General features: G+C 70.1%; 43 protein-coding genes. 25 read left to right on the forward strand and 18 right to left on the reverse strand.

Going from position 1 to position 40,374, the window contains the following annotated elements:
• The first annotated feature begins 112 nt into the window (after nt 1–112).
• The 4 genes from murQ to I0C86_RS26055 all read left to right on the forward strand — a co-directional run bounded on the left by murQ (nt 113) and on the right by I0C86_RS26055 (nt 3,689).
• Nucleotides 113–1,060 (forward strand): N-acetylmuramic acid 6-phosphate etherase, encoded by a 948-nt coding sequence (gene murQ, locus I0C86_RS26040; protein ID WP_323373849.1) that lies wholly within the window; start codon nt 113–115, stop codon nt 1,058–1,060.
• A 519-nt stretch (nt 1,061–1,579) separates the two neighbouring features.
• Nucleotides 1,580–2,530: a sigma-70 family RNA polymerase sigma factor gene (locus I0C86_RS26045; protein ID WP_196203948.1), complete on the forward strand. Its 951-nt coding sequence runs from the start codon at nt 1,580–1,582 to the stop codon at nt 2,528–2,530.
• A gap of 78 nt (nt 2,531–2,608) precedes the next feature.
• Entirely contained in the window at nt 2,609–3,463 is an 855-nt protein-coding gene (locus I0C86_RS26050; RefSeq protein ID WP_196203915.1) for a helix-turn-helix domain-containing protein, read from the forward strand.
• Between the two features lie 13 nt (nt 3,464–3,476).
• Nucleotides 3,477–3,689 carry a DUF397 domain-containing protein gene (locus I0C86_RS26055; protein ID WP_196203916.1) on the forward strand — a complete coding sequence of 71 codons (213 nt, stop codon included), beginning with the start codon at nt 3,477–3,479 and terminating at the stop codon, nt 3,687–3,689.
• An 89-nt stretch (nt 3,690–3,778) separates the two neighbouring features.
• Here the strand turns inward: I0C86_RS26055 and I0C86_RS26060 are convergent, their stop codons facing one another.
• Entirely contained in the window at nt 3,779–4,435 is a 657-nt protein-coding gene (locus I0C86_RS26060) for a hypothetical protein (protein WP_196203956.1), read from the reverse strand.
• Between the two features lie 89 nt (nt 4,436–4,524).
• Between I0C86_RS26060 and alr the strand changes: the two genes are divergently transcribed.
• Both alr and I0C86_RS26070 read left to right on the forward strand, forming a co-directional pair.
• The gene (alr, locus tag I0C86_RS26065; RefSeq protein WP_323373850.1) at nt 4,525–5,703 is read left to right on the forward strand and encodes an alanine racemase; all 1,179 of its coding nucleotides are present in this window, start codon (nt 4,525–4,527) and stop codon (nt 5,701–5,703) included.
• Nucleotides 5,696–6,739: a D-alanine--D-alanine ligase family protein gene (locus I0C86_RS26070; RefSeq protein WP_196203918.1), complete on the forward strand. Its 1,044-nt coding sequence runs from the start codon at nt 5,696–5,698 to the stop codon at nt 6,737–6,739. The genes alr and I0C86_RS26070 overlap by 8 nt, the downstream gene beginning before the upstream one ends.
• A 4-nt stretch (nt 6,740–6,743) precedes the next feature.
• Here I0C86_RS26070 and I0C86_RS26075 read toward each other — a convergent pair whose 3' ends face one another.
• A complete protein-coding gene (locus tag I0C86_RS26075) occupies nt 6,744–7,709 on the reverse strand; it encodes a C40 family peptidase (protein WP_196203949.1) in 966 nt (321 codons plus the stop codon).
• Nucleotides 7,710–8,348: 639 nt separating this feature from the next.
• Here I0C86_RS26075 and I0C86_RS26080 point away from each other — a divergent pair.
• A complete protein-coding gene (locus I0C86_RS26080; protein ID WP_230394806.1) occupies nt 8,349–8,891 on the forward strand; it encodes a DUF6232 family protein in 543 nt (180 codons plus the stop codon).
• Between the two features lie 79 nt (nt 8,892–8,970).
• Here I0C86_RS26080 and I0C86_RS26085 read toward each other — a convergent pair whose 3' ends face one another.
• On the reverse strand, nt 8,971–9,834 hold the full coding sequence (locus I0C86_RS26085; RefSeq protein ID WP_196203919.1) for a helix-turn-helix domain-containing protein: 864 nt from the start codon (nt 9,832–9,834) through the stop codon (nt 8,971–8,973).
• Between the two features lie 308 nt (nt 9,835–10,142).
• Between I0C86_RS26085 and I0C86_RS44600 the strand changes: the two genes are divergently transcribed.
• Entirely contained in the window at nt 10,143–10,331 is a 189-nt protein-coding gene (locus tag I0C86_RS44600; protein ID WP_196203920.1) for a DUF397 domain-containing protein, read from the forward strand.
• A 73-nt stretch (nt 10,332–10,404) separates the two neighbouring features.
• Here I0C86_RS44600 and I0C86_RS26095 read toward each other — a convergent pair whose 3' ends face one another.
• Genes I0C86_RS26095 through I0C86_RS26105 form a run of 3 tightly spaced genes read right to left on the reverse strand, consistent with a single transcriptional unit; the run spans nt 10,405 to nt 11,535 of the window.
• The gene (locus I0C86_RS26095; protein WP_196203921.1) at nt 10,405–10,755 is read right to left on the reverse strand and encodes a toxin-antitoxin system YwqK family antitoxin; all 351 of its coding nucleotides are present in this window, start codon (nt 10,753–10,755) and stop codon (nt 10,405–10,407) included.
• A gap of 34 nt (nt 10,756–10,789) precedes the next feature.
• Nucleotides 10,790–11,107: a DUF3817 domain-containing protein gene (locus I0C86_RS26100; protein ID WP_196203922.1), complete on the reverse strand. Its 318-nt coding sequence runs from the start codon at nt 11,105–11,107 to the stop codon at nt 10,790–10,792.
• A 2-nt stretch (nt 11,108–11,109) separates the two neighbouring features.
• Nucleotides 11,110–11,535: a hypothetical protein gene (locus I0C86_RS26105; RefSeq protein ID WP_196203923.1), complete on the reverse strand. Its 426-nt coding sequence runs from the start codon at nt 11,533–11,535 to the stop codon at nt 11,110–11,112.
• Between the two features lie 134 nt (nt 11,536–11,669).
• Between I0C86_RS26105 and I0C86_RS26110 the strand changes: the two genes are divergently transcribed.
• The 3 genes from I0C86_RS26110 to I0C86_RS26120 are packed head-to-tail and all read left to right on the forward strand — an operon-like array spanning nt 11,670 to nt 12,943.
• Entirely contained in the window at nt 11,670–12,032 is a 363-nt protein-coding gene (locus I0C86_RS26110; protein WP_230394809.1) for a DUF6158 family protein, read from the forward strand.
• A complete protein-coding gene (locus I0C86_RS26115) occupies nt 12,029–12,367 on the forward strand; it encodes an SRPBCC family protein (RefSeq protein WP_196203924.1) in 339 nt (112 codons plus the stop codon). The genes I0C86_RS26110 and I0C86_RS26115 overlap by 4 nt, the downstream gene beginning before the upstream one ends.
• 57 nt (nt 12,368–12,424) lie before the next feature.
• The gene (locus I0C86_RS26120; protein ID WP_196203952.1) at nt 12,425–12,943 is read left to right on the forward strand and encodes a DUF1360 domain-containing protein; all 519 of its coding nucleotides are present in this window, start codon (nt 12,425–12,427) and stop codon (nt 12,941–12,943) included.
• A gap of 56 nt (nt 12,944–12,999) precedes the next feature.
• Here the strand turns inward: I0C86_RS26120 and I0C86_RS26125 are convergent, their stop codons facing one another.
• From I0C86_RS26125 to I0C86_RS26155, 7 genes are all read right to left on the reverse strand, one after another.
• On the reverse strand, nt 13,000–13,194 hold the full coding sequence (locus I0C86_RS26125) for a hypothetical protein (protein WP_196203925.1): 195 nt from the start codon (nt 13,192–13,194) through the stop codon (nt 13,000–13,002).
• 25 nt (nt 13,195–13,219) lie between these two features.
• Nucleotides 13,220–13,441, reverse strand: a complete 222-nt coding sequence (locus tag I0C86_RS26130; protein ID WP_196203953.1) for a hypothetical protein — start codon at nt 13,439–13,441, stop codon at nt 13,220–13,222.
• 378 nt (nt 13,442–13,819) lie between these two features.
• The gene (locus tag I0C86_RS26135; RefSeq protein ID WP_196203926.1) at nt 13,820–16,249 is read right to left on the reverse strand and encodes a penicillin-binding protein; all 2,430 of its coding nucleotides are present in this window, start codon (nt 16,247–16,249) and stop codon (nt 13,820–13,822) included.
• Between the two features lie 209 nt (nt 16,250–16,458).
• Nucleotides 16,459–17,553 carry a 3-deoxy-7-phosphoheptulonate synthase gene (locus tag I0C86_RS26140; protein ID WP_196203927.1) on the reverse strand — a complete coding sequence of 365 codons (1,095 nt, stop codon included), beginning with the start codon at nt 17,551–17,553 and terminating at the stop codon, nt 16,459–16,461.
• A 347-nt stretch (nt 17,554–17,900) separates the two neighbouring features.
• Entirely contained in the window at nt 17,901–18,374 is a 474-nt protein-coding gene (locus I0C86_RS26145) for a TspO/MBR family protein (RefSeq protein ID WP_196203928.1), read from the reverse strand.
• Nucleotides 18,375–18,411: 37 nt separating this feature from the next.
• Nucleotides 18,412–18,612 carry a DUF397 domain-containing protein gene (locus tag I0C86_RS26150; protein ID WP_196203929.1) on the reverse strand — a complete coding sequence of 67 codons (201 nt, stop codon included), beginning with the start codon at nt 18,610–18,612 and terminating at the stop codon, nt 18,412–18,414.
• Complete coding sequence (locus I0C86_RS26155; protein ID WP_196203930.1) at nt 18,605–19,474, reverse strand: helix-turn-helix domain-containing protein; 870 nt, start codon at nt 19,472–19,474, stop codon at nt 18,605–18,607. The genes I0C86_RS26150 and I0C86_RS26155 overlap by 8 nt, the downstream gene beginning before the upstream one ends.
• 251 nt (nt 19,475–19,725) lie before the next feature.
• Here I0C86_RS26155 and I0C86_RS26160 point away from each other — a divergent pair, with 251 nt between their 5' ends.
• The gene (locus I0C86_RS26160; protein ID WP_196203931.1) at nt 19,726–20,097 is read left to right on the forward strand and encodes a hypothetical protein; all 372 of its coding nucleotides are present in this window, start codon (nt 19,726–19,728) and stop codon (nt 20,095–20,097) included.
• Nucleotides 20,094–20,342 carry a flavin reductase gene (locus I0C86_RS26165; RefSeq protein WP_196203932.1) on the forward strand — a complete coding sequence of 83 codons (249 nt, stop codon included), beginning with the start codon at nt 20,094–20,096 and terminating at the stop codon, nt 20,340–20,342. Before I0C86_RS26160 ends, I0C86_RS26165 begins: the two co-directional genes overlap by 4 nt.
• A 130-nt stretch (nt 20,343–20,472) precedes the next feature.
• On the opposite strand, the gene I0C86_RS26170 is transcribed toward I0C86_RS26165, so the two are convergent.
• On the reverse strand, nt 20,473–21,243 hold the full coding sequence (locus tag I0C86_RS26170; RefSeq protein WP_196203933.1) for a DUF6193 family natural product biosynthesis protein: 771 nt from the start codon (nt 21,241–21,243) through the stop codon (nt 20,473–20,475).
• A 240-nt stretch (nt 21,244–21,483) separates the two neighbouring features.
• On the opposite strand from I0C86_RS26170, the gene I0C86_RS26175 reads away from it, so the two are divergent.
• Entirely contained in the window at nt 21,484–22,596 is a 1,113-nt protein-coding gene (locus tag I0C86_RS26175) for a hypothetical protein (protein WP_230394810.1), read from the forward strand.
• Nucleotides 22,597–22,827: 231 nt separating this feature from the next.
• Here the strand turns inward: I0C86_RS26175 and I0C86_RS26180 are convergent, their stop codons facing one another.
• Nucleotides 22,828–23,817 carry a DUF5937 family protein gene (locus I0C86_RS26180; RefSeq protein WP_196203935.1) on the reverse strand — a complete coding sequence of 330 codons (990 nt, stop codon included), beginning with the start codon at nt 23,815–23,817 and terminating at the stop codon, nt 22,828–22,830.
• 51 nt (nt 23,818–23,868) lie between these two features.
• Between I0C86_RS26180 and I0C86_RS26185 the strand changes: the two genes are divergently transcribed.
• The 3 genes from I0C86_RS26185 to I0C86_RS43785 all read left to right on the forward strand — a co-directional run bounded on the left by I0C86_RS26185 (nt 23,869) and on the right by I0C86_RS43785 (nt 26,630).
• Entirely contained in the window at nt 23,869–25,125 is a 1,257-nt protein-coding gene (locus I0C86_RS26185; RefSeq protein WP_196203936.1) for an MFS transporter, read from the forward strand.
• 127 nt (nt 25,126–25,252) lie between these two features.
• Nucleotides 25,253–25,954 carry a helix-turn-helix domain-containing protein gene (locus tag I0C86_RS26190; RefSeq protein WP_196203937.1) on the forward strand — a complete coding sequence of 234 codons (702 nt, stop codon included), beginning with the start codon at nt 25,253–25,255 and terminating at the stop codon, nt 25,952–25,954.
• 421 nt (nt 25,955–26,375) lie between these two features.
• Nucleotides 26,376–26,630: a site-specific integrase gene (locus tag I0C86_RS43785; protein WP_230394811.1), complete on the forward strand. Its 255-nt coding sequence runs from the start codon at nt 26,376–26,378 to the stop codon at nt 26,628–26,630.
• Between the two features lie 61 nt (nt 26,631–26,691).
• Here the strand turns inward: I0C86_RS43785 and I0C86_RS26200 are convergent, their stop codons facing one another.
• Nucleotides 26,692–27,192 (reverse strand): TetR/AcrR family transcriptional regulator, encoded by a 501-nt coding sequence (locus I0C86_RS26200; protein ID WP_196203938.1) that lies wholly within the window; start codon nt 27,190–27,192, stop codon nt 26,692–26,694.
• An 82-nt stretch (nt 27,193–27,274) separates the two neighbouring features.
• On the opposite strand from I0C86_RS26200, the gene I0C86_RS26205 reads away from it, so the two are divergent.
• The 3 genes from I0C86_RS26205 to I0C86_RS26215 all read left to right on the forward strand — a co-directional run bounded on the left by I0C86_RS26205 (nt 27,275) and on the right by I0C86_RS26215 (nt 29,829).
• Nucleotides 27,275–28,183: an oxidoreductase gene (locus tag I0C86_RS26205; protein WP_196203939.1), complete on the forward strand. Its 909-nt coding sequence runs from the start codon at nt 27,275–27,277 to the stop codon at nt 28,181–28,183.
• A 225-nt stretch (nt 28,184–28,408) separates the two neighbouring features.
• On the forward strand, nt 28,409–29,050 hold the full coding sequence (locus I0C86_RS26210; protein ID WP_230394812.1) for a class I SAM-dependent methyltransferase: 642 nt from the start codon (nt 28,409–28,411) through the stop codon (nt 29,048–29,050).
• 302 nt (nt 29,051–29,352) lie between these two features.
• The gene (locus I0C86_RS26215; RefSeq protein ID WP_196203941.1) at nt 29,353–29,829 is read left to right on the forward strand and encodes a hypothetical protein; all 477 of its coding nucleotides are present in this window, start codon (nt 29,353–29,355) and stop codon (nt 29,827–29,829) included.
• A gap of 253 nt (nt 29,830–30,082) precedes the next feature.
• Here I0C86_RS26215 and I0C86_RS26220 read toward each other — a convergent pair whose 3' ends face one another.
• Complete coding sequence (locus I0C86_RS26220) at nt 30,083–33,784, reverse strand: M12 family metallo-peptidase (protein WP_230394813.1); 3,702 nt, start codon at nt 33,782–33,784, stop codon at nt 30,083–30,085.
• A 256-nt stretch (nt 33,785–34,040) separates the two neighbouring features.
• On the opposite strand from I0C86_RS26220, the gene I0C86_RS26225 reads away from it, so the two are divergent.
• From I0C86_RS26225 to I0C86_RS26235, 3 genes are read left to right on the forward strand one after another with little or no spacing between them, the layout of a single operon-like run.
• A complete protein-coding gene (locus I0C86_RS26225; RefSeq protein ID WP_196203942.1) occupies nt 34,041–35,336 on the forward strand; it encodes a M16 family metallopeptidase in 1,296 nt (431 codons plus the stop codon).
• Nucleotides 35,337–35,362: 26 nt separating this feature from the next.
• The gene (locus I0C86_RS26230; protein ID WP_196203955.1) at nt 35,363–36,721 is read left to right on the forward strand and encodes a M16 family metallopeptidase; all 1,359 of its coding nucleotides are present in this window, start codon (nt 35,363–35,365) and stop codon (nt 36,719–36,721) included.
• Nucleotides 36,722–36,778: 57 nt separating this feature from the next.
• A complete protein-coding gene (locus tag I0C86_RS26235; RefSeq protein WP_196203943.1) occupies nt 36,779–37,807 on the forward strand; it encodes an aspartate-semialdehyde dehydrogenase in 1,029 nt (342 codons plus the stop codon).
• Between the two features lie 80 nt (nt 37,808–37,887).
• Here the strand turns inward: I0C86_RS26235 and I0C86_RS26240 are convergent, their stop codons facing one another.
• Entirely contained in the window at nt 37,888–39,186 is a 1,299-nt protein-coding gene (locus tag I0C86_RS26240; RefSeq protein ID WP_196203944.1) for a glycosyltransferase, read from the reverse strand.
• A gap of 36 nt (nt 39,187–39,222) precedes the next feature.
• On the opposite strand from I0C86_RS26240, the gene I0C86_RS26245 reads away from it, so the two are divergent.
• Nucleotides 39,223–39,762 carry a MarR family winged helix-turn-helix transcriptional regulator gene (locus tag I0C86_RS26245; protein ID WP_196203945.1) on the forward strand — a complete coding sequence of 180 codons (540 nt, stop codon included), beginning with the start codon at nt 39,223–39,225 and terminating at the stop codon, nt 39,760–39,762.
• A 17-nt stretch (nt 39,763–39,779) separates the two neighbouring features.
• Nucleotides 39,780–40,196 (forward strand): CBS domain-containing protein, encoded by a 417-nt coding sequence (locus I0C86_RS26250; protein ID WP_196203946.1) that lies wholly within the window; start codon nt 39,780–39,782, stop codon nt 40,194–40,196.
• The last annotated feature ends 178 nt before the right edge of the window (nt 40,197–40,374 follow it).

Here is a 40,374-nt window from a genome sequence, read left to right on the forward strand (position 1 = left end):
TCAGATGTGGATAAGAGACAGACCCGCCACCCCGCGTCCGGATGCCGACGCGGGGTCGTCTTACCCGGGGGCCGAACCGGCCCACCGGCCGGACGACGGAGGCCAGCAACCGGTGCCGACGACCAGCGGCCCGGACGGCCGTGACCGGAGCGCGCGTGCGGTGGTACGGGTCAGCTCGCCGACCGAGCGGCGTAATCCGCGCAGTGCCGAGCTGGACCTGATGTCCACCCGGGACGTGCTGAGGGTGATCAACGACGATGACCGGCGGGTTCCCGCCGCCGTCGCCACGGTGCTCGACGAGATCGCCGTCGCGGTGGAGCTGGCGGTGACGGCGTTGCGCGCCGGAGGTCGGGTGCACTACTTCGGCGCGGGCACCTCGGGGCGGCTGGGCGTGCTCGACGCGGCCGAACTGGCTCCCACCTTCAACGCGCCGGACCGCTGGTTCTGCGCCCACCTCGCCGGCGGCCCGGAGGCGATGTGGCGGGCGGTGGAGGACGCCGAGGACGACGAGGCCGGCGGTGCCGCGCAGGCACGCGAGTGCGTACGGGCCGGGGACCTGGTGGTCGGGCTGGCCGCCAGTGGTCGGACGCCGTACGTACTGGGTGCGCTGCGGGCCGCAACCGACCTGGGCGCGGATACCGTGCTGTTCTGCGCGGATCCGGACGCCGCGGCGGCCCGTGCCGTCACGGTCTTCATCGGCGTGGACACCGGCCCCGAGGTGGTTACCGGCTCGACGCGGATGAAGGCCGCGACCGCCCAGAAACTGGTGCTGAACGGGTTTTCCACGGCCGTGATGGTGCGGCTCGGACGGGTCTACTCAAACCTGATGATCGACATGGTGGCCACCAACGCGAAGCTGCGGGGCCGAATGATCTCGATTCTGGTGGAAGCGACCGGCTGCGCCGAGGAGGTCGCCCAGCGGGCGTTGACCGAGGCCGACGGCGACCTGAAGGCGGCCCTGGTGTCGTTGCTGTCCGGTGCGGCCGTCGCGGACGCCAGGGCGGCACTGGACCGCTCGGCGAACCAGGTCCGGGGAGCGATCGCGCTGCTCGCGAGCTGAGAGCCGGCTCAGGTTCGGCCACCGCCACCACCGACCGCCCGGGGCGTCCGGCAGAGATCGTTTCGCCCTGCCCGAGCGCGGGACTTTACGTCGGCTGCGGATTGTTACCCAGGCGGAGGGGGTAACCCTCTCGCGGTGGCGGATGAACCAAGTCGGCGTGTCGTGCGTCTGTCAGAGCGTGACGAGAATCGCAGCAGCCCAGTGATCTGGATCGCTGTGTGTCGTTGTGTCGTGGTGGTGCGATAGCGGGTGGACAGCCGACGCAGGCCCGGTAGCTGCGGCGCCGCCGGCTTCGAGACGCCCCGATAGGGACGACTGACAGCAAACGTCGATCGTGCTTTCAGCAACTACTCAGGCATTCGTGACACTTTCGAACCACGAGATGGAATCCCCAACGCGTCTCAACTGTTGTGTAGGTGTCAGCACCGCGGCGCACAGCGGAAGTTACGGGGAGGGCTGATGAACGTGGGGTTGGCAGGAGCAGGAACCCGGGCCACCGGGAGGAACGACGAGGGGACCGTGGGGAACGTGGAGAAGAAGATCGTGATGCGAACCGACGAGGTCGCCGAGGAGCGCGACCTGGTCGGCGTCTACCTGCACGAGATCTCCCGCACGCCGCTGCTCGACGCCGCCGCGGAGGTCGACCTCTCCAAAGCCATCGAGGCAGGACTCTACGCCGAACATCTCATCGACGAGGACAAGCTGCCGGTGGGAGTCAGCCACGCGGAGCTCGAGCGGCTGGTGGTCGAGGGCGGGCGGGCCAAGGACCTGTTCATCCGGGCCAACCTCCGGCTGGTGGTGTCCATCGCCCGCCGGTACGTCCGGTCCGGCATGCCGATGCTCGACCTGATCCAGGAGGGCAACACCGGCCTGGTCCGGGCGGTCGAGAAGTTCGACTACGAGCGCGGCTACAAGTTCTCGACGTACGCCACCTGGTGGATCCGGCAGGCGATCAGCCGGGCGATCGCCCAGCAGGAGCGCACCGTACGGCTGCCGGTGCACCTGGTGGAAGACGTCAACCGGATGCGCAACGTGGCCCGCCAACTCACCCGTGAACTCGGGTCCGACCCGGAGCCGGAGCAGATCGCGGCGGCGCTGGGCGTACCGGTGGAGCGGGTGCACGAACTGGTCCGCTGGTCGCAGGACACGGTGTCGCTGGACACCCCGGTCGGAGACGACGGCGACACCAAGCTCGGCGACCTGGTCGCCGACAGCGACGCGCCGTCGCCCGAGGAGATCGTGCTGACCGGCCTGGAGCGGCAGCGCATCGAAGGGCTGCTCAACCACCTCGACGACCGGTCGGCCGGGATCATGCGGGCCCGGTACGGCCTGGAGGACGGTCGGGAGCACTCGCTGACCGAGGTGGCGTCCCGGTTCTCGCTCTCCCGGGAGCGGATCCGGCAGTTGGAGATCCAGGCCCTGGGCCGGCTGCGCGAGCTCGCCCGAGCCGAAGGACTGGCGGCAGCCTGACCGACCGCGCCCCGTGGTTTCCTAGTGGCCGGCGTCCCCATCGGGGGCGCCGGCCACTACCGCCCTGGGGAGGGATCTGTGCCGATCAGTCCGACCGCACGGCGTCGCCGGCTCGGTATCGAACTGCGCCGGCTCCGGGAGCGGGAGCAGCTCACCCTGCTTCAGGTGGCGCAGCGGATGAAGTGCTCCGATGCCAAGATCTCCCGAATCGAGGCGGGCAAGCACTCGACCCATCCCCGGGACGTGCTCGGGCTGCTCGACATCTACCAGGTGGCCGACGAGCGCACCCGCGAGGTGCTGGCGACGCTGGCCAAGCAGTCGACCCAGCGCGGCTGGTGGGTCACCTACGGAGGTGCGATTCCGGACTGGTTCGAGGTCTACGTCGGACTCGAGTCCGAGGCGACCGAGATCCGTACCGCGGAGACCCATCTGGTGCCCGGCCTGTTGCAGACGGAGGCGTACGCCACCGCGCTGATCCGGGCCACCCAGCCGCTGGCGCCGGCCGAGGAACTGACCCGACAGGTCGAACTCCGGCTGGCCCGGCAACGCCGACTCACCGAACACGGCCCGGTACGGCTGCGGGTCGTCCTCGGCGAGGCCGTGCTCCGCTGCCGGGTCGGTGACGCCGGCACGATGCGGGAGCAGCTCGGCTACCTCGCGACGCTGGCCGAGCGGTCGAACGTCGAACTGCGGGTGGTGCGGTTCACCAGCCCGGCGTACACGGCCTTCGGGCGGCCGTTCGTGCTGCTCGGCTTCACCGAGCCCACCGACCCGGGCCTGGTCTACACGGAACACCGCACGGGCGCGCTCTACATCGACGAGCCGGCCCAGATCGCCTCCTTCGCGCTTGCTTTCGACCACCTGGTTGCGGCAGCGTTGTCGCGGAAAGAATCGGCGCGGCTGCTCAGAGAGACGGCGGCCTCCTGGAAGTGAGGGACCGGGCGGGATGTTGCCGGAAGGAAGTGCGCCGATCTGGCGGAAGAGCAGGCACTCCGGTGGCGAGGGAGGCAACTGCGTCGAGGTGGCCCGGCTCGCCCCCGAAGTCGGGGTACGCGACTCGAAGGACCGGGCCGGGGCCGTACTCCGGTTCGCCCCGAAGGCCTGGGCGACCTTCCTCGCGGACCTGCGACCCGACGCCGGGGCGTCGCGAATGACCTAGCAGCAGCCGGCACCCGCCATTGCCGCACCTGACCCGGACCAACCGGCCCTCGGCGAGGCCGTGGCGCCGCCCTGCGTGGAAGTCGAGGCTCAGCCGCCGAACCGGGCGATCAGGTCGCCCAGTTTCGCCGACGGCTGGGTCTTGCAGAGCTGGTCCACCGCCGTCATCACCAGCGGACTGTCCACTCCGGAGATACCCTTGGCCAGCCCGATCTGCCGGATCGCCGCCACCCGCTCCTCCGGTGGCGCCTGCCGGTACTCCTCGCAACCCGAGTCGGCGGTCAGCCCGCCGGCACCGTCCAGGCCGTGAACCACGGTCCGGGCGACGAAGACGCCGAGCAGCAGCAGAATCACCACCGTCACCACCGCGACCCAGGGCCCGTACCGGCGGGGCCGAGCGCCGTCCGCCGTCGGTGGAACTTCCTCGGCGGCGGACGGAGCGGTCACCGGGGTCCCGGCGACGGGCAGCGCTTCGAGTGCGGCGGCCAGTTCCTCGGCGTACGTCGGGTCGTCGGTCGCGGCGGTGGCGAGCAGGCGCCTGACCAGTGAGTCGTTTCGGGGGTTCCGGACCAGTTCGGCCAGGGCGTCCTGTTCACCGAGCGCATTCAGCCGGTCCGCCACCAGCCGGTGGAGCCGCCGGATCGGGGTACCCGATGCCTCGGCGTCCGACGCGGCGGCCTCGGGCAACCGTGGGGCGAGGCGGTCGAGCACCGCAGCGGCGAGTTCCCTGGACTCCGACGGGGTCATCCCGGCAGGTTAGCCGTTCCCGGTGGTTCCATCGTTCCCGCACCCCAGCTTCACGAAAACCGAACAACTTCCTCCTAGGCTCACCCAACGTGATCGATCTCGGGGGAGAAACGGACTCGCCACCGCTGGCCGAGGCACTGGTCGACCTTGACGCCGTCGCGCACAACACCCGCGTGCTGGCCGCTCTGACCAGTGCGGAGCTGCTTGCGGTGGTCAAGGCGGACGCGTTCGGGCACGGGTTTCTGCCGGTGGCCCGTACCGCGCTGGCCGCAGGGGCCCGGTGGCTGGGAGTGACGTCCCGGACCGAGGCGCTGGCGCTGCGCGTGGCTGGGATCAGCGCGCCGGTACTGAGCTGGCTGCACGCCGAGGACGAGGACTTCGCGCCGGTCGTCGCGGCCCGGATCGACCTCTCCGCGGCCTCCACCGGACATCTGCGGGGAATCGCCGCCGGGGCCGCCCGGGCCGGCGCGCGGGCCGACGTACACCTGAAGGTGGACACCGGGTTGTCCCGCAACGGCGCCACCGACGATGACTGGCCCGAACTGGTACGTCTGGCCCGGCACCTCGAGGTCGCCGGGCGGATCCGGGTCCGGGGCATCTGGTCCCACCTGGCCGGCGGTGAACTGGCCGGCGATCCTCGGGACAGGGCAGCGCTGCGACGGTTCGGCCGGGCGCTGGCGTCGGCCCGGGCCACCGGGCTGAGCCCCGACGTGGTGCACATGGCGAACTCGGCCGGGCTGGTCGGCCTGCCCCAGGCGCACTTCGACCTGGTCCGGGTCGGCATCGCCCTGTACGGGTCGGAGCCGCTGCCGGACCGGGTCGCCGGACTCCGGCCGGCGATGACCCTGCGGTCCCGGGTCATCCTGACCAAGCAGGTGCCGGCCGGCACCGGAATCTCCTACGGCCACGACTACACGGCCGCCACCCGGACCACGCTGGCGCTGGTGCCGATCGGGTACGCCGACGGGATCCCCCGGGCCACCGCCGGGCAGGCGGAGGTCTGGATCGGCGGTCGGCGGTGCCCGGTCGCCGGTCGGGTGACCATGGACCAGATCGTCGTCGACGTCGGTGACCTGCCGGTACGGACCGGCGACGAGGTCCTGCTGTTCGGCTGCGGCGACCGGGGCGAGCCCACCGCCGCCGACTGGGCGCGGTGGGCCGGAACGAACCCCCACGAGATCTTCACCGGCATCGGCGCCCGGGTGGCCCGGCGGTACCTGCCGGTGCGGTCCGAGCGGCACAGCGAACGGGAGCGGGTAAATGTCTGAAGCACCGATCAGGGTCGCGGTGATCTCCGGTGGTCGCAGCGGGGAGCACCAGGTGTCCCGCCGGTCCGCGTCGAGCGTGCTGGCGAACCTGGATCCGGCCCGCTACCGGCCGGAGTCGGTAGTGATCACCAGGACGGGGCAGTGGGTCTTCGGCACCGACGCGCCCGTCAGCGTCTTCGAGGCGGTGGACCGGCTCCGTACGGTGGACGTGATCTTCCCGACCCTGCACGGCCCGTACGGCGAGGACGGCACCCTCCAGTCCGTACTGGAGCTGACCGGTGTGCCGTACGTCGGCAACGGCGTACTGGCCAGTGCCGCCGGGATGGACAAGGAGTTCACCAAGAAGCTGCTCGCCGCCGAGGGCGTACCGGTGGCCGACGCCGTGGTGTCGCGGCCGACCGATCCGGACGGCGTACCGGCCGAGGCGGATCTGCGCCGGCTGGGCCTGCCGGTCTTCGTGAAGCCCGCGCGGGCCGGCTCCAGCCTCGGCGTCACCCGGGTGACGCGCTGGGAGGACCTGCCGGCCGCGCTGGAGTGGGCCCGGGCGAGCGACCCGAAGGTGCTCGTCGAGGAGGCGGTGCCCGGTCGGGAGATCGACCTGGCGGTGCTCGAACACCCCGACGGCCGGCTCAGCGTCGGCCCGCCGCTGGAGATCAGGGTGGCCGGCGAACGCTCGTTCTTCGACTTCGACGCCAAGTACGAGGACCCGGAGACGGTCTTCGAGATTCCGGCCCGGCTGGACGACGCGGTCGCGGCCGAGCTGGCCGATCTCGCGGTACGGGCGTTTCGGGCGCTCGGCTGTGCCGGGCTGGCCCGGATCGACTTCTTCCTCCGGGACGGCGTGACGCCGGTGCTCAACGAGATCAACACGTTTCCGGGCTTCACCCCGGTCTCGCAGTACCCACGGATCTGGCAGGTCGCCGGCCTGGACTATCCGGAACTGCTGGACGTCCTGGTGGAGAACGCACTCGCCCGCCGGACCGAGCGGTCCGGCGAGCGGCGGGTGTCGGCGCGACGACCCGGTAGGTCAGGCTGAGCGGCTAACGGACCCGGCCGTACCCGTACGGGGTCATCACGTCCACACTGACGATCTTGACCGGTTCGCCGGCCCGTGAGGCGTGGATGATCTTGCCACCGCCCACGAAGAGCCCGACATGGCCGAGGCTTCGATAGAAGACGAGGTCACCGGGTTTCAGTGAACCCCGGCTGATGTGCGCGACCTTGTCCCACTGCATCGCGGCGTTGTGTGGCAGTGACTTGCCGGCCGCCGCCCAGGCGGCGAGGGTCAGGCCGGAGCAGTCGTACCCGTTCGGCCCTTCGGCCGCGTACACGTACGGCTTGCCGATCGCGTTGTAGGCGTACCGGACGGCGACGCCCGCCTTGCCGGACACCGCCGGAATGTTGCCGCTGTACTTGCTGCCCGGCGAGGTCTCCGAGCCGTACGCCTGGCGGCGCATCTGGTAGAGCTTGGACAGCTCGCCCTCGATCCGCTTCTTGCCGGCGGCCAACTGCTTCGCCTGGGCGGTCTGCCGGGCCAGTGTGGCGTCGAGCCGGGCCTTCTCGTCGAGGTACTGGCGCTGTGCCGCGTCGAACCCGGCGATCTGCCGATCACGATCGCGGGCCAACTGTTCGAGTGCGCTGAGCCGGTTGACCAGACTGTTGCTGTCACCCCGCCCGAGCAGCACGTTCGCCGCAGTCAAACCGCCACCGGTCTTGTATGCCCGGCTGGCGAGTTCGGCCGCCTCCGCGCGGGCCTGTCCTGCCTGCTGTTCCAGCGGCCCGAGCCGGGCACCGAGGGTGGCGACGGCGGCCTTGCTGTCCTTGATCTCCTCGTTGAGCTTGTTGTACGACTCGACGACCTTTTCCAACTCGGTCGAGGCCTTGTTGATCTGCTGCGTGAGCTCGCTGGCCGAAGGCTCGGCCCGAGCCGCCGACATCGGGGCGACGAGCGCCGCCGAGAGGCCGGCTACGACGAGGGTCCGCAGCAGGATCCGCACCGAAGACAACGTGTGCAGAACCCCTTCTTCCGTAACGCCGCCGCGTAACGCGTAGCCCGCGACGACACCGACCGGCGCCACCCGGGGGAGGATGACTGACGACCGGGCCGGCGGATTCAAGGTAGCCGGGGTCGAGGATTACCGACAGTGGCCGGAGGGCGATGTGCGTCGGTAGCGAGTGATACCCCTAATGTCGGGTTCACTGTTCGTGTCGAACATGGACCGAAGCGTGATCTTTGCTGATCGGATGGACGAGGCCGAGATCATGTCTGGCGCTTCGCCCCTTTGGTCGGTCTTGGCGGATGGCGGCCCGGGTCGACAGTGGGCAAACCAGTACGAGATCGGACAGAAGCCAGGCAATGGTTTAGCTGCCGCCTGGAAATCTGCCAGGTGGCTGTCTGCGCCCCTTCCACTTGCTGGCGTGCGCTTCGCACAATGGAAGCAGAGCCGAAAGGCTTCCCGGGGGGCGCAGGGAACGGGGCGTAGTTGCCAACAGGGGGGCGAGGCCGCGTGCAATGAACGAGCCGTAGTCGCGAGCGATCAGCAGACCGAGACCGTGTGCAAGACGACCGGCATCCGGCTGCCACCAGATGCCGGTCTCGATGAACCTTCCACGACAGCCCGCCTCAGGAGCCGTTGGAGGCAAGAATGGAGCCTACTCGCCCCACCGTCCACCTGCCAGATCTGTCATTCGAGGTATCCGAAGCGGCCCGAGCGCGTCCTCCGGTCGACCTGTATCGGCAACCCGGCGTCCGGGTCACCAGTGAGGCGTTCATCGTCGCCGGCCGGCGCTTCACGATCGCGGAACTCACCCAGTTGACCACGGCCCGGGGACCGCACGACCGGCTGACGCTGCGTGCGGTGGCGGTCACCGCGGCGGTGCTGGTCGGCATCGGCATCGCCCTGGGTTACACCGGTGACCTCTACCGGCTCCCCGCGGCCACGTACGCGGGCCTCGGCCTCGCGGCGTTCGTACCGGTGGGCCTCGCGGTGGTCGGACACCGGTGGCGGCCTCCGGCGTACGAGTTGTGGGGGCGGTACCAGGGGTCCATGGTCCTGCTGTTCAGTTCCGACCACGAGCGGCAGTTCGGTCAGGTGACCCGTGCGTTGATCCGCGCCCGGGAGGCGACCCGACTGGGCGGACTGGCCTATCCGCTGGCCTCGGACACCCCGTACGAGCCGATGTCCTAGCGCCGATCCGATCGACTGGTCCGGTGGCGGCGCTGCCGCTGCCGGACCGGCCAGTTCCGGATGACGGTCGGAGCGATGGTCAGGCGAGCGAGGCGGCGATCTCCGAGATCCGCCGGAGCGAACCGGTCGGGGTCAGCGCGGCCTCCCGCAGGTCGGTGAAGGTCCGCAGGTGGGCGGTGACCGCCTCCGGATCGTCGATAACGTCCTCCAGCCCGGTGCTCTCCAGGTAGACGACGTCGGCGTCCTCCCCCCGGGCGAAGCGCACGATCACGAACTGCCCGAGCGGGGTGTAGACGGTGGAGGTGAACGGCAGCACCTGGACGGTGATCCGGCCCGAGTCGGCGAGCGCGACGAGGTGCAGGAGTTGCTCCCGGATGACCGCCCGGCCGCCGGTCTGCCGGTGCAGGGCCGCCTCGTCGAGCACCACGACTATGCCCGGCGGATCGGCACGGTTGAGAACCTCCCGCTGGCGCCGCAGACGAATTGCGACCGAGGTCTGCACCTCGGCCGAATCCTCCAGTTTCGGAATGACCGTCCGCAGGACCGCCTGCGCGTACGCCTCCGTCTGGAATAGACCGGGCATGCCGACCGACTGATAAAAGTACAGTTCCGACGCCTCCGCCTCGAGCCCGATGTACGAGTAGTACGCGGGCCGGATCGTCTCCCGATATTGCGACCACCAGGTACGCTGTCGGGACACCCGTGCCAGTTGCACGAGTTCCTCGACCCGCCTCGGATCGCTCACCTGATAGTGATTGAGCAATGCCTTGACGTCGTTCGTGGAAATGGAGACGTATCCCGCCTCGATCCGGATCAGCTTGGAGAGCGACCAGTCCATTGCGACGGCAACCTGCTCCTGGGTGAGCCCGGCAGCCTCGCGGGCCCGCCGGATCGCCGAGCGGAGTTTGCGGCGACCCACGGTCGGGCCGTACGCGCTGGTCATCCGGAACGCTCCCTTCCAACGGCGCCGAGGCGGCCGAGCGAGGGGTCAATTCGTCTGATTCCGAGCCGCCAACAAGCCACCTGGCTACCGGCCATCTGCCAGATCGCCAGAACTCGTGCAGGCTACACGGACCGGGGATGATTCACCAGCGCGGCGCTTTGCGCCACTGCGTGGTCACGGAATGTTTCATTGAACGACGGAACATCATAATTCCGGTTTTCCGGGCTGTGCGGAATGTGGGTCGACGGGTAGCCTTTTGGCGTTGTCGCGGCAGCCGCCGCAGAGCGAATAAGTGCCGAGGAGGCCGCATGTCGGACACTGGTTCCGCCGAGCTCATCTGGCGGAAGAGCACTCGATGCGAATCGCAGCATTGTGTCGAGATGGCTCAGGTCCGAGCTGGCGTGGCCGTCCGTGACTCGGTCAACCCGGAACAGTCCGTGGCCTTCAGCGCCACGGCCTGGCAGGCATTTGTCGACACGCTCCGCGCCGGCCGATAAGAAGTCTGCCGGGAGCGCCGGACGACAGCGGACCAAGGGATTTTCCTCGACCGCCCCGTCCGGCGTCACGTGCTCAGATCTTCGCGACGTACTCCTCGATCGGGGTGCCGTCCCGGGCCCAGCGGCAGCGGCTGAGCAGCCTGCCGTGGTCGTCGAATTCGCAGCGGACGGCGGGGCCGCCGTCGCGGTACCACTCCTCGTGGACACCGACAGCCAGGCCATGGCGGGCCGTGCCCGCAGCCCTGCGCTCGCCGGTGGGGTACCACTCGGTGGAGGAGCCGTCCGCCATGCCCTTGAAGTACGTGGTGACGGCGATGACCCGGCCCTGCGGGGAGCGTTCGACCACCTCGCCGGTGAAGGGCTCGCCCCGGTAGGTCACCCGCAGGTCGTCCTCGGTCACCACCTCGTCGAACTCGACGCGCACCGTACGCACCCGGGCTGAACGCGGTGGCGGGCGTTCAGCCGGCGACCGGCTGCGGGTCCGGCTGCCGTACCTGCCGGGTGACCATCCGCTCGGCGTAGAACGAGACGAACGGAATCGTCCCGGCCAGCATGACCAGCACCATCCGGCCCAGCGGCCAGTGCGCCCGGCGGCCCAGGTCGAACGCGGTCAGCAGGAAGACCATGTAGAGGAAGCCGTGCGCCGGACCGATCGTCTCGACGACGACCGGGTTGTGCCAGACGTACTTGAGCGGCATGCCCACCACGACGAGCACGATCAACACGGCACCGACGATGTTGGCGACCACACGGTATCGGGTCAGGGCTGCGCCCACGTTCAATCCTTCCTACTGCCGGCCGAGCCGGGATAGTCGGCGGGCCGCGCGTCCGGATTCGCGTTCAGCCACGCCAGGTAGTTGTTGTACTCGGCCAGTGCCGGGTCTTCCCCGGCCTGCGCCGCCGCCGGCCGTGGCCGGGCCGAGCGCACCGGTCGGCGTACGCCCGGGGTGGTCGGCCGGTCCGTCGGCGGATCCGGCTCGGCGGTCGGATCCGGTCCACCGCGCAGCGTGTACCGGGCCTCGCGCACCCAGAGGAAGATGAGGAACCCCGCGAAGATCGGCCACTCGAAGGCGTACGCCCAGCTCAGGGTGTTGCCCGCGAGCGCCCGGCTGATCTGCCACCAGCCGAGCGCGAGGAAGCCGACGACGAGTACGACGGTGAGCACGTGACGCACGATCCACGCCGGTGTGCACAGCCGTTTCATGCCCACGAGCGTACCGGCGCCCCGGGCGGATCTCCGACGCGGCGTCGTAGTGTCGCGCTCCCCGCCGGGGTTTGGCGGTACGGGGTTTGGGCAACCGTCTAGTCGCCAACCCAAACGAGATTCCGGGGGCGACGATGAACGAATCAGTACGCCACGACGAGTTCTCCCCGGCCGGTGTCGGAGTGCCGATCGACGCCAGCCCGGAACAGCGCGTCGGGCAGTGGGACGGCGACCCGGTCCGGCACGGCGGTACCGCGGCCGACTTCGCGACCGCCGAGGACGAGATCGCCGGAATCGACCCGGTCGAACTGAGCGACGAGGACCTGATCCGGGAGATGCACAGCCTGCACCGGACCAGGCTGGACACGCTCCGGCACGCCGCCGACTCCGCACTCGGCAACCACCTGCGGCGCACCGCCGAACTTGAGACCGAGTACCTCGCCCGGCATCCGGGCCGGGAGGTCGACCCGAGTCGACTGCGGGACGGCGGCTGGTGACGGCCCGGGCCGAGCGGGGCATCTCCGCCCCGCCGGAGGTGGTGTTCAACACCGCCACCGACCCCAACCGGGTCTCGGCCTGGCTACCGGCGCCGCTGCGCGGGGACGGCGTACCGGGGGCGGAACTGGTCGCCGCCGAGTTGCGGGCCCGGTGGCGTACGGCCGGCACCCCCAACTGGTCGGCCCGGTTGCAGGTGTCGGCGATCGACGCCGGTGGTGCCACCGTCCGGCTGGAGCTGGAGGCGGACCCGCCCGAGCGGCGGCTGCCCGAGATCGCCGACGAGTCGTTGGCGAGCCTCGCCCGCGAGGTCGCGGACAACCTCAGCGCGAGCTGAGCCCGGGTACGAGCAGGAGCCATGGAACGGGACCAGTCGACGGCGGAGCGAGGCGGAATGAAGGTACGGGACAGGGTCGCGCGGCTTCGACAGGCGTACGCGCCGGACGAGCATCGGCCGCTCGGTGGCTACCTGGCCGCGATGGGCACCTATGCCGGGGTGGCGGCGGCGCTGGCGGTGGCGGCGAAGACGACCGGGCGCCGGGCACCGGAGAAGCCGTCCACGTCCGACGTCGTGCTGCTGTCGATCGCCACCCACAAGCTCAGCCGGCTCCTGTCCAAGGACGCGGTGACCAGTCCGCTCCGGGCGCCGTTCACCTCGTACGACCGGCCGATCGGCAGTGGCGAGGTGATGGAGCAGGTACGTGACCAGGGCAGCTCCACCCGGCACGCGGTCGGTGAACTGCTCAGTTGCCCGTTCTGTCTGGCTGTCTGGGTCGCCACCGGGCTGACCGGCGGGCTCGTGCTGGCGCCCCGGCTGACCCGGTTGGTGGCGACCGCGTTCACCGCCGTGGCCGCGTCGGACTTCCTCCAGATGGGGTACGCCGTCGCGCAACGGGCCGCCGCCAAGCCGTAGCCGGCGGGATCCAAGCCGTAGTCGGCGGGTCGTGTTCCGGGTGGGTTGCCGGCGGCTCAGCGCTGCATGCCGGACCAGCCCCGGGGAGACTCCGGCTCCCGGTCGGTGTCCGTGTCGGTGATGATGTCCTCGGCCACCGCCGTCTTGTCGTGCTCGGCCGCGAAGTTCGGCTCGTCCTCCGGCTCGGTGTCCCCGGGCGCCTGGCCGAGGGGCACCCGTCCGGGTCGGTTCTGCTCGTCGTGCTCGCTCATCGTTTCTCCTCCACCGTCTCGGCGATCAACCGGCCGTACCGCCGAGCAACTCGGCGACCTCGTCCGCCGCGTACTCGCCCTCGGGCAGTGCGGTGATCCGGGTCAGCAGCTCGGCGGGCACCTCCGCGGCGACCGCCCGACGCTGGATCTCGGCCTGGGTGATCCGCTCCTGGCCGGAGTAGAGGTCGTCGAGCAGTGCGTCGAGTTCCGGGCTGGTCTGGTCGTTCCGGGCATCGGTCACGGAGATCGGCTACCCGGTGCCGAATCGGCCAAACACGACGGCTTCGACACGGCGTCCGGTTCGAGCCGACAGCGCCCAGTCCGGCGTCTGGTTCGAGGTCACCGGGCCGGACGGGCCGGGTGACGTGCGTCACGACGGCGACCGGAACACCGGACCGGGGTCCGAGGTTGAAACGACTGTCGGTGTGTCCAGTGTCCCCGGGCCTCACCTAATTGCCTTCGCGGAATACCGTTCGGCTGGAGCCGCGTCGTGCCACTCGCCGAGAGGCGACCTGCACACCGACACCCGCGCCGCCCATGGCCCTGCCATGGGCGGCGCACTGTTTCGGGGTAGACGTTCACCTGGCGCTACCGCCAGGTGAACGTCAGTTACGCCGGGCGAACGTCAGTTACGCCGGCCGGGCGGGTTTCCCGCGCCGTTCCCGCCGCTCGCCGGCCGGCCGTTCGGGGTGTCGCCGGTGCCGGCACCGCCGCCGCTGACCCGGAGCATCACCAGGCCACCCGCGACGGTCCGGCCGTCCGGATCGGTGCCGGCGACCGTACCGGCCGGGCAGTTCGAGCTGACCCGGTTCTGGTCCACCTCGACCTTGAAACCGGCGTTGCGCAGCGTGGCGGTGGCGTCGTCGACGGAGCGGCAGGTCACCGACGGGACCGACTTCTGCTGGCCGTACACCAGGGCCTCGCCCGGCTTCGGGAAGTCCTTGCTCGGCTTCCCCTTCATCGCGTCGGCCAGCGTCTCGTAGACGGCGGGGTTGACGATGTCGTGGTCCATGTTCGCGGTGGTCTCCGGCCAGTCCGGGTTGGCCAGGATCCCGGCGACCGACAGCGTGGTGGTGGTGGTCACCAGCGACGCCGTGCGCTCGCTGTCCGTGGTCCCGGTCTTGCCCGCCACCGGATGGTCGATCACCCGGTGCGCGTCCGCCTCCGTCGCGCCGTTGCACTTGCCGTACGCCGACTGGTCGCCGACCGGGCACCGCGCGGCGTCCAGGGCGGCTCGGGCCACCTCGGGCCGCAGCGCCCGGTCGCAGCGCGGCTTGGCCACGTCGAGCGTCTTGCCGTCGTGGTCCCGGATCTCCTGCACCGGGATCGGCTCGCAGTGCTGGCCGTCCGCCGCCAGCGTGGCGTACGCGTTCGCCAGGTCGAGCGGGGTGGTGGCCGAGACACCGAGGGTGAACGACCCCCAGCCGTCGGCCTGCGCCGGGTCCTTCGCCATCGCCGCGTCGTTGTCGGCCCGGAACTGGATGCCCATCCGCTTGGCCGCGTCCACCACCTTCGCCGCGCCGACCCGTTCCTCCAGCGGTACGAAGAAGGTGTTGACCGAGCGGCCGAACGCGCTCCACATGTCGTGCCGGCCGGCCATCCCGGCGTTGTCGTTGGTCGGGCACCACCGCTCGGTACCCGGACACGCCGACTCGGTCCCGGCCGCGGCCGAGTACTTCGACTGGTAGCGCTGCGGGGCGTTGATCGCGGTGCTGAGCGGGTAGCCCTGCTCCAGCGCGGCGACCAGGGTGAAGATCTTGAACGTCGAGCCGGCCTGGTAGCCGTCGGTGCCACCACCGCCGGTCAACAGCGGGTTGGTGGTACGCGGATAGCTGCCCCGCATCCCCGCCTCCGCCTGCTTCGGGTTGCTGGAGATCGGGTTCTTCGGCTTGACCGGATCATCCAGCCCGAACGTCCGGTTGGTGGCGAGTGCGCGTACCCGTCCGGTGCCCGGCTCGGTGGCGGCCACCATCAGGGCGTTCTTCTTGCCGGTCGGCAGGTGCTGCTCCACGTTCTTGTGCGCGACGCTCTGCACCTTCGGGTCGAGCGTGGTGACGATCCGGTACCCGCCGCCCTTGAGCCGTCGCTCCCGGTCGTACGAGCTGTCACCGAACGCCGGCTGGTCCATCCACCACCGGTAGAAGTAGTCGCAGAAGAAGCCCCAGTCGTTGTGTACGGAACTGGTGCAGCCGTTGGTCGGCCGCTGCCCCGTGACCTTGAGCGGTACGGCCAGCGCCGCTGCCTTCTCCTCGGCGGTGATCGCCCCGGTCTCGTTCATCTGCCCGATGACCCAGTTCCGCCGATTCACCGTGCGGTCGTAGCCCGGCCCGTCGGTGTCCAGCGCGTCGTAGTAGCTCGGCGACTTGACCAGACCGGCGATCATCGCGGCCTCCGGCACGGTCAGGTTCTTCGGCTCCTTGTTGAAGTAGAGGCGGCTCGCGGCGGCCACCCCGTACGTGCCGTGGCCGAACGGCGCCATGTTCAGGTAGCGCTCCAGGATCTGGTCCTTGCTGAGCTTGCTCTCCAGCGCCGCCGCCTGGCGCATCTCGCGCAGTTTCCGCCCGTTGGTGTCCTCGCTGGCCGCGACCACGTCGTTCGGATCGGTCGCCCCGTAGGTGATCGACATCCGGACCAGCTGCATGGTCAGCGTCGACGCGCCCTGCCGGGAGTTGCCGGTGAAGTTGGAGACCAGCGCCCGGAAGAACCCCTTCATGTCCACCCCGTTGTGCCGGTAGAACGCGTGGTCCTCGGCGGCGATGATCGCGTTCCGCATCACCGGGGGGATGTCGGAGAACGGGACGTCCTGCCGGTTCTCGTCGAAGAACCTGGCCATCAGCGTCTTGCCGTCGTTGGCGTACACCTGGCTCGCCTCCGGCACTCTCGGCACCGTCAGCTCGGTGGGCAGGTCCTGGAACGAGTCCGCGCCGGCCTTGGCCGCCATTCCGGACATCGCCAGCGCCGGGAACGCCGCGCCGGCGACCACCAACCCGGCGAGCAGGGCGCAGGTGAGCAGCGTGGCGGCCTTGATCAGACGACCTCGGCGGGACTTGGACATGATCAGTTCAACCTCGGGGTGCGGCGGACAGGACGCGGTCGGGCGGCTGGGCGCGAGCACAACCGTACGCGCGCCTTTCGCCCTATTGATCCAGACGCGGCCCCGGACCGCACGGTTGCGTCGCGTGCGCCCGAAGAACTGACTGGTACGTCACATTCCCGCCGGGTACGGCGGCAGTCGGCCCGGCCGCCGCCGTACCCGGGGAAGCGTCAGCCCCGAGCGGTACCCGCCGAGGTGGCCACCCGGCGGGCCTGGACCGCGGTGGCCAGTTCCGCCAGCACCTGCTCGGTCTCCGGCCAGCCGAGGCAGGCGTCGGTGACCGACTGGCCGTACACGAGTTCCCGGGTCGGGTCCAGGTCCTGCCGGCCGGGCACCAGGAACGACTCCAGCATCAACCCGACGATCCCGCGCTGGCCCTCCGCCAACTGCCGGCCCACCTCGGCGGCGACCACCGGCTGGCGGCGGTGGTCCTTGCCGCTGTTGTCGTGGCTCGCGTCGATGACCAGCCGCTCGGGGAGTCCGGCCGCGCGCAGCAGGGCCAGCGACGCCGCCACCGAATCGGCGCCGTAGTTGGGCTCGCCCCGGCCGCCGCGCAGCACCAGGTGACAGTCCGCGTTGCCCCGGGTGTGCATGATCGCCGGTGCGCCGGAGACGTCGATGCCGGGAAACACGTGCGGCACCCCGGCCGCCCGGATCGCGTCGACCGCCGTGTCGACGCTGCCGTCCGGGCGGTTCTTCATCCCGATCGGCATCGAGAGGCCGGACGAGAGCTGGCGGTGCACCTGGCTCTCGACCGTACGGGCACCGATCGCGCCCCAGGCCACCGTGTCGGCGATGTACTGCGGGGTGATCGGGTCGAGGAACTCGCAACCGACCGGCAGCCCGAGCCGGAGCACGTCCAGCAGCAGCGCGCGGGCGGCCCGCAGGCCGGCGTTCACGTCGCCCGAGCCGTCCAGCCCAGGGTCGTTGATCAAACCCTTCCAGCCGACGGTCGAACGGGGCTTCTCGAAGTAGACCCGCATCACGACCAGCAGGTCGTCGGCGTGCCGGTCCGCCGCCACCCGCAGCCGCTCGGCGTACTCCAGGGCAGCCGCCGGATCGTGCACCGAACAGGGTCCGACCACCACGAGCAGTCGATCATCCTCCCGGTCGAGCACCCGGGCGACGGATCGTCGACCGTCGAGCACGGCCGTGGTCAGCGCTTCCTCCAGCGGAAGTTCGTGGTTGAGCAGGGCCGGTGTGGTCAACGGCACGATCTTGTCGATGCGCTGGTCGCTTACCCGACCCATTCCGGTGGTGGTCATCGTCGAGGCTCCCTCTCTGCCGACCGCCACCCCGGGGCCGGCGCCCGGGAGCCGAGCCGGCTGCTCACATGGAAAAAGCAGGGACGATGTCCCTGCTTCAGCCGGCTCTGCTGGATTCTGGTGACGTCAGGTCATGGCCGAGTCACCGGCTCCGAAGCCGGCTGACTAAACCATCGATACGAGTGCGCCACGGAAAGAACCATACCCGACGCCGGACCGGACCGTATCCGGCTGCCCACTCCCTGGTACGCCCGGAGCCCGCCGCCGCCCCCGGGCTGATCGGGGTGGGCGCCGTCGGTCAGCGGGGCCAGGTCAGCGGGGGCAGCCAGGTCGGCGGGCCGGGCAGGTCAGCGGCCCGGGTTGCGGGCGGCGATCGCGGCGTTCAGCCCGGTGGCGAAGCCGGTCCAGGCCAGGTAGGGCAGGAGCGCCGCCCCGGCCAGCCGGTCGGCCTGCCAGGCCCGGCGCAGCAGGAGCACGTTGGCCGCGTTCAGCACGATCAACTCGGCCAGGGCGAGCCGTGGCCGCCGGGCCTGGAAGAAGAGCGCGTTCCAGCCGGCGTTCAGGGCGAGATTGATCCCGTACGCGCGCCGGAAGCGGCTGCGCTGTGCGGTGCTGGTGCTGGCGTCGAGGGCGCGGGCGGCGGCGAACGCGATCGATGCGTACAGCGGGGTCCAGACGGCGGGAAACGCCGCCGGAGGTGGCTGCCAGGCAGGTTTGTCCAGCGATCGGTACCAGTCGGAGTCGGGGTCGGTGGCGAGCGCGCCGGCGGTGGCGGTCACGGCGGTGGCCAGCCCGGTCTTGACGAGAGTCGAACCGTTCATCCCGGTCTGGTACCCGATCGGGCACCAGTCATCCCGATCAGCCGGTCGGGGTCTGTTTCGCGAAGTCGACGAAGGCTCGCCAGGGGGTGGGAGTGAACGTCAATGTGCCGCCTTCGCGGTCCTTGGTGTCGCGCACCAGGACGACACCGGACAGGTTGTCGGCGACCTCCACGCACTCGCCGCCCGACCCGTTGCTGCGGCGGGACTTGCGCCACTTCGCGCCGGACTGGTCAGTCATCGCTCATCTCCTTGCCGATCATCGCGATCAGGTCGGCCGACTGAGACAGATCGAGCGCCACCTCTTCGAGCGCCCTCCATGCCTTAGCGTACGCCGCAACTTCCGCCGGCTTGTCGAGGTAGAGGGCACCCGTCAGTAGCTCGCTGTAGACAGTGGTGGGTTCGGGAGTCCTGATCCCGAGCGAGGGGAATTCCAGGATGATGAACTGCCCGCCGGTCAGGGCGAAGCTCGGCGCCACGGATCGCGGGACGATCCGGATGCTCGCCACGCCGGCGGTCGCCTGGCCTTGGAGGTGGGCGAGTTGACGTCCCATGCCCGGAGCCTGCCGGCGTAGCACTCCCTCGTCCACGATCACATCCAGGCGCGGTGGCTCGGGCTTGTGCCGGGTCAGGATCTTCTGCCGTTCCATCCGGACCTCGACCAGCCGCCCGACCTCGCGGGGCGGGATGTCCGGGTGCGACCGCAGGAGGTGTTCGGCGTACTCCCTGGTCTGGAGTAAACCGGGCAGTGCGGCGGGCTGCCAGTGACGGAGGCGGGAGGCAGCCGCTTCCAGACCGACGTACAGCTCGAACCAGGCCGGCAGGGTGTCGCCGTAGGCGTGCCACCACCCCTTCGCCTTCGTCTCGGCGGCGAGCTTCTTCAGCGCCTCGGTCATTTCGCCCGACGTGCCGTAGAGCCGGCACATCGCTTCGACGTCCCGAGCCTTCACGGCGGCCTGGCCGCCCTCGATCCGGTACATCGTGGAGCGCGACCATTCGAGGTCGGAGCCGGCGGCCTCCATGGAGAGCCCGGCCTGTTCGCGAGCCTGCCGCAGGATTCGGCCGAGTTGCCTGCGCGGTATGGACGACCCCGCATCCGTCATCGCCGGACCTCCTGTCTCAAATTGAAGCAATCAGCCGACCGATTCTGCGACTGTTTCCGGCGGATTGTGAAAAAGGAACGAGTAGTGAGGGATGCATCAGCTTAGACCGTTGCATGTCTGTTGTGGGGGCACAGAGAGTGGCAGCAGCAGGACCGCTCGGTGACCGTCAAGCGCCCGGGTGGAACTCGCATCGGGAGCCGGTCCCAGCTCCCCTGGGATCGGCTCCCGCCCACTACCCGAGGAGGCACGTGATGCGCAGGCTCTACCGGTACCTCGCCGGTCCGCGACCACACCACCGCCGGAACTGGCGTCGCCTCTGGCGCTACTGCCGGTGCGGCTTCCGCTGGCGGTGCCCGGACTCGATCGAACTGGTCCCGATGCCCTACGCGCCGAAGGTGCCGCCGCTCACCCCGGCCACGTACCGGGCGGCCGTCCGTACCCCGGCACCCATGGCTGAGAAGGCGGACGGTCCGCCGCCGGCTCGGGTCCGAGCGCGGAACGTTCGCTCCCCACTGTGGAACTCGGCGTCGGGACGACATCAGACCGGCCGGGCCGGTGCGTTGGCGGCCGGGCAGGCCGCGCGGGTACGCCGAGCCGAGGAAGCCCGACCGGCGCCGCGATGATCGGCCGCGAGGAGCGTTGGCGCCGGCACGTGCCGATGCGTCCCTCGTACCGGTGCCGGGCCTGCGGCCTCGACTGGCCGTGCCAGGACGCGCGGTTGGCACTGCTGATCGGCTTCCGAGGTGATCGGGTGGGCCTGCTGGTGTACCTCGGTAGCCACCTTGCCCGCGCCCTGCAAGAGCTGCCCGAGGTCAACCCCACACTGCTCGTCGGCCGGTTCCTCCACTGGGTACCCCGCCGCCGCTGACTGACCTTCCTCATCACCCGATGCCTGCCCCGAGCTGCCGACTTCCCCGTGGTCGTGGCAGCTCGGGGCGGGGCCGCTTGCCACCCTCCCCGGAACGTGGTTTCCGGTCCGGCTTCCCACTTGAGGCCGACTACGCGTGCACGTCCCGGTCCATTGCCGTGAGCACCAGCGCGACGCTCTCCTGGGCGGGCGCGGGCCCCAGCGCACCGGCCACTGGATCCGTGTCCCAGGCCGTTCTGCCCATTGGCCCGACCGTGTCAAGCTGGCGGCGATCCGCGCCGGCAATCAAGTAGCGGCCCTCGCCGAGCGGCCGTACCCATGCCAAGGCCCGGCTCTGTCCGTCGGGAACCGACCGCCGGAACCCGAGATCGTAGTGGCTGGTGAAGACATACAACGCGCGCAGCCGTGGCTCGCCCGAGGCCGCTACGAGGAAGTCGCGCAGACCGTCCAGGTGCCGCGCCCGGGGTGGCGGCGGGTCGAGCAGCCGCTGCCACCGAAAGGCGATCGCCTCGGGTTCACCGCGTTCGAACGCCTCGGCGAACAGACCGAAGTTCACGAACGGCCAGGCCGCCCCGAGCTGACGGAGCCCGGCACCGTCCAGGAACATGGAGATGGCCGCGGCGGCATCCCGGAGATCGGCGGTGAGGCCGCGGGCCAGCTGAAAGCCCGGCGTCCAGAAGTCGAGACCGAAAGCGCGACCACCGGACGTCATGTGGATATCCACGTGCCGGTCATCGGCGCGTACGACGGCGTGCGTCAACACCCACCCCGGCGATTCCACATGCCGCGCGTGCAGCGGCATGCCGGTCGAGTCGAACGCGTTCTGCAGCGCGCTCCGAAGGTCACCAGCCGTGGTGACGTCTGGATAGTGCGAATAGTCGAGCCCGTTCCCTTCCGGCATCGTCCCATCATGACGCGGGTCGCGCTGCCGTAGTCGCCAGGGAGCCGGCCACCGACTCTGCGGCTCGGCATCCGGATCTGCTTGATATGCAGGAGTAATCCTCCCCGAGGTTCGTCATCGGGGACCCGTTGTTGTCCCGCAGCCGGCGGTCCGCTTTCATGCTCCGAGCCACGGAGGTTGCGGACGACCCGGCCGAGGCTGTTACTTGTGCAGAGTGGCCAGATGCGTCATCGTGCGGGGGTGCCCGCCCGGCTGTCGTGGAGACTCCTCCTGGTGCCGAGGCTGGTCCTTGTTGTTGGTGTCATCATCTGGGCGCTGCTCAACGTTCTGCTGACACGACGGCGACCTCAGCCGCTCCGCCTTTCGCCGACGAGTGACGATCCAGTCGCAGACGTGCTCGCCGATGCCCAGCCCGTGCCCCGGTTCGCCGACGAAGAGCTCGATGTGGCTGACTTGCGCTGGATCGTCGGCGTCGAGGAGATGGAGCTGGGCGACGAGGGCGGGTGTAACACGGTCGTCGGTCTGGACGACACGGTGTCGTCATACGCTGACGTGGACGCCGACGGACTTGAGGATGCCTTGGCCGACCAGCCTGGCATCGACGCAGTGGAGCATGCGGATCGCGAGGTCCTCCTTGTGCGGAGCGTCCTCTCGCTGCCGGACGTACATGCAGCCGCGATCCGAGCACTGCTTGCCATCAACCGGAACCCCCGGCGGATGCCGCGACTCCGGGCGTTGCAACCCGCCGTGATGAGCGCATTGGCAGACGGTATGGCCCCCATCCTGGCCGGCCATGGGTTCGTCGGTCGACTGCGGATGAGCCTCGAACATCACAAGTCCCACATCGACCCGAACGCCCTGCACAGCCCCGGCTTCTATCGGGTCCTCGCGGATGATCGCTTCGTCCAGGTAGTGGAGCTACGGAACGGCATCGGCTACCACAACGACGATGGCACGATCGTCAACTCCCGCGTCAGGCTCACCGTCGAGGTCGTCGAGATCACGACGACCGACGTGGTCGAGTCCATTGAACTCCAGCATGGGTGCGAAGTCATCGCTGGCGAGCGTGTCCTGTCCACGTCTTACGACTCGACGCCTGCCACCGTCAACGACATCGAGCACGTCCTCGTGAGCAGAGCCCTACCGTTGTGCGAGTCCTCCACGTCGCGGGCGGCCATCGTCGACCGGTGGGTCGGTGGCCTGCCGTGGTCCGTGCCCGACAGACTGCCCTGGGAAGCTGCAGATATCGCGGCACGCTGGGGCTTCCGCAAGCATGCCCGGGACCTGTTGAAGCACGGGGGGGCCCGGAGGCTACCGCAGTCGGCTGCGGTAGCCGCGAAGCACGGACTCTGAGTGGGTGAACCCTCCGGGCGAGATCGGCACCCACTGGCCGAATCGAATGTGGTGTACGTCGGCCATGGTGCAAGCTCGGACTTCCCGCTCCAGGTCAGATGAACCAGGGCCCATCGGCCGCCGAACCTGAGCAGCACATGATCGCGGGCATCGGACCGCCCGACAACGGTGAACGCCATCCCGTACAGCGGATGACCAGGCGAGACTTCGCGGAGCAGTTCCTGAGTGACATTAGTCGCCGAGAAGTGTGTCGCCCCGCGCGGTGCGTACGTAGAAGACCAGTCGACCGGCCCGCTGCCGGGTGATCAGGCCCGCGGTCACGAGCCGCGAGAGGTGTGCCGAGACTCCGCTCGGGGTCAGCCCGGTACGGCGGGCCAGCGACGTCGTCGTCGACGGGGTCGTCAATTCGGCCAGCAGGGTCGCGCGGGCCTGGCCGAGGACGGGGGCGAGATCTGTCGCGGGTGGGTCGTTGAGCCACATCGAGCCCACGCCCCGAGTGGGATACCGCAGCACTGGAGCCCAGGGCTCGGACGCCTTGACGAAGACGTTCGGCCAGGCGAACAGCGACGGCACGAGCACCAGGCCACGCCCGCCGAGTTCGTAGTGCAGGTCCAGGTTGGGTCGGTTCACCGACAGGACGTCGTCCGACCACGAGATCATGGGATCGAGTTCGGAGAACATCCGGTGCGGACCCGCGTCGGCGAGTCGCCGTGCCCGGAACATCACGTCGCCTTCCAGGATGCCACGCATCCGCCCCCAGTACGGCGCCAGCGCGAGGTTCCAGTAGGTCCGCATCTGTTCCACGATCACGGGAAGGGTACGACGCGGCGCGCGACGCAGGTCCGACAGCGAGGCTGGCAGCCGGTCGCCGTACACCGCCGTGAGTTCCGCGCGTACGACCGCCGCTGGCGTCTTGCGGACCGCCGCGAACTCCGCCTCGGGCTCGGCGACGGGCGAGTGCGGCGCCGGCGCGAGGAAGCCCGGCAGCTTCCGTTCCGGCGCGATCACCAGGTCGTGCAGCTGCCGCAGGTCGGGTGCGGCCAGCACCGCGGCCCGGTGCCGGCTCACCCATGGCAGGTGCACGGCGTGCGCGCCGGGATCGCGCAGTACGCGCAGGCTCGCGACGACCTCCCAGGCGGGAGAGATCGCGAATCTGACACTCGCGAGATCGGCGAGGGACAGCGACATCCGCAGCATCAGGTCGACCCCACGAGGATTCATCGTAGTGCGAATCGTTGGTGCGAGCAGGCGACCGACACCGAGGGTTCGGGCATGCCGATCCAGCACGCCCCCCGTCGTGAGCCCGACGCCCGGACCCCGCACCGCGACTTCACCATCTACCTCGTCGCCGCGGTGGCGGCGAAATGGGGCTTCAACATCGCCAAGGTGGCCATCCCGCTCGTCGCGATCACGTCGCTCGGCGCTGGTCCGGGCGCGTCGGGTGCGCTGGCCGCCGCCGGCACCGCCCCCTTTCTACTGCTCGGGTTGCCGGCGGGTGCGTGGCTCGACCGCGTCGCCCGTCGCCCGGTCATGATCGCCATGGATCTGGCCCGGTTCGCGCTGATCGGCTCGGTACCGGTCGCTGCCGCCTTCTCCGCCCTGACCATGACCCAGCTCTGGCTGGTGGTGTTCCTCAACGGCGTCGCGACCGTCTTCTTCGACGTCGCGATGCAGAGCCACCTGCCGGACCTTGTCGGCGGCGGCGGCCGACGCCTGATCGCCGCGAACGGGCGTCTCGGCATAGTGGAGCAGATGGCGTTGGTCGGCGGCCCCGCGCTGGCCGGCTGGCTGGTCGGCGTGTCCACGGCCTCGGCGGTGCTGATCGCGACGGCACTCGGCTACCTCTGGTCGGCGCTCTGGATCCGACGCATCCAGCGGCCGGAGCCACGCCGGGTCGAGGCCGTCCGACGCTCACTCGCGGCCGAGGTACGGGAGGGCCTGTCGTTCGTCCGGCACAACCACACCCTGCGCGCGATCGCCGTCGCCGGAGCGCTCGTGAACTTCGCGACCGCGGGTACCGTCGCGATGCTGCCGCTCATCCTGGTCCAGGAACTGCACTGGTCGGAAAGCCAGCTAGGTCTCTTCCTCGGCGCCGGCGGCACCGGCGGCCTGCTCGGAGCGCTCTACGGAGAACGACTGTCGAGGCTTCTCGGTGCCGGCCAATCGGTTCTCGTGATCGGGCTGGTGATCGCCCCAGTCTCCTTCGTGCTACCGCTCGTCGGTCAGGCCGTTCCCGGACCGGCCGCCGCGCTCGCCTGGGCACTCGTCATCTTCAAGGTCGGCTTCGACAGCGTGGTTCTGATGTCGTTCCGCCAGCACGTCACGCCGCCGCGGCTACTCGGACGCGTCAACGGCACCCTGCGCGTGATCTTCAGCGGCGCGCTCACCCTCGGCGCGGCGGCGGCGGCACTGGTCGGCGATCTCTCCGGTCCACGTACCGCCACCTGGGCCGCCTGCGCCGCACTCGCGCTGGTGTGGGTGCCGATCCTGCACTCCCCGATGCGCCGGCAGACCCTCGACGGATCATGACCCCTTTGCCAACACCCGACATCAGGAGATGGTGGAGGCCACGGCCTCGTTCAACGCTCCTGGTCGGTCGGCCGCTACCGGCTGCGCTGTCGAACCCGGCTCCAACGCGAGTTATAGCCTGGGCCTCGTGGCTGTGATGCGCGCGTTCGAAGCTGACGACTACCATCCGAGCTACGGGATTATGATCCTCGCCGACACGAACCAGGCGTGGGAGCCGGACGAGGACCCACAGTTGCCGCATCACCGCGATCGCGGAGACAAGCCGACCGGGACATTCGCCGGATCGGGCGCCGGCTGGATCGCCGCCCAGGCCCCTGGCCTGTCGGGCCACACAGTGCGGGTTGAGCTGCACGACGCACCGCCTCCAGCCGAGCACGCCGACTTCGACGACGTCCTGGAAACACCGTTCCGATCAAGCTCGGGCGAATTGACCCTGACCGACCTGACCGGCGGCTACGGTGAGGCCGACCTCCACCTCGGCGACACGGAGTGGTTCCGTGTACGAGTCGCACGCCGGCCGACTGACGGCGACGGGTACTACTGGCTGATCCGATTCTGGCCCAACCCAGTCAGAGAACTGCCCGCCTGGTTCACCCGTAGCTCCGAGACGGGAGACCAGCCCTCGGGCGTGGCCGGGGACATCGAAGCGCTACTGAGATGGACTCCTCGGCTGCCGCTGGAGACCAGCATCGGCGATCTGGCCAAGCGGCTTCTCGTCAGCAACGCAGCCGTACGCAAAGCGCTGGCAGTCGCTGAGGCCCAGGGCCTACTGCATACCGACGGTGACGACCCGGTGCGGCTGTCGCTGGATCATCGAACCGACTCTTGAACAGGGCGAACGAACGGGAACAGACTCAACGCGTCCATGATCGCGTGCACTCTTCTGCCGCGGCGGGTGTGTTGGCACGGCCTGTGACCGTGACGCACCGTGAGGTATGACTACCTCTCCCGCTTCCGGTACCGGTCTCTCCTGATCGCCGTGTTCTCCGTGTGGCGGTGGCCGTCTACCTCGGTCGCTACCGAGGTGACACACGGTCACACACCGACTCTGACCTACGCGTTTCCTGACCTGGTGCACCGAACCGCGTCTGCGTCATCGACGACATCCTCCCGCACTCACCCGCCGACTACGTCCGCAGACCGGTGGTCCCACCCGAATCACCCACCCTCGGCTCGGTCACCTCCAGTTCGAAGCACTGATCACCACCCCACGGCAATCCGGCAACCCGAACGACTTCGCGCTGATCGCCATGCTCGGTTTGCTGGGGCTGCGGATCTTCGAAGCCTGCGGTTCGAACATCGGCGACCTCGGCGAGGAACACGGTCACCGGGTCATACGGGTACGCGGCAAGGGCGGCAAGGATGGACCGGCACGCCACGCCGAACCGCGCACCACCATGCGCTACGACCGCGCCCGCAAGAACCTCGACCGCCACCCCAACTACATCCTCGCCGCCTACATGGCCTCCGGAACGGAGCGGCCTAACATGCGGACTTGTCGATGATCGCGCACTCGATCTTGGAACTCTCTGGGTGAGCCGAAGCGGAACTGAGGGACTCCCTGCATCAGGCGCGTAGGCCGGCGACGACGATCTGAACGAGGACGGTGGCGCCGCGGTGTCGCGCGGTCGCGACGCAGCCGATCACGAGGGCGTGAATGTCGTCGGGCGTGACGTCCGGACGGATGGTTCCGCGTTGCTGCGCCTCTTGCAGGAGTTCGGCGAAGGCGGCGTTGAGGGCGGCGTCGGCGTCGGCGGGTATGTGGTATCCGCCGCCGGCCAGAACGTCCGCGATGGCGCGATTGGTGAGGCCGGCCTCCACCATGACGGTGAAGAACTCGGCGAAGTCGATGCCGGAACGGGCCTTGTCGGTCAGGGCGTGGAGGCGGTCGAGCACCACGGCCTCGATGAGCGACTCCTTGGTCGGAAAGTGCCGATACACGGTGCCGGCGCCGACGCCTGCGCGGCGGGCGATCTCGTCGATGGGCACGCCCAGGCCCTCGGCGGCCAGGATCTCGTAGGCGGCATTCAGGACGCTCTGGCGATTGCGGCGAGCATCGGCACGCATGAGGATCCTCCGGCCTGTCGACAAACGGGGCGACCGTTCCGTATAGTCAAACGGGGCGACCGTTCCGATTATAGGAGACGTCATGTGGAGCGCGCGCGACATACCCCGGCTCGACGGCACCACAGCGCTGGTGACCGGAGCTACCGCCGGCATCGGCCTGGAAATGGCAATAGCTTTGAGCGCACAGGGAGCCCACGTGGTGATCGGCGCTCGCAACGCGGCACGCGGTGCGGACGCCGTGCGTGCGTTACCCGGCAGAGGCAGCGTCCTCGCTCTCGAACTCGCCAGCCTCCAGAGCGTGCGGCAAGCGGCAAGCGACCTTCACAAGCGCTTCGAGCGACTCGACATCCTGATCAACAACGCCGGTCTGTGGTGGCAGCCGGCACAGCGCACCAAGGACGGCTTCGAGTCTCAGATGGGCGTCAACCACCTCGGCCACTTCGCGCTGACCGGTCTCCTCCTCGACATGCTTGAGCGATCACCGGCCGGGCGGATCGTCACGGTCAGCAGCAAGGCCGCCGCCGCAGGCTCCATCAGGCACCTCGACCTCAGGAACCTCGACGGGTACCGGCCAACCACGGCCTACAGCGCCTCAAAACTCGCGAACTTGCTGTTCGCGTTCGAACTGCAGCATCGACTCGCCGCGTCCGACTCATCGACGATCAGCCTCGCGGCCCATCCGGGCGGAGCGCGCACCAGCCTGTTTCGTGACGCATCGCCAGGCTTCCGCTTGGCCAACGCAACGATTGGGTGGCTGTTTACCCAGCCTGCTCAGGCCGGTGCACTGTCCGTACTCCGGGCGGCCACCGACCCGCAGGCCGCCGGCGGCGAGTACTACGGACCGGGCGGTCCCGGCCAGTTCAAGGGCGCCCCGAAACCGCACCAGGCCCCGGAACGTGCCTGCGACCCGGCCACACGACGCCGACTGTGGGCGATGTCCGAAGTGGCGACAGGCGTCGCCTACCCCTTGCGTACCGAAGCTGCGCACTGATCTATTCCTGCGACCCGGCGTCCTGCTGGTCGCGCTCGATCACGTATCCAGTCCTGCCGCGATCCGGGCGCCACGGAGCGTGACCGTCGGTGTGCCGACGAACAGCCAGACATGTCGATGTGCGGTTAGCTCGGACCGCGTTGGGCTGCCGACCTTGTCGATGTTGCGGACCGGTCCGTCTTCCCGGATATTCGACGGATGGTTGCTTGCGACGATCTGGCGGAGTTGCTCGACGAGCAGGCCGGTTTCTATCGGGCGGTTGCTGCCGAGTACGACGACCATGCGCTGCCGTTGCCCGGCGGCGATGAACTTTCCGAGGCGCTGGATGCTTTCCGGCCGACCGGCAGCGTGCTCGAACTCGCCTGCGGCCCAGGCACCTGGACCGGCCAGTTGCTGCGGCATGCCACCGACGTGACGGCCGTGGACGCCTCCGCTGAGATGCTCGGCATCGCCTCGGCCCGGGTGGGCAAGCAGCGGGTCCGGTTTGTGTTGGCTGACTTATTCGGTTGGCGGCCCGACCGTCGCTACGACGTCGTGTTCTTCGGGTTCTGGTTGTCACACGTTCCGCCCGAACGCTTCGCGTCGTTTTGGTCGCTGGTGGCCGACTGTTTGCAACCGAATGGAAGGGTGTTCTTCGTCGACGACGGGTACCGCCCGGTCGAGGAACTCATCGAGGGCGAGGACTCCCCCGTCGTCCAACGCCGGCTCATCGACGGAACGGCCTACCGGATCGTCAAGGTCCCGTACCAGCCCGAAGACCTCGAACAGCAGCTCGACCGGATGGGTTGGCGCAGCGAGGTCCATTCAACATCCGGGCCGTTCTACTGGGGAGCGGGAGACCGCGCTTGTCCACGGCAGGCCCCCTGAGTTAGCAACGGCCGCGGAGCGGCGACCGCGGAACTTGTCCCATGCGGCCGGCCCGCTCAACTGCCACGGCAGGCAGCGACCACGCTCAGCCTCGACGGATCATGACCCTTTGCCAACAACCCGTACCGGATAAGAACACCCACCACCCGACCCGCGCACCACCTCGACCCGGCGTCCGCCTCCGCCGCCTTCGACCGGTGCGTCAGCGTCAACCGGAGCATGGCCCGCGCGTTCGGCTACGGCAAAGCCGTCCTCGGCGGTCTCGCCGTCGCTCTCTACCTGCCGAGATGCCTGCTGACCCGATGGACTACGAGGTCAACCCTGCGATCATCAACCTTATGGCAGAGGCTGCTCGGGACGTGCCGTCGTACCGCGACCGTATGGCTGGCTATCAGCGGGTACTCGAGGCGCGTTCAGCAGAAACGATCCCGGAGCGCTTGCGAGGGCTGGCCGGCGACCCGATCCGCCCGGTTCGGTTGTGGGTGGCTCGGAACCCGAGGACGCCACCGGACGCGCTAGACCGGCTGCTGCACGATTCGGACAGCTCGGTTCAATGGAACGCGTTGCTGCACCTGGCCACACCCGGCACGGCCCTGGAGCGTCTCGCCAATGACGAGGCAGCGAAATACGGCAGCCGTACCTTTCACCACCGCAGCCTCGTTGCGCACCATCCAAACGCGTCGACCGAACTACGGCACCGCCTCGCGCAGCAGGGCGCGTGCCGATGCCCGGACTGGTGCGCTGGCCAAGTCCTCGAGCGGATCAACTCACGCCGTTGACAGTTCCCTGCCGCATCCGCTCACTGCGCAGACTCTTCCTGTCGGCGGTTCCGTCGGGCACCGTGTCTGGTGCCGGCGGTTTCGGGTCGTCGGCGCACCTGGCTTCCCTCGCTGGGACGGTCCAGGATGCGGTGGCCTGTACGGCAAAGCCGCCGGCCAACGCGTACTCGTAGTGGGCAGCGACTCGCAGCACGGGCGGAAGGGCCCTCCCTACCTGGAAGATCCGATAGGAAGGGAGGGCCCTTTCCGCACCTCAGAGGACCAGGAGGGCGCCCTTGGTCAGGCTGATCTCCTGGCTGGTCAGGCCGGTCCAGTCGGTGGAGAGGAGCAGCCGGTCGCCCTCGGTCAGGGTGACCCCGATGCCGTCCTTCCCACCGAGCAGGCCACGGTCGGTACCGGTGATCCGGAGGGTGAGTCCGGTGGCCACCGTTACCGGGCGGCGGGGATCGGTGACGTCGTACAGGCCGGCGCGGGTGCGCAGGTCCAGCCGGTCGATGCCGCCGCTGGACCGTACGCCGAACGAGTCGAGACCGACGCCCCGGATCTCGTACTTCCGGCCCTCGGAGCGGAAGGACAGGATCGTCGTACCGGTGCCGCCGAGTGGCGTCTGCGCGACCAGCACAGTGAAGTCGGCCCGGGACTTCGGATCCACCGGGTACGCCCCGGCCGACCGGGTCGGGGTCACCGAACCGCCGCCGAGCACCACCCGGGTGTCCGACCGGGCCACCTCGACCCGTGCCTTCGTCGTACCGGCGTAGTTGCCGCCGAGCGTGACGGTCACCTCGGAGCTGCCGGTCGGCAGGCTCGCCGTACAGCTCGCCGAGGCCGCGAAGTCGTCCGTGCCGAGCGGCGTAGGCACGTCCGTGCAGAGGGTCCGGCCACCGGCGGCGAAGGTCACCGTGGCGGTCGAGACGTCACCCGGCCACGGCTCGGCCCCGGTGGACGCCGAGACCTCCCGGAGGGTGGCCTGGAGCAGCACCTGCGCGTTCCGCCCCGACCCGGAGACCAGGCTGTCCCCGGTGTACGCCACCTCCGCCGCCTCCGGCAGCACCCGGATCACGAACGAGACGGTCCCGATCAGCCCGTGTCCGTCGGTGACCGTCACCGTCACCGGATAGTCGCCCGGAGTCGCCCGGTTGTTGCCGACGATGCCCCAGGCGGCGGGTTCGCCGTCGTCGTCCGGCTGCTCCGGCTTCTTGGCACCGAGCAGCAGTCCGGTGGGCAGACCGGCGGCGGTCGCGGTGAGCTGCCCCGGCCCGCCGTCCGGGTCGGTCGCCTCGACGCGTACCTCCGGCAGGATCGGGTCGCTGTACTGGACCGTCACCACCTCGCCCGGCCTGCTCAGGCTCACCGTCGGTGTGGCCCGGAGCGCGAAGTCTGCGTCGCTGAGGTCGAAGAAGACGTTGCCGACCGCCTCGACCTTGATCCGGGCCGCCTTCGCGCCGACGTTCGGCAGGGTCACCGACTCGGTGCCGTCGTTGGCGGTCCGTTCGGCCAGGACGTGCGGGAAGGTGTTCCCGCCGTCGACGGAGAGCGAGATCTTCACCTCGGCGACGCCGATCGGAGCGACGTCGGTGCCCGCCACGTCCCAGCTCACCGGCAGTGCGCTGCCGCCGGTCAGGGTGTCGCCGGCCGTCGCCTGCGAGGTGACCAGGAACGGCCCGGCGGTCGGGGCCAGGGTCAGCGCGGTGTCGGCGCGGCCGATTCCGCCGCCACCCGGGCGCGCGTCCCGGGCGGTGAGCCGGAAGTGCAGGGTCCGGTCACCGGGTACGCCGACCCAGTCGGCGGTGGGCAGGAACTCCGAGTAGCAGTCGACGACCTCCGGCGGCACGTTGCTGGCTCCGCCGCTGGGCGGGATCGGCGGCGCGGCCGGACAGGTGCCGGTCCTGGCGTTGGTGTTGTTTCCCGCGATCTGCGCCAGGTCCGGGAAGATCCGGGTCGGGTCGGTGGTCACCGCGTTCTGACCGGGGGAGTGGTACTCCAGGGCGTCGGACGGGCTGACGATCGCCGCCGTACCGAACTGGCGGAACAGCGGGCCGTTGGCCTTGGTGTTGTTGACCAGCGCGGTTCCGGCGGCCGCACCCCGGTCGTTCTGCTCCCACAGGTACGTCACGGTGTCGCCGTCGGCGTCGGTGGCGCTGCCGGTCAGCGCGAACGGCGTACGGACCGGGATGGTGTACGCCGCCGGAACGGTGACCACCGGGGCATGGTTGGCGGTCTCCTCGATCTTCCAGCCACCGTTGTCCACCGCGCCGCCCTTGACCGTCTCGCCGACGAAGCCGGACGCGCCCGTGGCGGCGGTGACGGCGAGCGCACCGACGTTGGTGGCCGCGACCGGTCCACCTGCGAAGGTGACCTGGAAACCGGTGTCGTCCAGTGCCGCGCCGCCGAATCCGGTGACGCCGACCGTCGCGCCGGCCGGCCAGCCTCCGATCGCCTCGATGGCGGCTTTGATCCCGGCGGTGCTGTAGTTGGTGCCTCGGACGATCGGCGCGGACTCGCCGCCCGCGTAGCTGAGCCTGAACGAGTCGCCGTTGGTGCCGAAGTCGCGCAGCGAGACGTTCTGCACCTCGTTCACGGCCGGGCGGCTCGACGTGACGTAGGTGGTGATCTCGGTGTAGCTGCGCTGCGACCAGTACGGGTCGCTGTGCGGTTGCAGGTTGTCCTGCTGGCAGATCCCGGCGTACGCCATGATCGACGAACCGCTGCCCGGCTCGTACGAGTTGGCGGCGCTGCGGTTGCCGCCGGAGCAGTTCCACTCGGTGCCGTTGAAGGTGTGGTTGCCGGCGAACTGGTGCCCGATCTCGTGCGACACGTAGTCGACGGCGAAGAAGTCACCGACCGGGGTCGGTAGGCCGGTGCAGCCGCGCGCCTTGTTGGCCCCGCCGACGACGCCCAGGCCGGCGATCCCGCCGCCGTTGACGCCGAGGCCGATGTGCCCGACGTCGTAGTTGCCGGCGCCGACGAGCTGGCCCAGGACGATCTGGTTCCGGTTCAGCGTGCCGCTGCCGCAGGAGGTGAGCTGGGCCGCCGTGTAGCAGGGGGCGGCGCCGCACGGTCCGTTCGCCCCGATGGCCTCGGCCGAGGTGTTGAGGTTGGTCTTCTCGGTCTGGTCGACCAGGACCAGCCGGATCGCCGTCTCGTCCTCGTAGATCTGGGTGACCCGGTTCACCAGCGTCACCTTGGCGGCGGTGACGTTTCCCGGGCCGAAGTAGGTGGCGTAGGACGGGTCGGTCACCAGGGCGAGCCGGTACGTCCGCAGTTGGACGTCGCCGCCGGCGGTGGCGGACGGGGCGGATCCGACGTCGTCGGCGAGCGCCTCGGCGGTGCCGGCGACGTCCTCCCGCTCGGCGAACGCCGGGTCCGGGTTGACCGTGTCCTTGACGTAGTAGCTGGCGTACCGGCTCTGGTCCTGGCGGCTGTACGGGTCGACGTACCAGACGCCGTGCTCGGAGCGGACCGAGGCGTGGAAGCCGAGCGGGGTGAGGTCGGCCCGGACCGTCGCGGTCGGATCGTCCAGCCCCTTACCGGCGTACGTCCGGATCTCCGGGTGCCGGGCGGCGAGGCCGGGCGCCATCACCGGCGAGTCCACCAACTGGAAGCGCTGGAACTCGCCGTCCGGGGTGGGCAGCGACACGACGAGCGCGCCGGTGGTGGCCGCCGTACTCCGTTCCTGTGGTGCCCGGTCCAGTGCCGAGGCGAGGCCGGACCGGTCGAGGGTGTAGCCGGTGTACCGGCTGGCCTGGATGTCGGTGGGGCCGCCGGCCCTGGCCGCGGCCGGGCCCTCGGCCAACTTCTCCCAGTAGTTGCCGGATGGGGGTGCGGCCGCGACGGGTGCGGGGTTGGTCAGCACCGGCAGTACTCCGGCGGCCAGCGCGGCGACCGCGAGGGCGGCCAGGCGGCGGCGCGGTGCCACCCGGCGGACGCCGGCGGCCGGTAACGAGGGAATGGTCAACTCTGTCTCCTTGGGACTGCTCCTCGGCGCCGGCCGATCGCGCGGGCGCGTGTCCGCCACCCAGGCAAAGCATTGATCAGTCGAGGGGGTCTGCGAACGATATGCGCCCGGGTGGGGGTGTGGATAGCCTCCGTGGCGTGACGATCGCGGATCTGACACCGGCCACTGTGTCGAATTCGCCGATCAGTCACCGATCTCGACGACGACCGGCGGGGTTGCCCCCGGCGCGGGCGGTCGATCGGATAGCGTCGTGCCCATGCCCGAGACCGGTTATCCCTGGCCGATCGAGACCACCCGACTGGACAACGGCCTTCGCGTGGTGGTCAGCGAGGACCGCAGCGCCCCCGTCGTCGCGGTCAACCTGTGGTACGACGTCGGCTCGCGGCACGAACCCAACGGCCAGACCGGCTTCGCCCACCTGTTCGAGCACCTGATGTTCGAGGGCTCGGTCAACGTGGCGAAGACCGAGCACATGCAGTTGGTGCAGGGGTCCGGCGGTTCGCTGAACGCCACCACCAACCCGGACCGGACCAACTACTTCGAGACGCTGCCGTCCGAGCACCTGGCTCTCGCCCTGTGGCTGGAGGCGGACCGGATGGGCGGCCTGGTGCCGGCGCTGACCCAGGAGACGCTGGACAACCAGCGCGAGGTGGTGAAGAACGAGCGGCGCCAGCGGTACGAGAACGTCCCGTACGGCGACGCCTGGCTGCGACTGCTGCCGCTGCTCTATCCACCGGGGCATCCGTACCACCACGCGACGATCGGTTCGATGGCCGACCTGAACGCCGCCGACCTGGCCACCTTCCAGGCGTTCCACACCACCTACTACGCGCCGAACAACGCGGTGCTCACGGTGGTCGGGGACGCCTCGCCGGGCGAGGTCTTCGCGCTGGCCGAACGGTACTTCGGCGGGTTGGCGCCCCGGCCGGACATTCCGGCGGCACCCGACGGACTGGTGGTGCCGGCCACCGGTGTGCCGAACCGGGAGACGGTGACCGCCGACGTACCGGCGCCGAGGGTCTATCTGGCCCACCGGACCCAGCCGTTCGGCGGCTCGGCCTACGACACGGTGACCGTACTCGCCACGCTGCTGGGCAGCGGGCGGGGAAGCCGGCTCTACCAGCGGCTCGCCGACGGCGCGCGGCTCGCGCAGCCGGACAGCGTCAGCGCGTTCGGGGTCGACCTGGCGTACGGGCCCGCCCCGCTGATCGTCACCGCCACCGCCCGGGACGGCGTTCCCGCCGAGCAGTTGGAGGCGGGACTGGCCGACGTGTTGACCGAGGTGGCCGACGGGGTGACCGACGCCGAGCTGGACCGGGCCAAGGCCCTGCTCACCACCGCCTGGTGGCGGCAGCTCGCCTCGGTGGACGGCCGGGCCGACATACTCGGCCGGCACACCACCCAACTCGGCGATCCGGGCCGGGCCGGGGACCGGCTGCCGGCCTGGCTCGCGGTCACCGCCGACCAGGTGACCCGGTTGGCCGCCGAACTGCTCCACCCCGACGACCGGGTGACCCTGACCTACCTGCCGGAGAAAGAGGTGGCGGCGTGAGCGAGCAGCGCGACGGAAGTCCGGTCCTGGTCACGGAGCGGCCGGCCACCGGGACCGCCCGGCCGTACGTCTTCCCGCCCGTTGTCCGGCAGACCGTGGCCGGCGGAAACGTGGTCGCCGCCCACCTGCCCGGACACAACCTCGCCGTCGCGGTGCTGCTGCTCGAAGCGGGCGCCGGCCGGGAGCCGCTCGGCCGGGAAGGGCTGTCCGGTGTGGTGGCGAAGGCGCTGGAGGAGGGGACGACCCGCCGCGACTCCACGGCGTACGCACTGGCGCTGGAAGGGCTGGGCACCGGGCTCGCCATCTCCGCCGACTGGGACGTGTTCCAGGTCAGCGTGCAGGTGCCCGTCGACCGGCTGCCCGCCGCGGTGGAGTTGCTGGCGGAGGCCGTCCGGACCCCACGGCTCGATCCGGCCGACGTCATCCGGGTACGCGACGACGAGGTCACCGCGCTGCGGATGTACTGGGCCAACCCGGGGCCACGAGCCGACGCGGCACTCCGCGCCGACCTGTTCGGGGCCGATCAGCGGGTCGGTCGGCCGTTGGACGGCGATCCCGAGTCGGTGGCGGCGGTCACCCTGGACGACGTGACCGGGTTCCACGCCGACTGGCTGACCCGGCCGGGCACGCTGCTCGTCGTCGGTGACCTCGACCGGATCGACCTCGACGCGCTCGCCACGACGGCGTTCGCCGGCACCTCCGCGGTGGCCGAGCCGGCGGGCGGCATCCTGCCCGTGCAGGCACCCGGCGAGCGGCGGATCATCCTGGTCGACCGGCCCGGCTCGGTGCAGTCCACCCTGCGGCTCGGCCACGTCGCGCCGCACCGGGCGCATCCCGACTACGTACCGATGACGCTCGCCGCCACGGTCCTCGGCGGCGCGTTCACCTCGCGGCTGAACCACCTGATCCGGGAGGTACGCGGCTACACGTACGGGATCAGGGCCGAGTTCGGTCACTCCCGGCGGTTCGGGCGGTTCGTGGTCAGCTCCGGGGTGCAGACCGCGGTGACCGCGCCGGCCCTGGTGGATGCGGTCGGGGAGATCAACCGTACCCGGGACGGCGGGGTGACCGAGTCCGAGCTGGCGGTCGCCCGCGCCTGGCGGGCCGGGCAGCTCTCGGTGGAGTTGCAGGCTCCCCGGGCGATCGCCAACGCCCTGGCCACGCTGGTGGTGCACGACCTGCCGGACGACTACCACGCCACGTTGCGGGAACAGTTCCTGTCCGCGGCCGAGCCGGAGGTGTCGGCGGCGGCTGCGGCGCATCTGCATCCGCAGGGCCTGACCCTGGTGGTCGAGGGCGACGCGGCGGTGATCCGGGACGAGTTGGCCGCCACCGGCCTCGGCGAGGTCGTCGACGCGACCGGCGTCGTGACCGGCCCGGCCTGACCGGCGGCTGGGAATGTCGTTGCCGGACCGACCGGGAGGCTGGGTAGCCTCGCGGGTATGAGGATCGGCATTGTGGGGGCCACCGGCCAGGTCGGTGGCGTGATGCGGCAGATACTTGCCGAGCGCCAGTTTCCGGTCGAGCGGCTTCGGCTGTTCGCCTCGGCGCGGTCGGCGGGTCGGACGCTGCCGTGGCGGGATGGCGAGATCGTGGTGGAGGATGCCGAGACCGCCGACTACGGCGACCTGGACATCGCGCTCTTCTCGGCCGGAAAGGGCACGAGCCGGCAGCTCGCCCCCCGGGTCGCCGAGGCCGGCGCCGTGGTGATCGACAATTCGTCGGCCTGGCGGATGGATCCCCAGGTGCCGCTGGTGGTCGCCGAGGTCAACCCGCACGCCGCGGCCGTACGGCCCCGGGGCATCATCGCCAACCCCAACTGCACCACGATGGCCGCGATGCCGGTGCTGCGACCGCTGCACGCCGAGGCCGGGCTGGTCGGCATGGTGGTGACGACCTATCAGGCGGTGTCCGGATCGGGCCTGGCCGGGGTGGCCGAGTTGGACGAGCAGGTCCGTAAGGTGGCCGACGGCGCCAGCGCGCTCGCCTTCGACGGCCGGGCGGTGGAGTTCCCCGCTCCTCGGGTGTACGCCGGACCGATCGCCTTCAACGTGCTTCCGCTGGCCGGGTCGATCGTCGACGACGGTTCGGCAGAGACCGACGAGGAGCAGAAGCTCCGCAACGAGAGCCGCAAGATCCTGGAGATCCCCGATCTGCGGGTGTCCGGGACCTGTGTCCGGGTGCCGGTGTTCACCGGGCACTCGTTGCAGGTCAACGCCAGGTTCGCCCGGTCGGTCAGCCCGGAACGGGCCCGTGGGCTGTTGGCCGGGGCGCCCGGGGTGGCGCTGGCGGACGTACCGACCCCGCTGCTGGCGGCCGGCCAGGACCCGACGTACGTCGGCCGGATCCGCGCCGACGAGACGGTCGAACACGGGCTGGCGTTCTTCTGCTCCAACGACAACCTCCGCAAGGGGGCGGCGCTGAACGCCGTACAGATCGCCGAACTGGTCGCTGGCGAGCTCCGGCGGTAGCCGGTTTCGCCGTTCCGGTGGTGCCGCCGGGGTTCTCGGGGGGACCGGGTCGGGTCGTCGGGGGGACCGGTTCGAGGGATTCAGCGCTGTTCGGCGTACTCGATGATTGCCTCGGCGGCGTTGCCCGGTCCGTCGATGCCGGCGTAGCGGTCCCGGATCCGTTTCGCCGCCCGGCGGTACCGCTGGTCGGCCAGCATCGCGCGGGCGGTGTCGGCGAGTTTGGCGGTCCCGGCGTGCCGCAGCGCGATCCGGCGTGCCGCGCCGAGGCGCTCGACCAGGGAGATGTTGAGTTCCTGTTCGAGTTGGAGCGGCAGGCCGAGCAGCGGAGTGCCGCCGGCCATCGCGGTCTGCACGCTGCCCTGCCCACCTGCGGTGATCGCGAGATCCACCCTCGGCATGATCAGGTGGCTGGGCAGCACACCGCCGACCATGACGCCGGGGCCTTCGAGGTCGCCGAGTTCGTGCACGGTCGCGGCGACCAGCACCCGGGCGTCCAGCGCGGCGAGGGCGCGGACCACCGCCCGGACCAGTTCGGCCGGGCTGGAGGTGACGGCCAGGTAGATCACCGGCCCGGGCCCGTTCAGGAACTCGTCCACCCGGGGCGGCAGCGGGACGTCGAGGTGGGCGAAGAGGGGGCCGGTGCAGCGCAGCCGGGTCTCCGGCCGGTAGCCGCGGCGGCCCGCCGGAGACCAGGCGTCGATCTCCGCCGCCGGCACGCCGAGCACCTCGGGCGCCTCGGTGACCAGGGTGAGGTCGCCGAGCAGCAGGGCGGCCAGGCTCGGCACCGGCGGTAGGCCCTGTTCGGCGGCGATCCGGTTGAATCCGGAGCAGTAGTAGTCGACCCGGGGCGGTGCGGCGCCGAGCAGCCGTCGGACGATCGGGCCGGGCAGGAACCGCATTGCCGGTACGACCGGCCGGGTCGGGACCGGAAGGAGGCGGCGTTCGAAGACCGGCGGTACCCAACTGGCGGAGTGTTCGGTGACCAGCCGGATCCCGGCCGCCCGGGTGGAGAGCACGGTGCTGAGGGTGAATCCGGTGACCGCGACCGAGATCTGGTGTTGCCGGAAGTAGTCGACCTCGGCCCGGACGTAGGCCCGGAGTTCCTCGTCGCTGTACGCGCTCTGCCCGACCGGTCCGGAACTGGGCTGTTCGCGTAGGAAGCGGGCGCAGCGTTCGGCGGTCATCGGTGGACCGATCACGTCGTACGCGATTCCGGCCTGGGTGAGCACGCGTTCGTGCGTACCGCCGTGGGTGGCCACCCGGACCGGCACTCCCCGGGCGGTGAGCGCGCGATGGATCTCCACCATCCGGGAGGTCTGGGACAGGTAGGCACAGTGCGGAAGCAGGCAGATCACGCCGACGTCCTCCGGATTCTGCAATATATTGGGCTTCTCTAGGTGAGTAATATATTGCCCATGTCATCGTCGGGGAAGCCCCTGTTCGACGGCGGAGCCGACAGCGCGGACCTGGAGCCGCCGGTCCGGGCGTTCCGGCTGGTGCTGCTGCTCGGCCAGCGGATGCGCTACCTGATGGACGAGCGGCTCCGCCCCGACGGGCTCACCACCCAACAGGCCGCACTGCTCACCGCCGTCCTCGCGCTCGGCCGACCGACCCTGACCGAGGCGGCCGCCGCACTGGGCAGCACCCACCAGAACGTCGCCCAACTCGTCGCCGCGCTCACCCGCAAGGGCCTGCTCCGGGTGGAGTCCGATCCGGCCGACCGGCGCCGCCGCCGGCTCGTCGGGACCGAGGCGAACGCGGAGTACTGGCGGAACCGGGACGACGACGACCACTCGGCGGTCGCGGACTGGTTCGCCGCACTGCGTCCCGCCGAGATCGTTCTCCTCTGCGAACTGGCCGAACGGGTCCTCGCCGACCTTGCCGACCGGAGGCCGGCGTCCCCCTCGACCGTTCCGGGTTATCCCGGGGCCAGCCGGGTAGACGGCGACGGCTGACAGGAGAGGGGAGCAGGATGACGACCGTCGGAGAGTTCATGACGACCCGTCTGGTGACCATGGACGGCGGCGATACGCTCACCGCCGCCGCTCGGGTGATGCGGGACAGCGCCATCGGCGACGTGATCGTCACCAATGGGGACAGCGTGGTCGGGATAGTCACCGACCGTGACATCACCGTCCGTGGGGTGGCCGAGGAGATGAACGCGTCCACCGCCACCCTCAACCAGATCCTCACCCAGGACGTGGTCACCGTGACGCAGTACGACGACGCGGTAGCCGCGGCCGACCTGATGCGGACATACGGCGTACGGCGATTGCCGGTGGTCGAAGACGGCAGGTTGATCGGACTGGTGTCGTTGGGCGACCTCGCGGTGGAGCGGGAACCGCAGTCGGTACTCGCCGACATCAGCGCCGACGAACCCAACAACTGACCCGGCGACGGGCTCGGGCAGCGCAGTCCGGCGCTCCCCGGGCCCGTCGCGTCATGCGTCCACCGGTCCGTGGCAACGACCCGGTCGGTTCACCCGCCGAGGGTGAGGCCCGGACACCCGGTGGTGAGGGACGCTCCGGACAGCAGGGCCGGGCCCGACCGGGCCGGCCCTGCTGTCC

Source organism: Plantactinospora alkalitolerans (genome assembly GCF_015690345.1).
Lineage (GTDB): Bacteria > Actinomycetota > Actinomycetes > Mycobacteriales > Micromonosporaceae > Plantactinospora > Plantactinospora alkalitolerans.

What these genes read in the sequence shown, in the direction of transcription:
- I0C86_RS26135 (WP_196203926.1), bottom strand. Translation starts at nt 16,249, where the DNA reads ATGTCCAAGTCCCGCCGAGGTCGTCTGATCAAGGCCGCCACGCTGCTC.
- I0C86_RS26250 (WP_196203946.1), top strand. Translation starts at nt 39,780, where the DNA reads ATGACGACCGTCGGAGAGTTCATGACGACCCGTCTGGTGACCATGGAC.
- I0C86_RS26105 (WP_196203923.1), bottom strand. Translation starts at nt 11,535, where the DNA reads ATGAAACGGCTGTGCACACCGGCGTGGATCGTGCGTCACGTGCTCACC.
- I0C86_RS26225 (WP_196203942.1), top strand. Translation starts at nt 34,041, where the DNA reads ATGCCCGAGACCGGTTATCCCTGGCCGATCGAGACCACCCGACTGGAC.
- I0C86_RS26140 (WP_196203927.1), bottom strand. Translation starts at nt 17,553, where the DNA reads ATGACCACCACCGGAATGGGTCGGGTAAGCGACCAGCGCATCGACAAG.
- I0C86_RS26200 (WP_196203938.1), bottom strand. Translation starts at nt 27,192, where the DNA reads ATGCGTGCCGATGCTCGCCGCAATCGCCAGAGCGTCCTGAATGCCGCC.
- I0C86_RS26170 (WP_196203933.1), bottom strand. Translation starts at nt 21,243, where the DNA reads ATGCCGGAAGGGAACGGGCTCGACTATTCGCACTATCCAGACGTCACC.
- I0C86_RS44600 (WP_196203920.1), top strand. Translation starts at nt 10,143, where the DNA reads ATGTCGGACACTGGTTCCGCCGAGCTCATCTGGCGGAAGAGCACTCGA.
- I0C86_RS26085 (WP_196203919.1), bottom strand. Translation starts at nt 9,834, where the DNA reads ATGACCAGCGCGTACGGCCCGACCGTGGGTCGCCGCAAACTCCGCTCG.
- I0C86_RS26160 (WP_196203931.1), top strand. Translation starts at nt 19,726, where the DNA reads ATGCGCAGGCTCTACCGGTACCTCGCCGGTCCGCGACCACACCACCGC.
- I0C86_RS26145 (WP_196203928.1), bottom strand. Translation starts at nt 18,374, where the DNA reads ATGAACGGTTCGACTCTCGTCAAGACCGGGCTGGCCACCGCCGTGACC.
- I0C86_RS26185 (WP_196203936.1), top strand. Translation starts at nt 23,869, where the DNA reads ATGCCGATCCAGCACGCCCCCCGTCGTGAGCCCGACGCCCGGACCCCG.
- I0C86_RS26155 (WP_196203930.1), bottom strand. Translation starts at nt 19,474, where the DNA reads ATGACGGATGCGGGGTCGTCCATACCGCGCAGGCAACTCGGCCGAATC.
- I0C86_RS26150 (WP_196203929.1), bottom strand. Translation starts at nt 18,612, where the DNA reads ATGACTGACCAGTCCGGCGCGAAGTGGCGCAAGTCCCGCCGCAGCAAC.
- I0C86_RS26060 (WP_196203956.1), bottom strand. Translation starts at nt 4,435, where the DNA reads ATGACCCCGTCGGAGTCCAGGGAACTCGCCGCTGCGGTGCTCGACCGC.
- I0C86_RS26055 (WP_196203916.1), top strand. Translation starts at nt 3,477, where the DNA reads ATGTTGCCGGAAGGAAGTGCGCCGATCTGGCGGAAGAGCAGGCACTCC.
- I0C86_RS26110 (WP_230394809.1), top strand. Translation starts at nt 11,670, where the DNA reads ATGAACGAATCAGTACGCCACGACGAGTTCTCCCCGGCCGGTGTCGGA.
- I0C86_RS26215 (WP_196203941.1), top strand. Translation starts at nt 29,353, where the DNA reads ATGGACTACGAGGTCAACCCTGCGATCATCAACCTTATGGCAGAGGCT.
- I0C86_RS26235 (WP_196203943.1), top strand. Translation starts at nt 36,779, where the DNA reads ATGAGGATCGGCATTGTGGGGGCCACCGGCCAGGTCGGTGGCGTGATG.
- I0C86_RS43785 (WP_230394811.1), top strand. Translation starts at nt 26,376, where the DNA reads ATGCTCGGTTTGCTGGGGCTGCGGATCTTCGAAGCCTGCGGTTCGAAC.
- I0C86_RS26120 (WP_196203952.1), top strand. Translation starts at nt 12,425, where the DNA reads ATGAAGGTACGGGACAGGGTCGCGCGGCTTCGACAGGCGTACGCGCCG.
- I0C86_RS26180 (WP_196203935.1), bottom strand. Translation starts at nt 23,817, where the DNA reads ATGAATCCTCGTGGGGTCGACCTGATGCTGCGGATGTCGCTGTCCCTC.
- I0C86_RS26205 (WP_196203939.1), top strand. Translation starts at nt 27,275, where the DNA reads ATGTGGAGCGCGCGCGACATACCCCGGCTCGACGGCACCACAGCGCTG.
- I0C86_RS26165 (WP_196203932.1), top strand. Translation starts at nt 20,094, where the DNA reads ATGATCGGCCGCGAGGAGCGTTGGCGCCGGCACGTGCCGATGCGTCCC.
- I0C86_RS26125 (WP_196203925.1), bottom strand. Translation starts at nt 13,194, where the DNA reads ATGAGCGAGCACGACGAGCAGAACCGACCCGGACGGGTGCCCCTCGGC.
- I0C86_RS26070 (WP_196203918.1), top strand. Translation starts at nt 5,696, where the DNA reads ATGTCTGAAGCACCGATCAGGGTCGCGGTGATCTCCGGTGGTCGCAGC.
- I0C86_RS26080 (WP_230394806.1), top strand. Translation starts at nt 8,349, where the DNA reads ATGGAGCCTACTCGCCCCACCGTCCACCTGCCAGATCTGTCATTCGAG.
- I0C86_RS26245 (WP_196203945.1), top strand. Translation starts at nt 39,223, where the DNA reads ATGTCATCGTCGGGGAAGCCCCTGTTCGACGGCGGAGCCGACAGCGCG.